56 protein-coding genes, 1 tRNA gene, 1 pseudogene and 1 riboswitch (1 of these 59 running past the window's edge) are annotated in these 57,671 nt (G+C 45.9%); of the genes and pseudogenes, 34 read left to right on the top strand and 24 right to left on the bottom strand.

The window, feature by feature from the left end:
- From nupQ to malK, 6 genes are all read right to left on the bottom strand, one after another.
- Positions 1-212: the 5' portion of a guanosine ABC transporter permease NupQ gene (gene nupQ, locus AXI59_RS18360; RefSeq protein WP_061528952.1), read on the bottom strand. The gene continues 748 nt to the left of window position 1, outside the view; the window shows 212 of its 960 coding nt (coding positions 1-212); the start codon lies at positions 210-212; its stop codon lies off the left edge, out of view.
- Complete coding sequence (locus AXI59_RS18355; protein WP_061528951.1) at positions 213-1,259, bottom strand: ABC transporter permease; 1,047 nt, start codon at positions 1,257-1,259, stop codon at positions 213-215.
- On the bottom strand, positions 1,252-2,784 hold the full coding sequence (locus AXI59_RS18350; RefSeq protein ID WP_061528950.1) for an ABC transporter ATP-binding protein: 1,533 nt from the start codon (positions 2,782-2,784) through the stop codon (positions 1,252-1,254). Before AXI59_RS18350 ends, AXI59_RS18355 begins: the two co-directional genes overlap by 8 nt.
- A 125-nt stretch (positions 2,785-2,909) precedes the next feature.
- Entirely contained in the window at positions 2,910-3,986 is a 1,077-nt protein-coding gene (locus tag AXI59_RS18345) for a BMP family lipoprotein (protein WP_061528962.1), read from the bottom strand.
- Between the two features lie 400 nt (positions 3,987-4,386).
- The gene (locus AXI59_RS18340; RefSeq protein ID WP_061522331.1) at positions 4,387-5,094 is read right to left on the bottom strand and encodes a response regulator; all 708 of its coding nucleotides are present in this window, start codon (positions 5,092-5,094) and stop codon (positions 4,387-4,389) included.
- On the bottom strand, positions 5,087-6,688 hold the full coding sequence (gene malK / locus AXI59_RS18335; protein ID WP_061528949.1) for a malate sensor histidine kinase MalK: 1,602 nt from the start codon (positions 6,686-6,688) through the stop codon (positions 5,087-5,089). The genes AXI59_RS18340 and malK overlap by 8 nt, the downstream gene beginning before the upstream one ends.
- Positions 6,689-6,862: 174 nt before the next feature.
- Here malK and AXI59_RS18330 point away from each other — a divergent pair, with 174 nt between their 5' ends.
- Positions 6,863-7,420 carry a YufK family protein gene (locus AXI59_RS18330; protein ID WP_061522333.1) on the top strand — a complete coding sequence of 186 codons (558 nt, stop codon included), beginning with the start codon at positions 6,863-6,865 and terminating at the stop codon, positions 7,418-7,420.
- 16 nt (positions 7,421-7,436) lie between these two features.
- On the opposite strand, the gene AXI59_RS18325 is transcribed toward AXI59_RS18330, so the two are convergent.
- The 3 genes from AXI59_RS18325 to AXI59_RS18315 all read right to left on the bottom strand — a co-directional run bounded on the left by AXI59_RS18325 (position 7,437) and on the right by AXI59_RS18315 (position 11,077).
- On the bottom strand, positions 7,437-7,850 hold the full coding sequence (locus tag AXI59_RS18325; protein WP_061528948.1) for a thiol-disulfide oxidoreductase DCC family protein: 414 nt from the start codon (positions 7,848-7,850) through the stop codon (positions 7,437-7,439).
- Between the two features lie 20 nt (positions 7,851-7,870).
- A complete protein-coding gene (locus AXI59_RS18320; protein WP_156476326.1) occupies positions 7,871-9,745 on the bottom strand; it encodes a transglycosylase domain-containing protein in 1,875 nt (624 codons plus the stop codon).
- Between the two features lie 90 nt (positions 9,746-9,835).
- Positions 9,836-11,077, bottom strand: coding sequence for an MFS transporter (locus AXI59_RS18315; RefSeq protein ID WP_231878447.1), 1,242 nt, complete (start codon positions 11,075-11,077; stop codon positions 9,836-9,838).
- 151 nt (positions 11,078-11,228) lie between these two features.
- On the opposite strand from AXI59_RS18315, the gene kapD reads away from it, so the two are divergent.
- Positions 11,229-11,846, top strand: a complete 618-nt coding sequence (kapD, locus tag AXI59_RS18310) for a 3'-5' exonuclease KapD (RefSeq protein WP_061522336.1) — start codon at positions 11,229-11,231, stop codon at positions 11,844-11,846.
- A gap of 24 nt (positions 11,847-11,870) precedes the next feature.
- Here the strand turns inward: kapD and kapB are convergent, their stop codons facing one another.
- The 3 genes from kapB to AXI59_RS18295 form a co-directional block, all read right to left on the bottom strand.
- Complete coding sequence (kapB, locus tag AXI59_RS18305; RefSeq protein WP_061522337.1) at positions 11,871-12,257, bottom strand: kinase-associated lipoprotein KapB; 387 nt, start codon at positions 12,255-12,257, stop codon at positions 11,871-11,873.
- Positions 12,258-12,301: 44 nt separating this feature from the next.
- Positions 12,302-13,588, bottom strand: coding sequence for a sensor histidine kinase (locus tag AXI59_RS18300; protein WP_061522338.1), 1,287 nt, complete (start codon positions 13,586-13,588; stop codon positions 12,302-12,304).
- 124 nt (positions 13,589-13,712) lie between these two features.
- Complete coding sequence (locus tag AXI59_RS18295) at positions 13,713-14,876, bottom strand: MalY/PatB family protein (RefSeq protein WP_061522339.1); 1,164 nt, start codon at positions 14,874-14,876, stop codon at positions 13,713-13,715.
- Positions 14,877-14,962: 86 nt separating this feature from the next.
- On the opposite strand from AXI59_RS18295, the gene AXI59_RS18290 reads away from it, so the two are divergent.
- Positions 14,963-15,223: a DUF1871 family protein gene (locus tag AXI59_RS18290; RefSeq protein WP_061522340.1), complete on the top strand. Its 261-nt coding sequence runs from the start codon at positions 14,963-14,965 to the stop codon at positions 15,221-15,223.
- A 22-nt stretch (positions 15,224-15,245) separates the two neighbouring features.
- Here AXI59_RS18290 and AXI59_RS18285 read toward each other — a convergent pair whose 3' ends face one another.
- A complete protein-coding gene (locus tag AXI59_RS18285) occupies positions 15,246-16,067 on the bottom strand; it encodes an alpha/beta fold hydrolase (protein WP_061528947.1) in 822 nt (273 codons plus the stop codon).
- A gap of 139 nt (positions 16,068-16,206) precedes the next feature.
- Here AXI59_RS18285 and AXI59_RS18280 point away from each other — a divergent pair, with 139 nt between their 5' ends.
- The 3 genes from AXI59_RS18280 to yugI all read left to right on the top strand — a co-directional run bounded on the left by AXI59_RS18280 (position 16,207) and on the right by yugI (position 18,470).
- Positions 16,207-16,707 (top strand): Lrp/AsnC family transcriptional regulator, encoded by a 501-nt coding sequence (locus tag AXI59_RS18280; RefSeq protein WP_061522342.1) that lies wholly within the window; start codon positions 16,207-16,209, stop codon positions 16,705-16,707.
- The gene (locus tag AXI59_RS18275) at positions 16,708-17,877 is read left to right on the top strand and encodes an aminotransferase (RefSeq protein ID WP_061528946.1); all 1,170 of its coding nucleotides are present in this window, start codon (positions 16,708-16,710) and stop codon (positions 17,875-17,877) included. It abuts the gene before it with no gap.
- Positions 17,878-18,077: 200 nt separating this feature from the next.
- A complete protein-coding gene (yugI, locus tag AXI59_RS18270) occupies positions 18,078-18,470 on the top strand; it encodes a S1 domain-containing post-transcriptional regulator GSP13 (protein WP_013353366.1) in 393 nt (130 codons plus the stop codon).
- Positions 18,471-18,515: 45 nt separating this feature from the next.
- Here the strand turns inward: yugI and AXI59_RS18265 are convergent, their stop codons facing one another.
- The gene (locus tag AXI59_RS18265) at positions 18,516-18,752 is read right to left on the bottom strand and encodes a DUF378 domain-containing protein (protein ID WP_061522344.1); all 237 of its coding nucleotides are present in this window, start codon (positions 18,750-18,752) and stop codon (positions 18,516-18,518) included.
- 134 nt (positions 18,753-18,886) lie between these two features.
- Between AXI59_RS18265 and AXI59_RS18260 the strand changes: the two genes are divergently transcribed.
- The 5 genes from AXI59_RS18260 to AXI59_RS18240 all read left to right on the top strand — a co-directional run bounded on the left by AXI59_RS18260 (position 18,887) and on the right by AXI59_RS18240 (position 23,656).
- Positions 18,887-20,050, top strand: coding sequence for an iron-containing alcohol dehydrogenase (locus AXI59_RS18260; protein ID WP_061528960.1), 1,164 nt, complete (start codon positions 18,887-18,889; stop codon positions 20,048-20,050).
- 86 nt (positions 20,051-20,136) lie between these two features.
- Entirely contained in the window at positions 20,137-21,309 is a 1,173-nt protein-coding gene (locus AXI59_RS18255) for an iron-containing alcohol dehydrogenase (protein ID WP_061528945.1), read from the top strand.
- Between the two features lie 129 nt (positions 21,310-21,438).
- Entirely contained in the window at positions 21,439-22,791 is a 1,353-nt protein-coding gene (locus AXI59_RS18250) for a glucose-6-phosphate isomerase (RefSeq protein ID WP_061522345.1), read from the top strand.
- Between the two features lie 21 nt (positions 22,792-22,812).
- A complete protein-coding gene (locus AXI59_RS18245; RefSeq protein WP_061528944.1) occupies positions 22,813-23,229 on the top strand; it encodes a hypothetical protein in 417 nt (138 codons plus the stop codon).
- Positions 23,230-23,251: 22 nt separating this feature from the next.
- Entirely contained in the window at positions 23,252-23,656 is a 405-nt protein-coding gene (locus AXI59_RS18240) for a YugN-like family protein (RefSeq protein WP_061528943.1), read from the top strand.
- Here AXI59_RS18240 and AXI59_RS18235 read toward each other — a convergent pair.
- Together AXI59_RS18235 and AXI59_RS18230 are read right to left on the bottom strand one after the other, a co-directional pair.
- Positions 23,653-24,639, bottom strand: coding sequence for a potassium channel family protein (locus AXI59_RS18235; protein ID WP_061528942.1), 987 nt, complete (start codon positions 24,637-24,639; stop codon positions 23,653-23,655). The two genes, AXI59_RS18240 and AXI59_RS18235, sit on opposite strands and share 4 nt — an antisense overlap.
- Positions 24,636-24,890: a protein mistic gene (locus AXI59_RS18230; RefSeq protein ID WP_061528941.1), complete on the bottom strand. Its 255-nt coding sequence runs from the start codon at positions 24,888-24,890 to the stop codon at positions 24,636-24,638. Before AXI59_RS18230 ends, AXI59_RS18235 begins: the two co-directional genes overlap by 4 nt.
- 125 nt (positions 24,891-25,015) lie before the next feature.
- On the opposite strand from AXI59_RS18230, the gene AXI59_RS18225 reads away from it, so the two are divergent.
- The 7 genes from AXI59_RS18225 to AXI59_RS18195 all read left to right on the top strand — a co-directional run bounded on the left by AXI59_RS18225 (position 25,016) and on the right by AXI59_RS18195 (position 31,111).
- Positions 25,016-25,279: a YuzI family membrane protein gene (locus tag AXI59_RS18225; RefSeq protein ID WP_061522382.1), complete on the top strand. Its 264-nt coding sequence runs from the start codon at positions 25,016-25,018 to the stop codon at positions 25,277-25,279.
- 44 nt (positions 25,280-25,323) lie between these two features.
- Entirely contained in the window at positions 25,324-26,001 is a 678-nt protein-coding gene (locus tag AXI59_RS18220) for a zinc metallopeptidase (protein WP_061522350.1), read from the top strand.
- 42 nt (positions 26,002-26,043) lie between these two features.
- Entirely contained in the window at positions 26,044-27,333 is a 1,290-nt protein-coding gene (locus AXI59_RS18215) for a hemolysin family protein (protein ID WP_061528940.1), read from the top strand.
- A gap of 273 nt (positions 27,334-27,606) precedes the next feature.
- The gene (locus tag AXI59_RS18210; RefSeq protein WP_061528939.1) at positions 27,607-29,268 is read left to right on the top strand and encodes a glycoside hydrolase family 13 protein; all 1,662 of its coding nucleotides are present in this window, start codon (positions 27,607-27,609) and stop codon (positions 29,266-29,268) included.
- A 116-nt stretch (positions 29,269-29,384) separates the two neighbouring features.
- Positions 29,385-29,783, top strand: a complete 399-nt coding sequence (locus AXI59_RS18205; RefSeq protein WP_061522353.1) for a secondary thiamine-phosphate synthase enzyme YjbQ — start codon at positions 29,385-29,387, stop codon at positions 29,781-29,783.
- A 17-nt stretch (positions 29,784-29,800) separates the two neighbouring features.
- The gene (locus tag AXI59_RS18200; protein WP_061522354.1) at positions 29,801-30,832 is read left to right on the top strand and encodes a nitronate monooxygenase; all 1,032 of its coding nucleotides are present in this window, start codon (positions 29,801-29,803) and stop codon (positions 30,830-30,832) included.
- Positions 30,833-30,853: 21 nt separating this feature from the next.
- Positions 30,854-31,111 carry a hypothetical protein gene (locus AXI59_RS18195; protein ID WP_061528938.1) on the top strand — a complete coding sequence of 86 codons (258 nt, stop codon included), beginning with the start codon at positions 30,854-30,856 and terminating at the stop codon, positions 31,109-31,111.
- Between the two features lie 17 nt (positions 31,112-31,128).
- On the opposite strand, the gene AXI59_RS18190 is transcribed toward AXI59_RS18195, so the two are convergent.
- Entirely contained in the window at positions 31,129-31,866 is a 738-nt protein-coding gene (locus AXI59_RS18190; protein WP_061522356.1) for a protein-glutamine gamma-glutamyltransferase, read from the bottom strand.
- Positions 31,867-32,006: 140 nt separating this feature from the next.
- Between AXI59_RS18190 and tlpB (AXI59_RS18185) the strand changes: the two genes are divergently transcribed.
- From tlpB (AXI59_RS18185) to AXI59_RS18165, 5 genes are all read left to right on the top strand, one after another.
- Positions 32,007-33,992 carry a methyl-accepting chemotaxis protein gene (gene tlpB, locus AXI59_RS18185; protein WP_061522357.1) on the top strand — a complete coding sequence of 662 codons (1,986 nt, stop codon included), beginning with the start codon at positions 32,007-32,009 and terminating at the stop codon, positions 33,990-33,992.
- Positions 33,993-34,173: 181 nt separating this feature from the next.
- Positions 34,174-36,159 (top strand): methyl-accepting chemotaxis protein, encoded by a 1,986-nt coding sequence (gene tlpB / locus AXI59_RS21000; protein ID WP_061522358.1) that lies wholly within the window; start codon positions 34,174-34,176, stop codon positions 36,157-36,159.
- Between the two features lie 126 nt (positions 36,160-36,285).
- Positions 36,286-38,271 (top strand): methyl-accepting chemotaxis protein, encoded by a 1,986-nt coding sequence (gene tlpB / locus AXI59_RS20995; protein ID WP_061522359.1) that lies wholly within the window; start codon positions 36,286-36,288, stop codon positions 38,269-38,271.
- A gap of 116 nt (positions 38,272-38,387) precedes the next feature.
- On the top strand, positions 38,388-40,400 hold the full coding sequence (gene tlpB, locus AXI59_RS20990; protein WP_061528937.1) for a methyl-accepting chemotaxis protein: 2,013 nt from the start codon (positions 38,388-38,390) through the stop codon (positions 40,398-40,400).
- Positions 40,401-40,464: 64 nt separating this feature from the next.
- Positions 40,465-40,989 carry a type 1 glutamine amidotransferase domain-containing protein gene (locus AXI59_RS18165; RefSeq protein WP_061528936.1) on the top strand — a complete coding sequence of 175 codons (525 nt, stop codon included), beginning with the start codon at positions 40,465-40,467 and terminating at the stop codon, positions 40,987-40,989.
- Positions 40,990-41,024: 35 nt separating this feature from the next.
- Here the strand turns inward: AXI59_RS18165 and AXI59_RS18160 are convergent, their stop codons facing one another.
- Positions 41,025-42,011, bottom strand: a complete 987-nt coding sequence (locus AXI59_RS18160) for a Gfo/Idh/MocA family protein (RefSeq protein ID WP_061528935.1) — start codon at positions 42,009-42,011, stop codon at positions 41,025-41,027.
- A gap of 169 nt (positions 42,012-42,180) precedes the next feature.
- Between AXI59_RS18160 and AXI59_RS18155 the strand changes: the two genes are divergently transcribed.
- From AXI59_RS18155 to AXI59_RS18140, 4 genes are all read left to right on the top strand, one after another.
- On the top strand, positions 42,181-43,341 hold the full coding sequence (locus AXI59_RS18155; RefSeq protein WP_061522363.1) for an AI-2E family transporter: 1,161 nt from the start codon (positions 42,181-42,183) through the stop codon (positions 43,339-43,341).
- Positions 43,342-43,431: 90 nt separating this feature from the next.
- A complete protein-coding gene (locus tag AXI59_RS18150) occupies positions 43,432-44,262 on the top strand; it encodes an undecaprenyl-diphosphate phosphatase (RefSeq protein ID WP_061522364.1) in 831 nt (276 codons plus the stop codon).
- Positions 44,263-44,395: 133 nt separating this feature from the next.
- Positions 44,396-44,468, top strand: a tRNA-Ala gene (locus AXI59_RS18145).
- Positions 44,469-44,587: 119 nt separating this feature from the next.
- Entirely contained in the window at positions 44,588-44,824 is a 237-nt protein-coding gene (locus AXI59_RS18140) for a hypothetical protein (protein WP_061522365.1), read from the top strand.
- A 287-nt stretch (positions 44,825-45,111) separates the two neighbouring features.
- Here the strand turns inward: AXI59_RS18140 and AXI59_RS18130 are convergent, their stop codons facing one another.
- The gene (locus AXI59_RS18130; RefSeq protein WP_061522367.1) at positions 45,112-45,762 is read right to left on the bottom strand and encodes a cupin domain-containing protein; all 651 of its coding nucleotides are present in this window, start codon (positions 45,760-45,762) and stop codon (positions 45,112-45,114) included.
- 214 nt (positions 45,763-45,976) lie between these two features.
- On the opposite strand from AXI59_RS18130, the gene hmpA reads away from it, so the two are divergent.
- Together hmpA and AXI59_RS18120 are read left to right on the top strand one after the other, a co-directional pair.
- Positions 45,977-47,161 carry an NO-inducible flavohemoprotein gene (gene hmpA / locus AXI59_RS18125; protein WP_061528934.1) on the top strand — a complete coding sequence of 395 codons (1,185 nt, stop codon included), beginning with the start codon at positions 45,977-45,979 and terminating at the stop codon, positions 47,159-47,161.
- Positions 47,162-47,382: 221 nt separating this feature from the next.
- Positions 47,383-48,228, top strand: a complete 846-nt coding sequence (locus tag AXI59_RS18120; RefSeq protein ID WP_061528933.1) for a glucosaminidase domain-containing protein — start codon at positions 47,383-47,385, stop codon at positions 48,226-48,228.
- Between the two features lie 33 nt (positions 48,229-48,261).
- Here the strand turns inward: AXI59_RS18120 and AXI59_RS18115 are convergent, their stop codons facing one another.
- From AXI59_RS18115 to cudC, 3 genes are all read right to left on the bottom strand, one after another.
- The gene (locus AXI59_RS18115) at positions 48,262-48,930 is read right to left on the bottom strand and encodes a potassium channel family protein (protein ID WP_061522370.1); all 669 of its coding nucleotides are present in this window, start codon (positions 48,928-48,930) and stop codon (positions 48,262-48,264) included.
- A 166-nt stretch (positions 48,931-49,096) separates the two neighbouring features.
- Positions 49,097-49,636 (bottom strand): biofilm surface layer hydrophobin BslA, encoded by a 540-nt coding sequence (bslA, locus tag AXI59_RS18110; RefSeq protein WP_061522371.1) that lies wholly within the window; start codon positions 49,634-49,636, stop codon positions 49,097-49,099.
- Positions 49,637-49,823: 187 nt separating this feature from the next.
- Complete coding sequence (gene cudC, locus AXI59_RS18105) at positions 49,824-50,372, bottom strand: choline uptake/conversion transcriptional regulator CudC (protein WP_061528932.1); 549 nt, start codon at positions 50,370-50,372, stop codon at positions 49,824-49,826.
- 201 nt (positions 50,373-50,573) lie between these two features.
- Here cudC and betB point away from each other — a divergent pair, with 201 nt between their 5' ends.
- The 3 genes and pseudogenes from betB (at position 50,574) to AXI59_RS18090 (ending at position 53,922) form a co-directional block, all read left to right on the top strand.
- A complete protein-coding gene (gene betB / locus AXI59_RS18100) occupies positions 50,574-52,046 on the top strand; it encodes a betaine-aldehyde dehydrogenase (RefSeq protein WP_061522373.1) in 1,473 nt (490 codons plus the stop codon).
- A 17-nt stretch (positions 52,047-52,063) separates the two neighbouring features.
- On the top strand, positions 52,064-53,272 hold the full coding sequence (gbsB, locus tag AXI59_RS18095) for a choline dehydrogenase (protein WP_061522374.1): 1,209 nt from the start codon (positions 52,064-52,066) through the stop codon (positions 53,270-53,272).
- Between the two features lie 69 nt (positions 53,273-53,341).
- Positions 53,342-53,922: pseudogene (locus AXI59_RS18090) on the top strand (MOSC domain-containing protein).
- Positions 53,923-53,924: 2 nt separating this feature from the next.
- On the opposite strand, the gene AXI59_RS18085 reads toward AXI59_RS18090, so the two are convergent.
- Positions 53,925-54,413, bottom strand: coding sequence for a DinB family protein (locus AXI59_RS18085; RefSeq protein WP_061522375.1), 489 nt, complete (start codon positions 54,411-54,413; stop codon positions 53,925-53,927).
- 145 nt (positions 54,414-54,558) lie between these two features.
- On the opposite strand from AXI59_RS18085, the gene AXI59_RS18080 reads away from it, so the two are divergent.
- Positions 54,559-55,089, top strand: a complete 531-nt coding sequence (locus AXI59_RS18080; protein WP_061522376.1) for an NfeD family membrane protein — start codon at positions 54,559-54,561, stop codon at positions 55,087-55,089.
- A 20-nt stretch (positions 55,090-55,109) separates the two neighbouring features.
- Positions 55,110-56,639, top strand: coding sequence for a flotillin family protein (locus AXI59_RS18075; RefSeq protein WP_061528931.1), 1,530 nt, complete (start codon positions 55,110-55,112; stop codon positions 56,637-56,639).
- A 31-nt stretch (positions 56,640-56,670) separates the two neighbouring features.
- On the opposite strand, the gene thiT is transcribed toward AXI59_RS18075, so the two are convergent.
- A complete protein-coding gene (thiT, locus tag AXI59_RS18070) occupies positions 56,671-57,252 on the bottom strand; it encodes an energy-coupled thiamine transporter ThiT (protein WP_061528930.1) in 582 nt (193 codons plus the stop codon).
- Between the two features lie 98 nt (positions 57,253-57,350).
- Positions 57,351-57,451, bottom strand: a riboswitch (TPP riboswitch).
- Positions 57,452-57,671: the final 220 nt, after the last annotated feature.

Here is a 57,671-nt window from a genome sequence, read left to right as displayed (position 1 = left end):
GCGAGCCACGGCGTCGCGGCCCCGAGCTGATGTCCGAGAAATAAGTTAAACAGCACACTTGTAAAGGCGCCGATAATCATCAGCCCTTCCAAACCGATATTGACAACGCCCGATCTTTCGGAAAACACGCCGCCGAGAGCGGTTAAAATAAGCGGGGCTGCGTATACGAGTGTTGCCGGGACAATAATGGATAAGATCTGCAGGAAGTCCACTTACTTCGCCCCCTTTTTCTTCAATTTATCAAGCACAAGACGGATGGCGTAACTTGACGCTACAAATAAAATAATAATGGCAATCACGATATCAACGACTTCTGAAGGCACGCCTGATTCAATCGGCATATTTAACGCGCCGACTTTAAGACCGCCAAGCAGACATGCCGCAAGAACTGCGCCGATGGCCGTATTGCCGCCGAGAAGGGCGACCGCGATTCCGTCGAAGCCGACGCCGGTAAAGGCGCCCTTAACCGCCGCGTATTGGAAGGTGCCGAGTCCTTCCATCGCACCGGCAAGTCCGGCAAAAGCTCCTGAAATCAGCATGGAGTACATCATATTTTTTCTGACGCTCATTCCGGCGTACTGTGCGGCGTGCTGATTAAAGCCGACTGCGCGGAATTCAAATCCGCTCCTTGTCTTATGAATGACAAACCACATGACGACAGCCATAAAAAGAGCGATCAGAATGCCCCAGTGAAGTCGGGAATAATCCGTCAGCTGCTCTAAAAATGGCGAGCGGAGAGAGGCGCTTTCATGAATTTTTGCCGTTTTGTCCCGGTGATCCGTCATGACATTGGAGATCAGATAATTTGTTAAATGAAGGGCGATATAATTCATCATGATTGTGACAATGACTTCATGGACATAAAAACGCGCTTTTAAAAATCCGGGAATCAATCCCCAAAGCCCGCCCGCGGCGGCCGCTGCCAATAAAGCAAGCGGGAGGTGGATATAAGCCGGGGCGTCAAAGGAAGTGCCTGCCCAGACAGCTGCGGTCCAGCCGACAAGCAGCTGTCCTTCAACGCCGATATTGAACAGACCCGCCCGAAAGGCAAACGCCACCGCCAAGCCGGACAAAATATAAGGCGTAATCTGCCGGACCGTTTCCCCTATGTAATACACTTCACCGAAGATGCCGTTCCAGAGAGCCGAATATCCGCTGATGACATTATATCCGCTGGCGAGCATGATGACGGCTCCCGCCGCTAAACCAAAAATGATGGCAATCAGCGGAACAGCCAGATGAGAAAGTCGATTAATCATGTGTTTTCCCCGCTTCCATTTGCTTACTTCCCGCCATTAAAAGCCCGAGCTCCTGCTCGTTTGTTTCAAGCGGATTGACGTTTGCGATGATGCTGCCTTCAAAAATGACGGCGATTCTGTCGCTTACATTCATAATTTCATCAAGCTCAAATGATAACAGCAGCACCGCTTTGCCGGCGTCCCGCTGCTCAATCAGCTTTTTGTGGACGAATTCAATTGCGCCGACATCCAGCCCCCGTGTCGGCTGGGCTGCGATTAAAAGATCGGGATTTCTGTCCACTTCCCGGCCGATAATGGCCTTTTGCTGGTTTCCTCCCGACAGCGCCCGTGCAGGCGTATATTCATCAGGGGTTCTGACATCGTATTCTTCAATCAGGCTGCGCGCTTTGTCATAGATAGCGAGGTTGTTTAATATGCCGAAAGAGGAGTAGGGTTTTTGGTAATAATTTTGCAGCACGATATTTTCACCGATCGGAAAATCAAGGACAAGCCCGTGTTTATGGCGGTCCTGCGGAATATGCCCGATGCCTGATTCGGTGACTTTTCGCGGCGGCAGGTTTTGCAAAGGCTTGCCGTTTAACGTGATCGTTCCGGAATGCGTTTTTCTGAGGCCGGTAATGGCTTCGATGAGTTCAGACTGTCCATTTCCGTCAACGCCCGCGATGCCGACAATTTCACCGGCTCTGACAGAGAGGGACAGCTGTTTGACCGCCTCAACTCCGCGCGCGTCCTTGACCGTCACTTGAGAAAGCGCGAGCACTTCTTGTTTCGGGTCAGCCGCTTTTTTGTCCGTTTTAAATGAAACCTCTCGTCCGACCATAAGGCTTGCCAGCTCATCTTTATCCGTATTCGCCACATCCAGCGTCTTAATGCCTTTTCCTTTGCGGATGATGGTCACCCGGTCGCACACTTCCATAATTTCTTTTAATTTGTGGGTGATGAGAATAATAGATTTACCTTCATTGACCAAGTTTTTCATAATTTGAATGAGTTCTTGAATTTCATGCGGAGTCAGCACCGCAGTCGGTTCGTCAAAAATGAGAATCTCGGCGCCGCGATAGAGAGTCTTTAAAATCTCGGCGCGCTGCTGCATGCCGACAGCGATATCGGCAACTTTGGCATCCGGATCAATTTGCAGCCCGTAACGGTCAGAAATATCACGCACGTCTTGGGCTGCCCTCTGTTTATCAATTCTGCCGAGCTTTTTCGGTTCTTTGCCGAGAATAATATTTTCTGAAACCGTAAAGGTGTCAACAAGCATAAAATGCTGATGCACCATGCCGATGCCGAGGTCATTGGCTTTGTTCGGGCTGTTAATGTGAACGCGTTCGCCCCGCACCCGGATCTCGCCTTTTTCAGGCTGATACAGGCCGAACAGGACATTCATGAGAGTGGATTTTCCCGCGCCGTTTTCACCCAGCAGGGCGTGAATTTCGCCTTTTTTCACTTGGAGAGTAATGTTATCGTTGGCGACGATACCAGGAAATTCCTTGCGTATCTTGAGCATTTCAATGATATATTCCACCGATTTGACCGCTCCTTTATAGAGATGCTTTGTGAGAAAGAGCCCGGCAAAAGAAAAGCTGCAAGAGCTGCAGCTTTTCCTTCACCGCTCTTTTAAGAAAAAAGGGGGTAAGAACCCCCTGATCCTTACTCAGTTTTGAAGGTTTTCAATTCTTTATCAGTCGAAGGGACGTCAAGCCCGTCTGTGATTTTTTTCTTCCAATCATTCACTGCTTTGATGACATCGTCAGAAAGATTTTCCTTGTGGTCGGAGATGCCGACAGCATCTTGATCCAAACCGTAAGTTAACGTTTTTCCGCCAGGGAATTTGCCGCTCTTTGCTTTTTTCGTCAAGTCTTCAACGGCCGTGTCCACCTTTTTAACCATTGACGTCAGAGTCACGTTGTCTTTTGTTCCTTCGACTTGCCCTTCCGCGTACTGGTCTTTATCAACCCCAATGACCCACACGCTCCGTTTAGGATCTTCTTTTTTAAGGTTTTTCGCTTCAGTGAAGACGCCTGTTCCGGTTGCGCCGGCCGCATGATAAATCACGTCAACGCCTGATTTGTACATGCTTTCTGCCGTAGCCTTGCCGACGTCAGCTTTGTCAAATCCGCCCGCGTATTTCACTTCAACTGCCGCTTTCGGATTTGCAGCTTGTACACCCGCGCGGAAGCCGATTTCGAATTTTTTGATTAATTCAGACTCCATTCCGCCTACAAAGCCGACTTTTCCCGTTTTGCTCGATAAAGCGGCTGCCACTCCGACGAGGAATGAACCTTCCTGCTCTTTAAAGGTAAGGCTCGCTACGTTGTCTTTTTTAACAACGTCGTCAATGATCGCGAAATTCGTGTCTTTGCGCTGATCAGCAATTTCGCTGATTGAATCTTGCATTAAGTAGCCGACGCCGTAAATCAGGTCAAAGTGCTCGCGCGCTAATTTATTTAAGTTCGTTGTATAATCTGCATCTGATTTTGATTGAAGGTAGTCATAACCGCTTTTGCCTTTTTCAAGTCCGTTGTCTTTTCCGAACGCCTGAATGCCTTCCCAAGCCGACTGGTTAAATGATTTGTCATCGACGCCGCCGATGTCGGTAACCATCCCGACGGTAAATTTTTTGTCACCGCCTGAGCCGTTTGCTTTGTCGCTTGAGCCGCATGCGCTTAATATGGTCCCGGCTGCCGCAATGAGCGCCATAGCCATTCCGATTTTGCGTTTTTTCAAAGATATAACCCCCCTGTAAAATATGGCTGATGCTGAGTCTTCCCGTCCTATGTCCCAAACCGGATGCAGAATCAAAAAAACTTTCTGATAATAATGATGAGACATGTCTCTTTTTCCCGCTGCCGCGAGTGCTCTCATTAAGGATTGGGACTAATGGCTTATCCGAAAAGATCAGCTAACCAATCATAATTTATCATTTTACCCGACATAAATAAATAGAAATTTGCTTATTTTTTAAAAAATATCAATTTTATGAACCGCCTTCCTCAGCTGGATAAAAAATAGGTGATAGAGACCATTCGTTATTCTTATATAGCATATAAATGGGTGATCTCAAGCCTTTTATCACGAGATATGATAGTGAAAAAGCACTGTTCCCATTTGAACAGTGCTTTTGATATTAAAAATATTGATTTATGCTGCTGACATTGCCGGTATTGATATTGTATTGAAAGACGGGTCTGCCGATCGTGCCGTAGGCCATTTCTACGTTCAGCACCTGAATGTCTTCAAGAAACTTAAGGTACTTTCGGATGGACACTTGGGAAATCTCTGTATGTTTGGCGAGATCCTCGGTGGTAAAGGAGCTGTCGCCGAATGATTCTATGCTTGCCCAAATGAGTTTCAGCGTGCTCTTTGTCAATCCCTTCGGAAGATGAACCTTTTCCGCCGCTTCTTTCTTTTGGAACAGCTCCGCATCCAATTCCTTCTGTGTCATGCTTCTATGTGACTGATACACCTTTTGCTTCCGTCTGTAGTCGGAAAGGGCGGTCTGGAAGCGGTCAAATTCAAACGGCTTGATTAAATAATCGACGGCGCCGTACCGAAGGGTCTTTTTGATGACATCGAGCTCGCTTGCCGCCGAAATGACGATGACATCAACCGATTCGTTCTGCTTACGGATTTCAGTTAAAAGCTCCAGCCCGTTTTTTCCCGGCATGTAAATGTCAAGAAGTATCAGATCGATATGATGTTCGCTTAAAACATGCAGCGCGCTTTGAAAGGATGAGGCGATGCCTTTGAGCTGGAAGCCTTCGATTTGGCTGAGATAGCGTTTATTTAATTCACCCACCATGGGGTCGTCTTCAACTATGAGTACATTAATCATCATTTTCCTCCTTCGGTTCATACGGAATGCGAAGACTGAAAGTAGTTCCTTCATTCTTTTCACTTGTCACAATCATATGGCCTTTTAAATTTTCTACGCTTTGCTGGGTAAAATAAAGGCCGAATCCCCGGTTTATTCCTTTTGTGGAATAACCTTGTTCGAAAATATGAGCTTGATCCTCAGCAGACATCCCGGCCCCCGTGTCCGTAATGTCAATATCAAGCTGGCGTTCTTGGAATCTCATCGAAAATGTGATGTTTTTCTTCGGCATCTGCGCCACTGCGTCAAGGGCATTGTTTAAAAGATTTCCGATAATCGTAATGAGCTCGTGAATGACGGCGGGATCCGCAGCCTTCGGTATCATGCCGTTCAGCTGTATGTCCAAATCGGCGCCCTGTTCGCGTATGTAGCTTTGTTTTCCTAAGAGAAACCCTGCAAGAACCGGGCTTTTGACGTCATTTATAATTTCGCTTGTTTCTGTCTTTTGCTGAATCGCAATGTCTTTAATATAAGTGCCGAGATCGTCGTATTCTTTTAACTGCACGAGGCCTAAAATGACATGAAGCTTGTTCATAAATTCGTGTGATTGGGCCCTTAAGGCGTTTGCATACATTTTAACACCAGAAAGCTGTTCTGCTAAATGCTTAACCTCCGTTTTGTCTCTGAAGGTGGCGATCGCTCCGACAGTTTGTCCTTTAAGGTGGATGGGGACTTCATTAAAGACCAGCTCCAGCCCGTTAATGCGGATATCCCTGTCCTGAAGCGGTTTTTTCGTTTCAATGACCTGCTTCAGTTTGCTTTTCGGCAAAATATCGTTCACATCTTGATCGACCGGATTAGTCGGAATACCCATTTTAATAAACAGACGCTTTGCTTCGGCATTGGCAAGCTTAATTTTTCCATGCGCGTCAACCGCCAGGATGCCTTCCTTCGTCGATTCGAGCATAGCGCTCCGTTCCTCAAGCAGGGTGGCGATTTCATAAGGCTCCAGCCCGTACATAATGTTTTTGACGGTGCGGGCGACAATAACGGCTCCAAGGATGCCGACAAAAATACTGACGCAGATAATGAAGTAGAGCGGTCTTAAGCTCTGACTGACAACTTCTTGTATTTTATTCAGAGAAATGCCGACCGAAACGACCCCGACCTGCTTTTTATCTTTCCCGTAAACCGGAACGAACGCTCTCATTGATTTGCCGAGAGTTCCTGCCGCTGTGCTCGTATGGACATGTCCGCGAATCGCGGGCTCTTCATCTCCGCCCGTGAATTTTTTCCCGATTTTATTCGGATTGGGGTGGGTGAGCCGAATGCGGTTCATATCCATTACGACGACAAATTCGGTTCCTGTCGTATGCTGGACGTCTAATGTAAAATTCCGCAGCTCTTTAAGCCCTTTTTTTGTCTCTAATGACCGTGCGACGCTGGGTGTTTCCGCGACCAATTGCGCGGTTCTTAAAGCGGTCGTTCGTTCTTCTTCCTTTACGCGGTTTGCGGTTTGGACGCTGATGGTGAAAAATGTGATGCAAAGTGCAATGAGGACGACAAAGCAGACGAATATCGTTAATCTGGTTTGCAGTTTTAAAGTTTTTTTCATAACAGCCTTCCTTACGTTTATCATTCCCGCGTTCTACTTTACTCCGAAAAAGCCGGTTTGTGAAGATCGGGCGCTTATTTCGTAAAAGTGAGGAAAAATGGAATATTTTATCTTGTCAATGTGTTTTAAGTCCTCCATAATAAGTGAGGTAGATTACAGAAAGGGACTTTTTATATGAAAAATACTTATTGGACGGGTTATTTTCCGCTCGTCGCGATTCTGCTTTTTAGTTCGTCATTATCTATTTCTACTTCGCTGTATGTCATGAAGCTGCTTCAAACGCTCGGCATGTATCAGGGAATGCTGGATTACTTCTCTGAAAAAGGGATCAGACTCGCGCTTTTCGCAGCGTTCGCCCTTGTGTATTTTATGGTTTTTTCCGCTTTAAAGCTGATTGCAAACACTGTGACAGAGCTGTCTCTTTTGTTTTTTACAAATGACCCTGAAGGGGACAATTTGAAAAAAATCAGATTAGGCTCTTTAATTTATGTAGGCGGAGGCATTCTTTCCTTTGCTCTTGTACAAAACGGTTTTTGGATTGCGGCGCTTTTTGCAGCCGTTACTCTTGTGTATTTGATTTTTATGGTGTACAGAATTTATGCAACACTCTCCGTCGTCTCGTTAATCGGTTTTATATTGCTGGAGATCTTGTTTTGGTTTACTTTTGTTATCGGTATTTTGTACATCTTTATCAAGCTTTATAATAGCATAATGGCTAGCTTACCTGTGTAAGCTAGCCATTTTTGTATTAAGACAGAAATCTGTTTTTGATGTCAGGGGAGGGGAGCATGCATGCTTCCCTTTTTTCGAACCATTTGTAACGGCTACGGGCAATGAAAGAATACACCATATCCCTGAGGGGACGCGGCACTGCGAAAAAAATCGCAGACAGCCGCCAGGCTCCGCGCAAATGGCGGGAGACTTTTAATACGGCAGCTGATTTCCTGTAGATTCGCCCGTTTTCTATAAAGACCATGCTGTCAAAATGCTCTGTTGGAAGTCCTTGTGATGCCAGAAGCTCCTGAGCGGTATCTGATTGAAGTGAAGCAAATGAGATCAGACCGTCCGGATCGCGTTTAATGATGAATTGAACGGCGCCGTTGCATAGGTTGCAGACGCCGTCAAACAAAAGCACGCGGTTCGGAAGATGAGCTGGTTTCAAGGCAGATCCCCTCCGTTTTTTTAATAGGCTGCTTGCAGCGTATTTTTCCAGATGGAAAGCTGAGGACTGGCGTCATGAAGATATTCGACGCTTGACGGCGTATCCTTGCCGACCCATACCCCCATTGTATACGAATCCGTCAGACCGACGAACCACATATCATGGTAATCATTTGATGTCCCTGATTTTCCGCCGACATACGGAGCTTTAAAGTTCGCTTTTTTCCCTGTTCCGCTTTTGACGACTGCTGTCATCATTTTTTTGATCTGCATGTTGGTGCGTACGCTGAAAATCTGTGTCGGCTGGTCTTTCCATTTCAAAATCGTTTTTCCTTTTAAATCGGTCACTTTAGTAATCGCATGACTCGGCGTATAGCTGCCGTTATTACCGAATGTCGTATACGCATTTGTCATTTCAAGCGGCGTCATGCCGTTCGTAAAGCCGCCGAGCGCTGCCGGGAGACGGTAATCCGCACTGACAAGTTTAGCGAAATGAAACGGTTCAAGATAGCTGAAAGCCTTACTGACCCCCACGCGGTCCATGATTCTGATGGCCGGTGTGTTATACGAGTATTTAAACGCCGTTTCTAAGCTTACCGTGCCGTACGTGCGATTGTTGTAGTTTTGCGGGCAATAATCTTTGCTGCAGAACTTGCTCGCGTCAATCGTGCTGCTCGCCGTGGCGCCTGTTTGTTCAATGTAAGGCCCGTAATCAAGCAGCGGCTTAATCGATGAACCCGGCTGTCTGTACGCCTGATAAGCACGGTTGAAATCATATTTGTGATAATCTTTACCGCCTGAGAGGGCGATGATTTGGTGCGTTTGGTGATTAATCACGGCCGCTCCGCCCTGTACGCCTGCATATGGAAGATTTTGATTCATTTGCGCAACGACTTGATTTTGCATGTACGGATTAAGCGCTGTATAAATCTTCACTCCGTCTTTTAACAGCGTGCTGACTCTTGCGGAAAGGTCGTTCTGTATTTTTTGTTTTGCTTTTCCGGAAGCTTTCGCCAGCCGTTTATCATAGCCTTCAGACGAAGAGACGAGCTGTGTGAATTCATCATTTACATAGGAAACATAGTCCGGATATTTATTTGTTTTTTCGTTAATATTGAGTGTAATTCGTTCATTTTTGGCTTTTTTCAGCTGTTTGCCGGTAATAACCCCTGCTTTTTTTAATCCGTTAAGCAAGCGGACTTGTCGTTTTTTCGTGTAGTCAAAATGCTTGAGAGGATCATATAATGTAGGGTTATTAGGGATTGCGCAAATAAAAGCCATTTCTCCCAGAGTGAGAGATTTCAGCGGCTTGCTGAAATAAAATTGTGCCGCCGAGCCGACGCCGTACACTCCGTTATTAAAATAAATCGTATTTAAGTAGCCTTCTAAAATCTCATCTTTGCTGTACTTTTTCTCCAGCTGATAGGAATAGGCAAGCTCCGTCAGTTTGCGGCTGAAGGTGCGTTCATGGCTCAAATATACATTCCTTGCCAGCTGCTGGGTGATGGTGCTGGCGCCCTGGTCAATTTTGTGATCCTTGAAATTGGATGCGGCCGCCCTGACCATTCCCATAAAGTCAAACCCTTTGTGCTCATAAAAATGGCGGTCTTCAGAGGTTAAAAACAGCTGTTTTACCTCATTAGGGATGTTGCGAAAGGGCACGATGACGCGGTTCTCATGATCACTGACAATTTCAGAAACAAGGCTTCCGTCCCTGTCATACATGTAACTGTTTTGAACCAGGTTGATATCTTTTAAATCAATATGTTTATCAAGCACCTGATCTAAAGGCTTGATTTCTTTTACCTCTTTGCCGGAAGCAATAACTGTAAATGCAAACAACGGGATAATGCCAAGCAGCAAAATCCATCCGATTATTTTACGTACCATGGTCACTCTCTTTTCTCCTAATTTCTAGCCATATCGTATCATTCTTTTGAGAATACGAGAAGGTTAAATTTAGAAGATTCCTCAATTGCTAAGAGATCAGCCTGCATTTGCCGCTGACTCCTTTTGCATTCGCTCCGTCAGCCATAACAGGCCGGCGCCCGCTAAAAAGAGAAATGCCGTGACGTAAAAGGCGGCCGATATGGAGAAACTGCTCGATACGGCGCCGCCAAGCAGAGGGCCGAGCACGTTTCCGAGAAAACGAAAGCTGACGTTGTAGCCGAGAACCTCTCCTTGAATGCTGCCGGGAGCCTGAACGCGGATGGCTGCCGTAATACAAGGCAGCATGCCGCCCATCACCATGCCGAAAAGAAATCTGAACACAAGAAGCATGGAAAGGGAGGAGGCAAGCGCCTGCGGAATGAAAAACACGGCCGCGGCCGTCAAAAGCACAATTAAAATACGGCGGTGGCCGAAACGGTCACCCAAGTCTCCCCATTTTCGCGCCAGCAATAGGCTTCCAAGACCGGTGGCTGAAAACGCCATGCCGGAGAAAAAGGCTAAATTCACAGGTCCGTGCAGCTCATTTACATATAAAGCGAGCAGCGGCTGGATGCTGAAATTGCCGGTTTGCACGAGCATGGTGAGCACCATCATCACCAAAAGCGCAGGCTGGTGAAAAATGTAGGAGAGCACCTGTTTTCGCGAATATGTTTTCTGCTTACCTTTCTTCTCGCCGAGCGGCTGTTCGTTCACCTTAAATAAGACGAGAAGCACGGATGAAAAGATCACAAATGACGTGATAAAAAAAGTATACGTAAAGCCGAAGCTGTCAGCGAGCAATCCGCCCAAAAGCGGCCCGAATAAAGTCCCGGAGACCTGCCCCATCTGCAGCGTGCCGAGTGTTTTCCCCGCAGTCTGTTTCGGTGTCTGCGCGGAAATCATGGCAAGCGATGTCGGAATAAATCCGGTGACAAGGCCCATAAGCATTCGAAGGAAAAACAGCTGATGAACCGAGGTCACAAACCCCATCAGTAAAATGCTGACGGCAATTCCGGTCCCGGTGATCAGAAGGATTTTTTTGTAGCCGCGTTTATCGCCGAACCGCCCCCAAAACGGGGAAACGATAAATGCCATTAAAAACGTGACGCCGAACACATAGCCGCTCCATCTCTGCACATACCCGCCGGGGTGGGGGCTGATTGTTTCAATATATAAAGAAAGAAACGGAACAATCATCGTCGTACTGGCGGAAACAAAAAAGTTCGCGAGCCAAATGATAACGAAGTTTTTCTTGCGGATAGAAATAACATCACCTTCTTTACTTTTCGTGTGTCTAATAAAAGTATATAGGAAAGAATTTGGTATTTGTATTTTAAATGTTAATATAGGAAAATTGATTATTTTTAGAAAATGAAGAAAGTTTCAGAGGAGAGACTGATATACTATCATAAAATATCATTTTTGATCGAAGGAAAGGCAGGTGTAAAAAGTGGATCAGCGCAGTTTGCTCATTATTGATTTTGAATTTACAATGCCGGACGGCAAATACAGCCCGCAAAATTTCTTCCCGGAAATTATTGAGGCGGGGATTGTCAAAACGGTAAATGATGAAGTGGCTGAAACGTTTTCAAGTTATATTAAGCCAAAAAAATTTCCGAAGCTGACGAAACGATGCAAAACCTTTTTAAACATCAGCCAAAAGGAAGTCGACAGCGGGATCACATTTAACGAATTCATCCGCAAATTGAATGAGCTTGATCCTGAGAAAAATTGTACCATTGTAACCTGGGGAAGTATGGATATGAAAGTGCTGAAGAAAAACTGCATGTTTAACCATATTCCTTTTCCGTTTAAGGGCGAACTTCGGGATTTGTCCCTTGAATATAAAAATTTTTTCGGTGACAGGACACTGACGGGCCTGTGGAAAGCAGCCGAGGAATATGGCGATAAGGGAACGGGCATGCATCATAAAGCGCTGGACGACGCACGGACCACATACAAGTTATTTAAGCTTGTCGAACGGGATAAACAATACCTTGAAAAGCCGAAGCCTCCGACAATTGGTGATCGTGTTGATTTGACTGAGCTGTTTCGCCGGGCCACATAAAAAAACCCAATCAGTCTGACTGGGTTACGGTCTTTTGAAATATTCATGCTCTAGTGCGGCCAAATTGGCGAGCGAACGCTTCGCCCACTCCGAATCGTCTTTTGTCAGCTGATCTTTCAGCCGGGCTGCCGCTTCCTTTAATGATGCCGTATAATTCGGCACCTCGCCGTCAAACGGTTTGACCATCTGATGCGGTATGTTTGTCTGCTCACCGAATGCAAGCGCTCTTCTTTCATGGAAAAAAGGAACATCCGCCTGCTTCGGATGATGGAGATCTCCTTGAGCAGGATGCGTCAGTACGGCTTTGATTTTCACTAAATAGTGATTAGGCCTGACGTCTGTCACTTCCCCTATGTATGCTCCTGTTTTATAAAATCCTTTTACGATTGTGCCGATTTCAAACAAATGCATAGCCCTCACCTCCCTATTATTCTATAAAAGATCAATGCAAATGGCTAGTGAGGAGCCGCTGCCGGGAGCTGAACAGAGGCCGTAGTGCCGGAATGTTCGCCGCTTGTGAATATCACGGTGCCTTCATGATGTTCAATGATGGCGAATGTCACAGTGAGCCCGAGCCCCGTTCCGTTCGTTTTCAAGGTGTAATATGGCTTGCCGAGTTTTTGCAGCTCTTCATCGGACATGCCGATTCCGTTATCTGTTATCCGGATGCGGACCATCTCTTGATGTTTTTGGGCGGAGACCTGGATTCTGCCGTTTTCAGCCGCCACGGCTTCAATGCTGTTTTTTATCAGATTAATCAGGGCCTGTTTCAGTTTTTTAACATCCCCGTACACATATAAGTCCGGCTCGCTGTGAACATTGACTGTCACCGACTTAAAATTGGCGTAAGACTCCATCAGTGAACCGGTCTCCTTTACGAGCAGGGAAATATCAAACATTTCTTTTTCATAATCATCCTGCTTCGCCATATCAAGATAATTTGTAATGATTGTCTGGGCGCGGTCCAGTTCAGAGAGAACGAGCTTTTGATAACCGGCGCTTGATTTGTCTTGAAGGTGTTCGCCGCTGAAAAGCAGCTGAACAAAACCCCTGACGACCGTGAGCGGGTTGCGGACTTCATGGGCTACGCTTGCTGCAAGTTCGCTGACGACGGCCATTTTTTCTGAGTGTATCAGCCTCGCCCGCATCGACATATTCTCATCAATGCTCTCAATCAAATAAATGCACAGCAAAAGCGCGCTGATTTGGAAAAACACTGAGATCGCCGCCTCATAATAGACTGCATATAGATTTTGAAAATTGAGAATATTGATTACGGAATAGATGAAGATAGATGCGGTTGATAAGGTGATCTCCCAGCAGCCGATGAGAAGAGCCAGCAGCAGTTTCTTTTGTTTTGAATAAAAGGGCCATTTTGTTTGGAGCCGAATAGGGATCATCATGAGAAAAGGAAGCACGGATAAGAAAAAAAGGGCAGAAGGTTCAAAAAATATGAGCTGAAAACAAACGGATGCTGCACCCGCGGCAAGCCCTGCGGCAGTGCCGGCGTAAAGCAGACAAACCACAATGGGAATAAGCTGCAGCCCGTATCGGACGGCATGTAATTCCTGAATCGGATACACCATACATAATAAAGATGAAACGGATGCAAATGCGGCAACCAGCAGACGGTTTGCTCTCGGCACATGTAAAGCAGGTTTACTGAGCCAGATGACTTGATAAAGTAAAATAGGGAATAAAATAAAAGAGAAATGAAGCAAGTAATCTTTTACAATTTCCATTTATGCGAAATCCTTTCATGTAAAAATATGAATCTATTATAACATCTTTGGAATCAAAAAAAGAATATAATTTCTCTAAAACGAACGCCCTTATCTCTTTTGATAAGGGCATTCTCTATCTGTATTACGCCAAAGCGGCTTTGATTCTTGAAAGGCCCTCATTTACAGTGGATGCCGAACAGCCGACATTCAGCCTCATAAAACCTTCGCCGCCCGGGCCGTATTTTGTTCCCGGCTCTAAAATAATTTTCCCCTTTTTCAACATTCGTTCTTTGAGCTCTGCATCTGACAGGCCGCACCCGCTGAAATCCATCCATATTAAATAAGAAGCATCGGGCTTCATCATACGGACCTGCGGCAATTCATCCCGCAAAAAGGCACGAACCATATCAATATTCCGCTCAAGATAAGGCAGTAACGCGTCAAGCCAAGGGCCGCCCTTTGTATAAGCCGCTTCAATCGCCGCGACGGCGAACGCGTTGAGGCCGGAGATTCCGTTACGATGCATGACAGCAGAAAATTTCGCGCGTTTATACCGGTCCGGAATGATTATCGCCGACGCCTGGATGCCGGCAATATTAAACGTCTTGCTTGGCGCGGCACAAGTAATGGAAATCCGCGCAAATTCCTCAGAAAGAGAAGCGAAAGGCGTATGCTTCCTGCCGTACAGCATCAAGTCGGAATGAATTTCATCAGATACGACGGTGACGTCATGTTCGGCGCACAGCGACCCGAGTTGTAAAAGCTCTGCGCGGCTCCACGATCTGCCGGATGGGTTGTGGGGATTGCAGAGAATCATGAGCTTCACGGCCGGATCGCTCAGTTTTTTCTCAAGATCCTCAAAATCCATGTGATAGATGCCGTTTTCCTCCCGTAAAGGATTATGTAAAACCTGCCGCTTATTTTCCTTTATCATTTGATAAAAAGGCGTATAAACAGGAGATTGAATCAAAACCGGATCGCCGGGTTCAGTGAAGGCCTGAATGGCGGTGCTGATCGCCGTTACAACCCCGGGGCTGAACGTAATGCTGCCGGAATCAGGCCGAAAGCCGTGCCGTGTTTCAAACCATGAGGCGACAGCTTCTCTTGTTTTTCCGTCAGGTGACGTATAACCGAATATGCCGTGGTCAAGGCGCGTTTTTAAAGCGTCGGTTACCGCTTCGGGAGCGCGAAAATCCATATCGGCCACCCACATCGGCAGGGCATCGGTGACGCCGAATAAAGCTTCCGTGTTGTCCCATTTAACAGATTGTGTGCCAAGGCGGTTCTCTTGAAGGTCGAAGTTCATTTATAGTCACTCCTGTAGTATGATTATTTTCACAACGTTTCTATGATAAAATAGAAGGGCAAACTTTATTATAAGCGGTGATGAAAATGGAAGAAAGCCAAGCGGTCATGGAAATGATAAAAATCATTGCCAAGTGGGACCCGTTTCAATATGGAGAAGAATTTTATGAGACAGAAGCCGTCGATGTCGTGCAGGCCGTCTATGATAAAGACCGTGCCGATGAATTGGCTGAAGCCATTCAGGACATCTTCGAGGCTTCTTTTGAACAAAAGCTTCCGATTGCAAGCTGTCTCCAGGCGGCTGAGAAGCTTTTGCTCATCAAAGAAAGCAGCTCCTGCACCCCTTAAAAACCGGCATAGCGCCGGTTTTTTAATCAATAAATTCCAAAATCCGTTCCGAGACGAATTCCGGCCGTTCTTCAGGCACGAGATGCCCGGTTTCTTTAAGAGAATACAGGATCGAATCAGGCAGATCGTGATGAAGCCGTTCACCCACTGAGAACGGGACGACCCGGTCTTCTTCTCCCCATATTAACAGTGAGGGTTTGTCTATCCTTTTTAATTCATCAGGCGGCAGGTCGCCCTCCCTGTGCCGGATGAACCTTGTCATTGCTTTGAAAATCTGGCGGTCTGTAAATGGTTTTTCATATCCGTCAATCATTTTCTGGTTGATCAGCGTCTGATCGTGCACCACATTCAGCAGGTTTTTCAGCACGCCCTCTTTTGAAAGCCAATACTTTATATAAAGATGAAAGCAAGGAAGGTGCGTTCCGAAAATGATTGACGGATGCGAGCGTTTTAAATACCCGGAGCTGCATAGCAGAACGACTTTGGAAAAAAGCTCGGGCTTTAACAGAGCCGCTGATAAGGAAATCTGCCCGCCCATTGAATGACCGATGAGTGCCGCTTGGCTGATGTTCAGCTTTTCGAGAAGGCCGATCAAGAGCTTGGCGAGATTCGTGTACGTGTATACGAATGTACGCGATTTTTCCGATTGGCCGAAAGGAGGCAAATCGACCGCGATAATCTCGTAATGGCCCCGGAGCAGCGGTATCAGTTTTCTGAAGCTGAAGGCGGAAGATAAAAAACCGTGCACGCAGACGAGCGTGTGTTTGCCGGGATTTTCATAGTGCTCGTAATATAATTCAACTCCGTGAATTGCGAGCCGTTTAATAGGTGAAATAGCTTCCATCAGGGGTTTCGCCATCCTTTCTGTCAGTCACAGCCGGCCTTTTATGATTGTAAAATTTTAGCGCGGTTTTTCTTAGCATTTGTCGAAAATCGTGATATAATGTCATGAAGATTTTTGATAATGCAAAGGTGTGAAACATATGAAGCTGACCGAAAAAGAAACAGAAATATTAGAAATTTTAGACGAAAACAGCCGGGTTGATGCGGAAACGATTGCAAAAATGGCGGACATTCCGGCCGATGAAGTAAAAAGCATCATTGATAAGCTTGAAAAGGAAAAAGTCATCATTGATTATGCCGCGATGATCGACTGGCGCAAAGTCGACGGCCTTGAAGGTGTGACGGCTATGATTGATGTAAAGGTGACGCCGAAACGAAACGTCGGATTTGACGAGGTGGCCGAACGGATTTACCGGTTCCAGGAAGTCGAATCCGTTTACCTGATGTCAGGGGTGTACGATCTGTCTGTCGTCATTCGCGGCAACACCATGTCAGACGTGGCGCGTTTCGTATCAGAAAAGCTGTCGGCGCTTGATTCTGTCGTCTCTACGACAACCCACTTTATCCTGAAAAAATACAAGCATGACGGCAAGGTCTTCGAAACAGGAGACGATGACAAAAGAATCGTGGTGTCTCCGTAAATGGAAACGAAGACTTCTTATTTATCTGATTATGTGCAGCAAATTAAACCGTCAGGCATCCGCAAGTTTTTTGATTTGGCAGCTACGATGGAAGGCGTCATTTCTTTAGGCGTGGGAGAGCCTGATTTTGTAACGGCCTGGAATGTCAGGGAAGCGAGCATTCTTTCCTTGGAACAGGGCTACACGGCTTATACGGCCAATGCGGGGCTGTATGAATTGAGGGAAGAAATCAGCCGCTATTTGGATCAGCGGTTCGGCCTTTATTATTCTCCAGACCATGAGCTGATTGTTACCGTAGGGGCCAGCCAGGCGCTTGATCTCGCCATTCGCGCCATTATGAATCCGGGAGAGGAAATGTTAATTCCCGAACCGTGTTTTGTCGCTTATGAATCACTCGTGACGCTGACGGGCGGAATTCCGGTACCGATTCATACAACGGCAGATAAAGGCTTTAAAGCGTCCGCTCAGGATTTTGAAGCGGCTTTAACAGAAAAAACAAAGGCTGTGCTGCTGTGCTCGCCGTCTAATCCGACGGGTTCTGTCTATACGAAAGAAGAGCTTGGATCCATTGCCGCTTTCGCTAAAAAACACGACATCATTGTGATTGCCGATGAAATTTATGCTGAATTGACGTATGATGAACAATTTACGAGCATGGGGGCTCTTTCGGATATGAAGGAGCGGACGATCCTCATTTCCGGGTTCTCCAAAGCGTTTGCGATGACGGGATGGAGGCTCGGTTTCACAGCGGCGCCGCCGGTTATCAGGGACGCCATGCTCAAGATTCATCAGCACGCTATGATGTGCGCGCCGTCGATGGCGCAATACGCGGCGCTTGAAGGGCTGAAAAACGGCCGAGAAGATGTGGAAAGAATGAAAAAAAGCTACCGGAGACGGCGCAATCTGATTGTGGAAACGTTAAACGAAATCGGTCTCAGCTGCCACCATCCTGGCGGCGCATTTTACGCGTTTCCTTCTATTCAATCTACGGGAATGAGCTCAGAGCAATTCGCAGAACAGCTTCTCGTCGAGGAAAAGGTAGCCGTCGTTCCCGGAAACGTGTTTGGCCCGAGCGGTGAGGGATATATCAGATGTTCGTATGCCACTTCCATTGAACAGATCCAGGAAGCGCTCGTCAGAATCAAAAGGTTTGTGGATAAAAGAGCATAAAAAAAGATACGAACTCAGTTCGCATCCAAATAAAAAAGGGGGGGAATACTAGAAAGCCTTCGGTAACTACAGTATACCCCCTTTTTTCTGCGGTTAAACCTGCATTTATAAAAAAGTTCTCTTTGCGAAAATGAAACTTGTATGATATAATTTTAAATTGCGTATAAACTGTATTTAATTTAACTTAGGAGTTGTTATGAATGGCAGCAAAATTTGAAGTGGGCAGTGTTTACACTGGTAAAGTAACAGGATTACAAGCGTATGGTGCGTTTGTTGCATTAGATGAAGAAACTCAAGGACTTGTGCACATCTCTGAAGTCACTCACGGTTTCGTAAAAGACATTAACGAGCACCTTTCAATCGGTGACGAAGTACAAGTAAAAGTACTTGCAGTTGACGAAGAAAAAGGAAAAATCAGTCTTTCTATCCGTGCGACACAAGCTGCGCCTGAAAGAAAAGAAAGCAAACCAAGAAAACCGAAAGCTGCTCAAGTTTCTGAAGAAGCTTCTGCTCCGCAAGGTTTCAACACATTAAAAGATAAGCTTGAAGAGTGGATTGAACAGTCAAACCGCAAAGATCTTATCAAAAAATAAGCACGAAAAAAGCACCGGATATGTATGTTCGGTGCTTTTTTATGTCTATCTCATTTCAGGCTTCGTTGCTTCCTCGCGTGACGTTTCCTCGTTCGGTTTAAACAAAAGGCCGAGATTGATTAATCCGGCGATGCCGATCAGGCCGTAAATAATCCGCGACAGAGCTGATCCTTGGCCGCCGAAGATGGCTGCCACTAAATCAAATTGAAAAAAGCCGATCAGTCCCCAGTTAATAGCGCCGATAATCGTTAAAACGAGACAGATTCGCTGAATAACACTCATGTAAACAACCTCCTCTATGAATTCGTGAAACAGTTATAGATTGTGACAAACTGGAGAAACTATGCATGCGAAAAGCTGATTACTTTACAGCAAAAAGCGCGATCCTGCATAATGAAGACCGAGGAGGAGATATCATGCAGAACTTTACATATTGGAATCCGACAAAATTGATTTTCGGAAAGGGAGAAGTTGAAAAGCTTCCTGAAGAAATCAAGCCATACGGAAAAAACGTACTGCTCGTGTACGGCGGGGGAAGCATTAAGCGAAGCGGCCTTTACGATCAGGTGACAGAGCTTCTGAAAAAAGCAGACGTTAACGTTCATGAGCTTGCAGGGGTAGAACCGAATCCGCGTGTTGCAACAGTGAATAAAGGCGCGGCCATCTGTAAGGAGCAAAATATTGATTTCCTTCTGGCCGTCGGCGGAGGAAGTGTCATTGACTGTACGAAAGCCATTGCAGCAGGCGCAAAATATGACGGCGACGCTTGGGATATCGTCACCAAAAAACATCAGCCGACTGAAGCAATCCCGTTTGGAACGGTCTTAACATTAGCGGCAACGGGTTCAGAGATGAATGCCGGCTCCGTTATTACAAACTGGGACACAAATGAAAAATACGGCTGGGGCAGCCCGCTTGTTTTTCCGAAATTTTCGATTCTTGATCCCGTCAATACGTTTACGGTTCCGAAAGACCATACGATCTACGGCATGGTCGATATGATGAGCCACGTGTTTGAACAATATTTCCATCACACATCAAACACGCCGTATCAGGACCGGATGTGTGAATCTCTTCTGCGCACAGTCATTGAAACAGCGCCTAAGCTGATCAATGATCTGGAAAATTACGAATTGCGTGAGACCATTTTATATACAGGCACTATCGCCTTAAACGGCATGCTGTCAATGGGCGCAAGAGGCGACTGGGCAACTCACAATATTGAGCATGCGGTGTCAGCAGTTTATGATATTCCGCACGCGGGGGGCCTTGCCATTCTGTTCCCGAATTGGATGAGACACGTGCTGAAAGAAAATCCTGCCCGCTTTAAGCAGCTTGCCGTCCGTGTCTTTGATATTGACGAAGCAGGCAAATCAGACGAGGAGATTGCGCGTGAAGGAATTGACAAGCTTTCGGCGTTCTGGACGAGTCTCGGCGCACCGAACAAACTCGCTGATTATGACATTTCTGATGAAAAGCTGGACACGATTGCTGATAAAGCGATGGCTAACGGCGTATTCGGCCAGTTCAAATCACTGCAAAAAGAAGATGTGCTTGCGATCTTAAAAGCATCATTGTAATAAATAAAGGGGGGCGGCCAAATTGGCAGCTCCTTTTTTTCTGTGTTATAGTAATCCCCTTACGATTTTTTTGGAGATCATCATAAATGGAGAATTTTACGTACTACAACCCGACAAAGCTGATTTTCGGCAAAGGCCAAATCGAACAATTAAAAAAAGAGCTGAAGCAATACGGAAAAAACGTTCTGCTTGTGTACGGCGGCGGCAGTATTAAACGAAACGGCCTGTATGATCAAGTAACAGGCATATTAAAAGAAGAAGGCGCTGACGTCTATGAGCTTGCAGGGGTAGAACCGAATCCCCGTCTGGCAACGGTTAATAAAGGAATTGAACTGTGCAGACAGCATGAGATCGATTTTCTTCTTGCGGTTGGCGGCGGAAGCGTCATTGACTGTACAAAAGCGATTGCAGCCGGAGCGAAATATGACGGCGATGCATGGGATATTTACAGCAAAAAAGTGACGGCAAAAGATGCGCTGCCGTTCGGCACGGTGCTGACACTTGCGGCGACCGGCTCTGAAATGAACCCTGACTCCGTTATCACCAATTGGGAAACAAACGAAAAATTCGTATGGGGCAGCGACGTCACTCATCCCCGTTTTTCTATTTTAGATCCGAAGAATACGTTCAGCGTTCCCGAAAACCGAACGGTGTACGGCATGGTGGATATGATGAGCCACGTATTTGAACAGTATTTCCACAATGTTGAAAACACGCCGCTTCAAGACAGAATGTGTTTTGCTGTACTCCAGACGGTCATCGAAACAGCGCCGAAGCTGCTTGAAGACCTGGAGAACTATAAGCACCGCGAAACGATTTTATACGCGGGAACGATCGCTTTAAACGGAACCCTGCAAATGGGCTACTTCGGCGACTGGGCATCTCATACGATGGAACACGCCGTGTCAGCGGTTTATGATATTCCGCACGCGGGCGGCCTGGCGATTCTCTTCCCGAACTGGATAAGATATACGATTGACCAAAATGTCGGCCGTTTCAAAGCGCTCATGCTGAACATGTTTGATATTGAAACAGAGGGCAAAACAGATAAAGAAATCGTGCTGGAGGGCATCGACAAACTGTCTGCATTCTGGACAAGCCTCGGCGCGCCGTCCCGCCTCGCGGATTATGACATCGGCGAAGAAAAGCTTGAACTGATTGCGGAGATTGCCGCAAAAGAAATGGAATACGTCGGATTCGGCAACTTCAGAAAACTGAATAAGGATGACGTCCTCGCTATTTTGAAGGCGTCCCTGTAATATAAGTCCCCGGCCGGAGTGAATGCGACAGAGATCGTGTTCACCCGGCCTTCTTGATGACTTGATTTAGCGGAAAAGTTCATATAAAGTGATAGAGAAAACAATTCACCATTATGGAGGGACAAGCAAATGACGCATGTACGCTTTGATTACTCAAGAGCGTTACCTTTTTTCAATGAACATGAACTTACATATGCACGTGATTTCGTAAAAACGGCACACCATAATATCCATGAAAAAACAGGCGCAGGAAGCGACTTTTTAGGCTGGGTGGACCTTCCTGAACATTACGATAAAGAAGAATTCGCGCGCATCAAAAAAGCCGCTGAAAAAATTAAGTCAGACTCTGACGTGCTTCTCGTCGTAGGCATCGGCGGTTCATATTTGGGCGCCCGTGCGGCAATTGAAGCGCTCAACCACTCTTTTTATAATATCCTGCCGAAAGACAAACGCAAAAATCCGCAAGTTATCTTTATCGGCAACAATATCAGCTCGACTTACATGAAGGATGTTATGGATCTGCTTGAAGACGCCGATTTCTCCATTAATGTCATTTCTAAGTCAGGCACAACAACAGAGCCTGCAATCGCTTTCCGTATTTTCCGCAAGCTTCTGGAAGAAAAATACGGAAAAGAAGAAGCGAAAGCCCGGATTTACGCAACAACTGATAAAGAGCGCGGCGCTTTAAAAACGCTTTCTAACGAAGAAGGCTTTGAATCATTTGTGATTCCTGACGATGTAGGCGGCCGTTTCTCCGTTCTGACGGCGGTAGGCCTTCTGCCGATTGCGGTCAGCGGAGCTGATATTGACGACATGATGAAAGGCGCTTTTGACGCGAGCAAAGACTTCTCAAGCTCAGAATTAGAAGAAAATGCCGCTTATCAATATGCCGTCGTCCGCAACGTCCTTTACAATAAAGGCAGAACCATTGAGATGCTGATCAACTATGAACCGGCACTGCAATATTTTGCAGAATGGTGGAAGCAGCTCTTCGGCGAAAGTGAAGGAAAAGACGAAAAAGGTATTTACCCTTCTTCCGCTAATTTTTCAACTGATCTTCACTCACTCGGACAATACGTGCAAGAAGGCAGACGGGATCTGTTTGAAACCGTATTACATGTTGAAAAGCCGAAGCATGAGCTGACAATTGAAGAAGCGGAAAATGACCTTGACGGCTTAAACTACTTAGCCGGAAAAACGGTCGATTTCGTTAACAAAAAAGCGTTCCAAGGCACGATGCTTGCCCACACGGACGGAAAAGTGCCTAACTTAATCGTCAACATTCCTGAACTTAACGCATATACATTTGGATATCTCGTATATTTCTTTGAAAAAGCCGTAGCGATGAGCGGTTATCTGCTCGGCGTCAATCCGTTTGACCAGCCGGGTGTTGAAGCGTATAAGGTGAATATGTTCGCGCTTCTCGGCAAACCTGGTTTTGAAGAGAAAAAAGCAGAGCTTGAAAAGCGCCTCGAGAAATAAAATGAAAGGCTGGCCCGACGTATGACGGGTCAGCTTTTTTCAAACCGTGAAGGGTGTGATCATGAATTGATACGAAATGTTTGGAAGCATGCCGTCATTTCTGCCTGTTCTGCCGCCGTTTTCTCTCTGGTTATGAGTCACTCTCCGGCTGTCTTCTTGCAGACAATCCTTTTTCTCGCCTTTCCCCTCGGCCTCTTTACAGACGCGGTTCGTCTCAAGCTGAAGCTTGGCCGCATGCACTCTCTTATGATGAAGCTCGGTTTATATGCCGCCGTTTTCTTTTTCTTATCAAACGCGCAAGCAGGCTCTTTGGCGGCTCTTTTTGCGTATTTTCTAATCGAATGCGCCATTTCCCTTATGACGCGTTCGAGGAATACGGCTGTCCCGCCGGATTCTTCCCCTAAGCCGTATGAAGATGGAGCGGAGCGGGGACGATAAAGGAAAAAGGAGCATGTGAACCATGATCAGCATACCATCTTCACTTGAAGGCCAATCTTTTTTACTCCGCGAACTGGAACAGGTCATGAAACCGATTGGTTATGTCATCGGCGGCGGCTGGGAGTACGAACGGGGTTTCTTCGATTACAAGATTACCGATAATGACGGCTATTTATTTTTGCGAATCCCCGTTGAAGCAATTAAGGGACGGCTTGATGAGCGCGGCGCCGCTGTCACGATCGGCACGCCCTTTTTGCTGCGGCATGTGTATCGGAAACATACGGATGACTTCGCCGGCGGCGGTGTTTTTGAATCGTTATTCCAGCAATTTTCTGAGCCGGAAAGACGCGATGCGGAGATTGACCGTTCATTTGAAGATATCGGCGTGTCGCTCGTTAAAGAGCTTGAAGACATCCTTTTGCATTAAAGCGCCAGAAACAAATCTGAGCTGAGCACTTGATATGAAAGAGGAGGGGTAAGCATCGGCCCCTCCTCTTTTTGAATGCCGATAATCGTCGTATTCCGTTTAAGAAAATAGAGAACGCAGTCATGATAGGATTTATTCTTTAATTCATCAGGAACGGGAATGATGCGGACCTTTTTCTCTAACGTCAAATCAGATAGCTTTTGCGGCTCAGCCAGCTGCAGCTTTACCCGGTAATGCTCAAACATCACCCGGCTTAAAAGGCGTGACGTACCGATGATTTTGCTGGCTCCGGCGCGTTCTGCATTTTTCACATACCGTTCCGTTAAAATCTCCGTGATGCAATAAACGGACGGATTCAGCCCCTTGATGGCGAGCAGCGTTAATACGGAAAGCATATCGGCCTCCGCTTCGTTTTTTTCCTGGTCGGCTGTGAGGATGACGGTATCCGCTGCGGCAATATTCGCCCTGTTCAATGTGCTGTCATCAGCCGCATGGCCGCGAATAAAATGGACATTTTCAATGAGCGGGCCCTCTCGTAATGAATCGTCAATCAATACGACCGTTTTTGACGGAGCAGCCCGCTGGAGCTCTTCCAGCAGCATATTCGACTTCTCATTCCACCCGATGATAATCACGTGCTCCCGGCCTTTAAAGGCAACCTTCCCCTCCACATAGCGGTGCTGCTTTCTGAATGCAGCTGTGGCAAGCGTGGCGAAATAGGCGGTCACAAAACTCGCGCCGCTTAACACAAGCACCATACCGGCGATCTTCCCGAGAGGAGTCTTCGGGACATAATCCCCATAGCCGACTGTGGATACTGTGATGACCGCCCACCAAATCCCTTCAAAAACAGATGGAAACTGCTTCGGCTCCAATATGTAAATCAATTGTCCGAACAATAAAATCAAGGCGATAATGATCAATCCGATACGGATATATAACGGCCATCGCAGCCAAGAAATGAGAACGCGGTTTGACTTCATTCGTCCTGCTCTTCTTCCGACAGAGAAATGGATAAGATTTGTTTAATTATGGCGTTTAATTTTTTATTCAGCTTCTCTTGGCCGTACAACTGACGCGCCTGTTTTATCAGTTCGGCAGTTTCATCTTCAAACTGAATGAGAGGCTCGTCAATTTCTGATTCGTTATAAAGCTGGATGAAGACGTCAAGCCCCTCATTCATGCGGTCTATGGCAGTGCTCAGCTGTTCTTTCTCTCCGTTTGTCACTTTCATGATGTATCACACCTGTGTCTTTTTTTATACAGTATGTCCCAGTTTGTCTTTCTAAAATCGGTGAAAACATATTCATCCGCTTTTTTTCATATGCTAAAGAAAGCGGACCGAAAAGGGTGGGGCAGATGACAGTCATTGGAAAGGCCGCGGCGGTGCTGGCCGGAGCGCAGCTGCTCGCTTCTGCGGCCGTGCTGCTTATTCTTGATTTGAATGCATATAACCACATGTCCGGTGATTTTTCATGGCCTGTTTTTATGAAAAGCGTGATAGGGACGCTTCCGTTTTATTTAGCGCTGGCCGGAAGCTTTTTAATACTGGCGGGAGGTTTGATTCCTGTCAGAAAAAAGAAGCGGATTTCTGTACAGGATAGGGAACATTCTTTAAAATAATATATAAGCAGAAAGTACGATATAAAAAAAAGGAAGAGGATAATATGCTGTTTATCATTTTAACAATCGCTGCATTGGGTTTATCGTTTTGGGCACAATTTAAAGTGAAAAGCAATTTTCAAAAATACTCAGACGTGGAAGCCTCAAGTCAGCGGACGGGGGCGGAAACGGCAAGACGGATTCTTGATATAAACGGTTTATATGATGTGCCGGTTGAACCGGTGAGAGGCACTTTAACAGACCATTACGACCCGACGGAGCGGGTGGTGCGTTTATCCGAACCAGTATATTACGGGCGCTCCATTTCCGCCATTTCCGTCGCTTCCCATGAAGTCGGACATGCCTTGCAGCATCAGGAATCATATGGTGCGCTTGTGCTGCGGCACAAAATATTTCCGGTCGTCAATTTTGCCTCGGGTGTCGCCCCTTTGCTTTTTTTGGGCGGTATGCTCTTGGGCAGCTTGAATTTAATCGGCCTCGGCATTATTTTGTTTTCAGCCGCCGTCTTTTTCCAGCTTGTCACGCTGCCTGTTGAGTTCAACGCCAGCGCGAGGGCGAAGCGGATTATCGTGTCAGAAGGATTCATCCGAAACAGTGAAGAACACGGCGTGAATAAAGTGCTGAACGCCGCCGCGTTAACGTATGTGGCTGCGGCGCTCGTTTCATTATTCGAGCTGCTTCGTTTTGTGATGATCTTCTTGAATGGTCGTGATGAGAATTAACACGAAGGAGGTGGCCCCTTACCGTTTGCGGTAGGGGTTTTTTTGCTTATTTTAAAACTGATTCTCATTATGCTGTTAATCGGATTAACGGCCATCTTTGTGGCCGCGGAATTTGCGATTGTTAAAATACGCGGTTCGAAAATTTCAGAGCTGGTCGAAAGCGGTGACAGCCGGGCGCTTGCCGCCCATAGGGTCATCTCTAATTTGGACGAATATTTATCAGCGTGCCAGCTTGGCATTACGATTACGGCGCTCGGGCTCGGCTGGCTCGGGGAACCGACGATTCAGCGGATTCTTCATCCTGTTTTTCATCTGATCGGAATGCCGGCATCCATTACGCACGTCGTCACCTTCATTGCGGCATTTATCACCGTTACGTACCTGCATGTCGTCATTGGCGAGCTTGCGCCGAAAACGATTTCGATTCAAAAGGCTGAAGCCGTCAGCTTATGGACGGCCAAACCGCTTATTCTTTTTTATAAAGTGATGTATCCGTTTATCAAGCTGTTAAACGGCTCAGCCGGTTTTTTGGTCAAACTGTTCGGCTTTCACTCGGTCAAAGAACATGAAGTTGTTGTCAGTGAAGAGGAATTGCGGCTGATTTTGTCCGAAAGCTATAAAAAAGGACAAATCAACCAGTCAGAATTCCGTTATGTCAATAAAATATTTGAATTCGATAATCGTGTTGCGCGGGAAATCATGGTGCCGCGTACCGAAATCGCCGCCATTTCGCTTGATCAATCGGCTGATGAAGCCATTCACTTGATTATCAACGAACGCTACACACGTTACCCGGTCATTAAGGAAGATAAAGACCATATTCTCGGCATTATTAACAATAAGGACTTATTTAAGGCGTATTTCCTCGGACGTTCCATTCAATTAAAAGAAATTATGCGCCCGGTCATCAGGGTTATTGAAAGCATTCCTGTACAAGAGCTTCTTATACGCATGCAGAAGGAGCGGATTCATATGGCCATACTCGTCGATGAATACGGCGGCACGGCGGGGCTTGTCACCGTCGAAGATATTTTGGAGGAAATCGTCGGTGAGATTCGGGATGAATATGATCAGGATGAAATGCCGCATATCGTCAAAAAAGGCGAACACCATTATGTGATGGACGGGAAGGCGCTGATAGACGAAGTGAACGACCTGCTTGATATCGCCATCGAGAATGAGGATATCGACACAATTGCTGGCTGGCTGCTGACACAAAAAATGGAGCTGGAAAACGGAGATGTATTTCACGCCGAAGGATGCGAGTTTAAGGTGCTTGAAGCCGAGGACCATCATATCCGTTTTGTCGAAATAAAAAAAACAGACTACTAAGCCGCCGCCTCACGCGGCTTTTTTATGCGGCAGGATACAGGATGAAACGGCGTGGCGAATGTTTTCAGTTCCTTGCTGTACGTACGCCAAAAAATGGATCCGCTCATCTCAATACGTAAGAGAGCGCAGAATTCGGAACGGAAATCTCGGGGGCAGCGGCGTTCAAGTTAAATACCATAAGAAGTCTCTTGCCGGCTGCAAGAGGCTTTTTTTTCTGAAATATATGCTTCTTTAGCCTGCTTCTTCATATTGTGTAAAGAAAGGAGTGGCTGTATGAAAACGGCTTGGTGGAAAACAGCGGTTGTGTATCAAATCTATCCCCGCAGCTTTATGGATTCAAATGGCGACGGAATCGGCGATATAAACGGGATCAGGTCAAAGCTCCGCTACATAAAAGGCTTAGGGGCGGACGTGATTTGGCTTTGTCCCGTTTTCGACTCGCCCGGCGCAGATAACGGCTACGATATTCGCGATTACAAAAGAATCTTAAGCGAATTCGGGACAATGGAGGATTTTGATCAGCTGCTCGCCGACATTCATGACCTCGGAATGAAGCTGATCATAGACCTTGTCGTAAATCATACGAGCGATGAGCACCCCTGGTTCATTGAATCACGCTCAGGCAAAGATTCACACAAACGGGACTGGTACATTTGGAAAGACGGAAAAAAGGGCAAAGAGCCGAACAACTGGGAAAGCATTTTCGGCGGTTCAGCATGGCAATACGACGAGAAAACAGACCAATATTACCTACACCTGTTTGATAAAAAACAGCCGGATTTAAATTGGGAAAACCAAAATATGAGGCAAGCCGTTTATGAGATCATCCGCTGGTGGCTTGATAAAGGCATAGACGGCTTTCGGGTGGACGCCATATCCCACATTAAGAAAAAAGCCGGGCTCCCCGATCTGCCGAATCCCGATAGCCTTCCTTACGTCCCTTCCTTCCCGTATCATATGAATGCGGATGGAATCATGGAAATGTTAACAGAATTGAAGCGGGAAACATTTTCGCGCTATCCGATCATGACGGTCGGAGAGGCAAACGGCGTAAGTGCCGATGAAGCAGCTGAGTGGGCAGGTGAAGAATCCGGCGTCTTTGACATGATTTTTCAATTCGAACATCTCGGCCTGTGGGATACGGATGCAGATGAACGTATTTGTATTCCCGCATTTAAAGACATTTTGTCCAGATGGCAGAACAGTCTGGAAGGAAAAGGCTGGAACGCTTTATTTATGGAAAACCACGACCAGCCCCGTTCCGTATCCGTTTGGGGCGATGACAGCTTATTTCTGACAGAAAGCGCCAAAGCACTCGCCGCTGTGTACTTTCTGATGAAAGGCACGCCGTTTATCTATCAGGGACAGGAACTCGGGATGACCAACGTCTCGTTTCCTTCCATTGATGATTATGATGATGTCGCGATAAAGCGGCAATATGAAATCGAGACATCCCGCGGCGTTCCCAATGAAGAAGTGATGAAGGTCATCTGGAAAAAGGGCCGGGACAATTCAAGAACTCCGATGCAATGGAACGGCGGTGAGTATGCCGGGTTCTCAACGGCTTCCCCATGGATCGGCGTAAACCCAAACCATACATGGCTGAATGCTGCATCGCAAATAAAGGATCAAACATCTGTTTATCATTTCTACAGCAAATTAATCGCCCTCAGAAAAAAGCATGATGTGCTGATCACCGGGAGATATGAATTGCTCTTGCCGGAAGATCGGCAAATCTTCGCGTATTTGCGAAAAAGCGCCGGAGAAACCGCACTTATCATAACAAATCTGACGAAAACGCCAGCCTTATACAGACACCCGGGATTTCCGCTTGATTCCGTTTCACTCGTTTTGGCAAACACGGAACCGAAATATCATCGGCATGTGACGTCCTTCCTTTTAAAGCCTTATGAAACACGAGTATATGTATGGTGAAAACTTCAGTCCACGGCTGAAGTTTTTTGTGAATCAAGTTTATGACGCCGTTCGACAGGAAAAGAACAATACAGAACGAATATGGAGTAGGAAGAGGAAAAGAAAGGAGCATTCTCATGCTGAAAACATTGCAGATCAGAACAAACAAGCGGGATGAAATGATAGACATCACACATGAAGCCGAGGCGTTTCTCAGCGTAACAGGAGTGAAAAACGGCTTAGCGCTTATATACTGCCCTCATACAACCGCCGGCATCACCATTAATGAAAATGCTGATCCGGATGTGAAGAGAGATATGCTCAGAAGATTTGATGAGATCTATCCGTGGGATCATGAGCTGGACCGGCATATGGAGGGGAATACGGCAGCTCATATGAAAGCAAGCACAATCGGTGCATCCCAGCATGTCATCATTGATGATGGCCGCTTGATTCTCGGTACGTGGCAGGGCATTTATTTCTGCGAATTTGACGGTCCGAGAAACCGGACGTGTTATATCAAAATAATAGACTGAAACGGAGGAGAACATTGATGAGTGAATGGATGAATGCATTATCACTAACAAAACCCGTCATTCAGGCGCCGATGGCCGGAGGGCTTGTCACGCCGAGCCTGGCTTCGGCCGTATCAAATGAGGGAGCGCTCGGCAGCCTTGCATCCGGATATGTCAGCCCGATATCCCTTGAACAACAGATAATCGAGATGCAGCAGAAAACAAACCGCTCCTTTCAGGTGAATCTTTTCGTTCCTGAAGAAAGAGAGACGCCGGAGGCAGGGGTATTTGAAAAATGGAAGGCGAGCATTCCGATGGCCGATGAGGCTCAGCCATTTTCTATACTTGAAGAGGATTGGAAGGATTTTGAGGAGAAAGTTGAGCTGCTTATCCGCTTCCGGGTAAAAGCGTGCTCATTCACCTTCGGCCTGCCGCCGGAAGAAACGGTTCAAAAGCTGAAGGACAGCGGCTGCTTCCTTTTCGGAACAGCCACAACTGCAGAAGAAGCGGCAGCACTTGAAAAACGGGGAATGGACGCCGTGGTATTGCAAGGGATTGAAGCTGGCGGGCATCGCGGGTCTTTTCTGCCGGCAAAAGGAGAACCCGCCCTCGGCCTTATGGCGCTGATTCCGCAGGCGGCCGATGCGCTGAACGTTCCTGTCATTGCGGCAGGCGGCATTTTTGACCATCGCGGCGTTCAGGCAGCCAGGTGTTTAGGTGCTGACGGCGTTCAAATCGGCACGCCGTTTCTCCTTTGTGAAGAAAGCAGCGCCTCTCCGGCTTACAAACAGGCCATTGCCGAGGCGGAAGGGGCTGACACGCGGCTGACCTCACTGTTTTCCGGAAAACAGGCGAGAGGAATTGTCAATCAGTTTATGAAAACATATGAAGCGGAAGAAGAGAATACGCTTCCTTACCCGCTGCATAACACGCTGACAAAGCCGATGCGCCGGCACGCGTTACAATCCGAAGATGCGGATTATATGTCTTTATGGGCGGGCCAGTCCGCAGGGATGCTGAAGGGGCTGACCGACGTAAAAACCGTTTTGAGCGAATTGTGCCGGTCTTAAAGAAGACTTGAGGTGATTTGCATGAAGATTCTTCAAATGTCCTATAAAAAAAGAGGGAATATTGAATTTGTATTTGTATTTGAAGATTTTCCTTATTCCAAAGTCACCATGGCACCGATCAAAGGGTATTACTTTGTGCGAACCATCAAGTGGAGCAGCCGGGACAGAGCGGTCACACGCCATGATTTAGAAAAGTTCGAATGGGCGGCGAACCAAGCGCTCGGCACAACCGCTTTTTACCGGAAAAGAAAAGCATTTCACATCCCATCGTCACAATGACAGACGATGGGATGGTTTTAATGCATGATTTGATACAGCGCAGGCGCATCAAGCCTTGTAGCCTGAGAAAGAAGATACGCTGACTGCACGGCGTCTTTTTTTCTTAAAGAATTCAGCTTTTGGATAATTTGCTCAGCGGTCAAAATTCCGAGGCCATGGGCAAAATATTGATCTTTCCCCAACACAATCACGTTTTCTCCTCTCCATTGCGCCTTTTGCGGGTTGAAATCCGGGTTTTTAAAATATAAACAGTCGCCCAGCAAAAAGTGATGGCCGGTTTCCGTATAGATCGGCAGATGTTCATAGTGCCAGTCGTACAGGATAATATTCTTGAATCGGGAATCAAATCTTTCATTTCCTACCGTTTTTAATACAGCCAAATAATAAATCACAACAATCGCCGTGGCGCATTCAAACGCATAAAACGCGCCGTTTTCAATAATATCCCGAATGGCTTTTGAAGCGGGAATTCTATATTTCAGCTCCAAGGCTCCCTCGGGCGTCACTCTCCAAAATGCCGTATTTCCATAAGTTTTAGCAAAGGTTGCAAATTTTGCGCCAGACCCGCTCAGTTCTTTGGCGGCCTGAACGATATTGCGCCGCAGCTGTACTTCAAACATCAGCTCAGCGATTGACCCGTAATCAAATTGTACGGGCGAAGCGATCAATTCGTTTAAATACGGGAGCAGACTTTCTTCGGTCTGCCAGTTTGCAATGTCTTGGGGCCGAAGCGTTTGCCCGGATATAATAATCATTGAAACGCTCCTCTCTTTTTTTATTAAGATATGCAAGAGGCTTGGGCAATGAAAATAACTCATAAAATAGGATGAAACGATTACAAAATGTGAGGGGTGAGCCGATATATAAGGTATCACATAAGAGGGAGCAGCATAATATGAAGAACTTCATCAATTGGTGCACAAAAGCATCAATCTCACGAAAATTAATCATTTCATTTAGCGTGATCTTAATCATACCGATTCTCGTTTTAGAATTCAGTTCATATCACACGGCGAGCAGCTCGCTGGATGAGCAAATTTCAGGCAACGCGAAAAATAACATCGACTCTTTTAATACAACCATCACAAATGATATAGGAGCAAAGGCGAAGGCCATTGAATTTTTCAGTGAAACCTTAAAGACTTCGTCATTCACAAAGAAAAATAAATCCGAGCTCGAAGGGAAGTTCGGGCAATACACGTCAATTCATAAGGATGTAGCCCGTATTTACGGAGGAACAGAAGACGGCAGTTACACACAAGCACCGAAGGAAAACCTGCCGGCCGGTTATGACCCGAGAACCCGTACGTGGTATAAAGACGCTGTGAAGGCAGGCGGCGGGCTTGTTGTCACTGATCCTTACATAGCGGCAAACGACGGCAGCATGGTCGTAACCGTGGCACAGCAGCTGCAGGACGGGAGCGGCGTTGTGGCGATGGATATTACCATTGACCAGCTGCTGAAACAGATGCAGGAAATTAAAATCGGCCAAAAAGGCTTCGTGTTTATCGTTTCTAAAAATAAAACCTATGTCGCCCATAAAGACCATAAGCCGGGCGAGAAAGTCTCAACCCCGTGGGTCAACGAGGTTTACAGCAATAACAGCGGCATCATTTCATACAAGCTCAATAATCAAGATAAAAAAATGGCGTTTACGACAAATAAGCTGACCGGCTGGAAAATAGCGGGTTCGATGGAGCTCAATGAAATTAAAGACGCATCAAAGCCGGTGCTTACGATGGGAATGATCGTGCTTGGCGCATCCGTTATCATCGGGGGGATATTAATCTTATTGATTGTCAGATCAATTACGACACCGCTGAAACGCCTTGTCCGCTCGTCTAAACAAATCAGCGGCGGAGACCTGACGGAAACGATTGATATCCGTTCGAAAGATGAACTGGGTGAACTCGGGGCAAGCTTTAACGAAATGGGAGAATCATTGCGGGGGCTCATCAGCGCAATCCAAAGTTCGGTCGACAATGTGGCGGCGTCATCAGAACAGCTGACCGCATCAGCTTCGCAAACAAGCAAAGCGACGGAACATATTACGATGGCGATTGAACAGTTTTCAAACGGAAACGAGGAGCAGAGCGAAAAAGTCGAATCAAGCTCAGCGAAACTGAATCATATGAATGACGGACTCCTCGCTGTGTCCCAGACATCTGCGGCTATTACCGAAGCATCTAAACAATCGACGGAAATTGCCGGAACCGGGGAGACGTACGTACAGAAAACAGTCGGGCAGATGAAACTTATCAACCAATCCGTTCAGCAGGCGGAAGCCGTTGTCAAAGGCCTTGAGGCAAAATCAAAAGACATCACACATATTTTAAGAGTCATCAACGGCATTGCCGATCAGACAAACCTGCTCGCTTTAAACGCCGCCATTGAGGCTGCCAGAGCGGGAGAATACGGGAGAGGTTTTTCCGTGGTCGCGGAAGAAGTGCGAAAACTTGCCGTCCAATCCGCCGACTCTTCAAAAGAAATTGAAAAATTGATTCAAGAAATCACGGCCGAAATTGATACTTCACTTCACATGTTTACCTCGGTAAATGAAGAAGTTCAATCAGGGCTTACCGTGACGGACCGTACGAAAGAAAGCTTCCAAAACATCTTCGGCATGACAAACGAAATCGCCGAAAAGCTTCAATCCATGAACAGTACGGTTGAGCAGCTATCAGACAGCTCTCAGCACGTCTCAGCCGCTGTCACCGATATTGCGGACGTTTCGAGAGAAAGCGCTGCAAGCATTCAGGATATTGCGGCATCTGCCGAAGAGCAGCTTGCCTCCATGGAAGAAATCAGCACCTCAGCCGACACTTTGGCTCAAATGGCCGAAGAGCTGCGGGAATTAACGAAACAATTTAAAATCAATTAGTACAAAAAGACGCTTTCCATCCGGGAAGCGTCTTTTTTAGATGATGACAAATGAAATTAATCAAAAAGTCATGTATTAACGGGAGTACATAGGACTATTTTTCATTTATTCCTGTATTTTCAATGTAATAAAAAGGGAGTTTGCCGATATAAAATGTAAATGATTGAAAGAGGTTTAAAAAATGAAAAAAACAGCAAACACCGCCAAAAAATCAATAGCCAGAAGACTCATCACTTCATTTTTACTCATCTTAATTATTCCGGTGGCTGTACTGGCGGCAAGCGCCTACCGTTCGGCGGCTTCCTCGGTTGAGAGCCAAATGATGGAGAGCGCCAAGGGGAATGTGCAAATCTTAAACAATATGATTGATGACCGGATCGGAACCTTTACAAAAAGCTCGGCGTATTTCAGCGAGTGGGCGACAACCGCGAAGTTTAAGGAAAAGAACCGCACGGAAATGAAAGACAGATTCAAGCAATTCATCGAAAGCAATGATAAGGCAGCCGCTATTTTTTCAAGCAGCAAGGACGGAACGTTTACACGCTTTCCCCATGCCGATATGCCGGCCGATTTCAATCCCCTTGAAAGAAGCTGGTACAAAGAAGCTATGGAGAATAAAGACAAAACCATCATAACGGACCCTTATCAGTCCATTTCAAACGGAAAGATGGTCGTCACCATGGCGCGGGCGGCACAAGACGGGTCAGGCGTCGTCGCGATTGATATTAAGATCGACGACCTCGTGACCATGACAAAAGAAATCAATATCGGAAAAAAAGGCTATGCTTTTATCCTCAGCAAAAATAAAAAAGCCGTCGCCTACAGCGGTGAAAAAGCGGGAACGACGCTGTCAGGAAAATGGGTTGATACTTTATACAGCGAGAAAAAAGGCGACTTTCAATACATGTTTAACGGCAATGCGAAAAAAATGGCTTTTGTCACCAATGAAGCGACAGGCTGGAAAATCAGCGGAACGATGTCCGCGGATGAAGTCAAAGACGCGGCAAAGCCGGTTCTGACCATGGCCGTGATTGTATTGGCCCTTGCCATTGCCGCAGGAATGATTTTTATTTATTTTGTTATCCGCTCCATCACAAAGCCGTTAAAGCGCCTCGTGGCCTCTGCTGAAAAAATCAGCGCCGGCGATTTGACCGAAAGAATTGAAGTCAGCTCCAAAGATGAGCTGGGCGTGCTCAGTAAAAGCTTTAATCATATGACAGATTCACTCCGCTCCCTCATTCAGGGCATTCAGGATTCCGTTGAACACGTGGCTTCATCGTCAGAGGAGCTGACGGCTTCCGCTGAACAGACGAGCAAAGCAACGGAGCATATTACGTATTCCATAGAACAATTTTCTAACGGAACAGAAAGCCAAAGTGACAGCATTGACAGAGCGACAGAACAAGTCAATGAAATGAAAGACGGACTCAGTGACTTAGCGGAAGCCGCCGCCGTTATTACGGAATCTTCAATCGAATCAGCGGAAATATCCGGCGCCGGCGAGCAGCTTGTCCGAAAAACAGCCGGCCAAATGAGCGCTATTGATCATTCGGTAAGTGAAGCGGAACAAGTCGTAAAAGGGCTGGAATTAAAATCAAAAGACATCACCAGCATTTTGCGGGTGATTAACGGCATTGCGGATCAAACGAATCTTCTTTCTTTAAATGCCGCCATTGAAGCGGCAAGAGCGGGAGAGTACGGCCGCGGTTTCTCCGTTGTGGCCGAAGAGGTGCGCAAGCTCGCCGTCCAGTCCGCCGAATCAGCGAAAGAAATCGAAACCTTGATTCATGAAATCGTCAAAGAAATCCATACATCCCTCGATATGCTGGAATTCGTCAATCATGAGGTGAAAAACGGCCTTGTTTTAACAGATGAAACGGAAAAAAGCTTCCGGGACATTTCTGTAAAGACAAACCAAATCGCCGGGGAACTGCAAAATATGAATGCGACCGTGGAACAGCTTTCCGCCGGCTCCCAGGAAGTATCAAGCGCTTCAGAGGACATCGCCGCCGTTTCTAAACAAAGCGCGGGAAGCATCCAGGACATCGCGGCTTCAGCCGAAGAGCAGCTTGCGTCTATGCAGGAGATCAGTTCATCAGCCGTAACGCTGGAAAAAATGGCCGAAGAGCTTCGTGAACTAACAAATCGTTTTAAAATAACCTCTTAACTGAGCCCAAAAGACTATTTTTAAATAGGTAAAAAGTATTCTTTGGTATATTTCTTCTTAATGGATATGTATATTTACCCATAATTGCCGATATGAAGGGTAAACCAGCAAGAGGAGATATAGTAGATGAAAAAAATTGTGCAAATCATCAAGCAGCGATCGCTTACAAGAAAACTTCTCATTTCTTTTTTAGCCGTTCTCATTCTTCCTGTTTCAGTACTTGCTTTTATTGCTTATCAATCGGCGGTGAGCACGCTTGACAGGCAGGTGATGGGCAGCGCGTTAGAGAATGTGCAGCAAATCAATAATCTGATCAATACAAGCATCAGCCAAAAAGAAGACGGCACCGCTTATTTCAGCGAGTGGCTCACCGAAGATAAATACAAGCCGAAAAACAAAGCGCAAATTACGGATAAATTCACAGAGTATATGAAAATTAACAAAGATGTAGAATCGATCTATACGAGTGACACGAAAGGCCATTTCACACGCTACCCTGATTTGCAGATGCCAAAAGGGTATAATCCGGTCGAAAGAGATTGGTATAAAAAAGCCGTCGAAAACAAGGGGAAAGTTGTCGTAACAGACCCTTATCGTACGGCTTCAACCAATACGATGGTCGTCACGGTCGTTCAGCAGACGAAAGACGGCTCCGGCGTGGTAGCCATTAATATGAAAATTGAAGAGATCCTGAAAACAACGAAAAAAGTGAATATCGGAAAATCAGGCTACGCGTTTATTCTGACGAAAGACAAAAAAGTTGTCGCCCATCCGAACAGAACGTCCGGCACTGTACTGGACAGTGATTGGGCCGATCAGCTGTACAGCAGCAAAAAAGGAGATTTTCAATACAATTACGATGGTGAAAAGAAGAAAATGGCCTATGACACCAATGAGTTAACGGGCTGGAAAATCAGCGGAACGATGTATTTGGATGAAATTCATACGGCGGCGCTGCCGATCCTTCACCTGTCCTTGCTCGTTCTCGTATTAGCCATTGCCATCGGAACAATCGTCATGGTTTTGATCATCCGCTCGATTACAAAACCGCTCAAGCGGCTCGTGACGACATCCAAACGGATTAGCGAAGGTGATCTGACAGAAACGATTGAAATACAATCAAAAGATGAATTGGGCGAGCTGGGCAAAAGCTTTAACAATATGGCCGCCTCACTCCGCTCTTTGATTCATGCGATTCAGGATTCCGTGAACAACGTCGCGTCTTCCTCAGAAGAGCTGACAGCTTCAGCGGAGCAGACAAGCAAGGCGACCGAACATATTACACTGGCGATTGAACAATTTTCAAACGGAAATGAAAGCCAAAATGAAAAAATTGAAAGCACCGCGGAACATATTTATCAAATGAATACCGGACTTGAAGATATGGCGAAAGCATCGGCCGTCATTACTGAGTCCTCCCTAAAATCTGCGGAAGTCGCCAATTCAGGCGGACAGCTTGTTCACCAAACGGTCGGCCAAATGACCGTCATTGACCAATCCGTGAAAGAAGCCGAAAACGTCGTGCGCGGTCTGGAAACAAAATCAAAAGACATCACAAACATTCTCCGCGTCATTAACGGAATCGCCGATCAGACAAACCTTCTCGCGCTGAATGCGGCAATCGAAGCGGCGCGTGCCGGAGAATACGGACGGGGCTTCTCTGTCGTCGCCGAAGAAGTCAGAAAGCTTGCCGTGCAATCCGCTGATTCGGCCAAAGAAATCGAAAGCTTAATTGTGGAAATCGTAAAAGAAATCAACACGTCTCTCGGCATGTTTCAATCCGTCAACCGGGAAGTAGAGAGCGGACTGGATATTACGAATCAAACCGAATCAAGCTTTAACCGGATTTCTGAAATGACAAGCCAAATTGCCGGAGAAATCCAAAATATGAACGCGACTGTAGAACAGCTGACAGCCGGTTCGCAGCAAATCTCAGGAGCCTCTGAACATATCGCATCCATCGCGAAAGAAAGCTCAGCCAGCATCCAAGACATTGCCGCGTCGGCTGAAGAACAGCTGGCATCGATGGAAGAAATCAGCTCGTCATCAGAAACATTGTCACAAATGGCCGAAGAATTACGTGATATGACGAAACGCTTTAAAATAGAATAATAGATAGATAAAAACACCCAAGGTTACACTTTGGGTGTTTTTTTAGTTTTTTTAATAAATCTTTTGTCCTATCTGACGATATTAGATTTAGCTTTTTAAAGAAGGAGACTGAAAAAATGAAACAACTGATACATTGGATCAAACAGCCATCCATCAGCAAGCCGCTTATCGCGGCATTCTTAGCCGTACTGGTGCTTCCGGTCGGCATACTCGCCTACTTCAGCTATCAAACGGCGGGAAGTTCGTTGGACGGCGAGCTGATACACAGCGCTCAAGGAAATGTCAACGAATTAAACAGCGTGCTTGAAAACATGCTGGATGGCAAGCTGAAAGCAATCGATTATTACAGTGAATTGATCACCAAGGACAAACTGAAACCAAAAAACAATTCATTATTACTTGAAAATATGAAGCAGTATGTCACGGTCAACGATGATGTCGCATCGGTTTATGCCGCTTCAAACGATAAAGCGTACGTCCAATATCCGGAAACCGAGATGCCGGCCGATTATAATCCGGTGACACGCGAATGGTATACAAAAGCAGTTGAAAAAAACGGTCAGCCGGTATTCACCGAGCCGTATAAGGACGCTTTAAGCGGAAAAACGGTCGTCACGATTGCCAAGCAAACAAAAGACGGGTCAGGCGTCATTGCGCTCGACATCAATCTGGACGACCTGCTCAAAGCTTCAGAACGTGTGCAAATCGGCCATAAAGGGTTTGCCTTTATTACAACGGGTGATAAAAAATACATCGCCCATCCGACCATTAAACCGGGCACGACAGGTTCAGGAGTCTGGACAAAAGAAGTGTTTTCAAAAACAAGCGGAATGTTTGAATACACATTTGAAGGACAGCAAAAGAAAATGGCCTTTACGACGAATAAACTGACAGGCTGGAAAATCGCCGGTACTTTTTTTGTCAGTGAAATCCATGAGGCCGCCGCTCCTGTCATGAAAATGGCGCTCATCATCCTTGCCGTTTCGCTTATCGTCGGCGGCATTTTAATCTTTTATATCATTCGCTCAATCTCAAGGCCGCTTAAAAAGCTTGTCTCGACATCCGCTAAAATCAGCGAGGGCAACTTAACGGAAGTGATTGACATCAGCTCGAAAAACGAATTCGGCCAGCTCAGCCAAAGCTTTAATGAGATGTCAGCGTCACTTCGATCTGTCATCGGCGTCATTCAATCGTCTGTAGAGCATGTGGCTTCTTCTTCAGAAGAGCTGACGGCATCTGCCGGGCAGACGAGCAAAGCGACGGAGCATATTACATTGGCGATTGAACAATTCTCGAACGGAAACGAATCGCAGAGCGAGAAATTGGAGGAAAGCGCAGAACACCTTTCCGAAATGAATGCGGGAATTGCCGAGGCCGCAAATGCATCGGCTGAAATAACCGAATCCGCCATTAAAACCTCGGATACGGCCGGCAGCGGTGAAGCATTAGTGGCAAAAACCGTCGGCCAGATGAAAACGATCGACCGCTCCGTTCAGCAGGCTGAAGCGGTAGTCAAAGGACTAGAAACGAAGTCGCAAGATATTACGAGCATTCTGAACGTCATTAACGGCATTGCCGATCAAACGAATCTGCTTGCCTTAAACGCCGCCATCGAAGCGGCCAGAGCGGGCGAATATGGGCGCGGGTTCTCTGTCGTGGCGGAAGAGGTGAGAAAGCTTGCCGTGCAATCAGCCGATTCCGCTAAAGAAATCGAAACGCTGATTCAAGAGATCGTCAAAGAAATCGCCACATCGCTTTCTGTGTTCCAAGCGGTGAATCAAGATGTGAAGGAAGGCCTTAACATTACTGATCAAACGGCCGAAAGCTTCAAAAAAATCTCGGAGATGACGACACAGATTTCAGGCGCTTTACAGCATATGAACGCAACGCTTGAACAGCTTGCGGCCGGGTCGCAAAACGTGACAAACGCGGTGGATGACATTAATGAAGTCGCCAAAGAAGGATCATCCAGCATCCAAGACATTGCCGCGTCGGCCGAAGAGCAGCTTGCCTCTATGGAAGAAATCAGCTCATCCGCTGAAACGCTTGCTCATATGGCCGAAGAACTGCAGCAGGTTACACGGAAATTTACGATTGAATCAGAAAACGAAGCCGGGAAACAGCTGTAACGAGCTGTTTCTTTCATCACGCTGAAAAAAACGATACACTTGAACATAAGAAGGGAGTGTTACGATGAGACTTGAAGGAAAAAAAGTCATAGCGCTAGTCAGTGATGATTTTGAAGATTTAGAGCTTTGGTATCCCGTCTATCGGTTACGGGAGGAAGGGGCAATCGTTCATTTAATAGGAGAAGAAGCAGGCCGTTCATATAAAGGAAAATACGGCGTGCCTGCAACGGCAGATTATGATTTTAAGAGTCTGATTATCCAGGAGTATGATGCCGTGCTCGTGCCGGGCGGCTGGGCTCCTGACAAACTGAGGAGATATCCGGAGGTTCTCGAAATCATTCGCACGATGAACGAGCAGAAAAAGCCGATTGGCCAAATTTGCCACGCGGGCTGGGTGCTGATTTCAGCCGGAATACTGAAAGGAAAAAAAGTGACAAGCACGCCTGGCATCAAAGACGATATGACAAACGCTGGGGCGGAGTGGCTGGATGAGGCTGTCGTAACAGACGGCCATATTGTCTCAAGCCGCCGTCCGCCTGATCTCCCGCAATATGCAAAAACGTTTGCGGATGTCTTAGCGGCCAAATAAAAGAAACATCCGCCCATAACTCCGGGCGGATGTTTTTAGTTTCGGTCGGCGGGAAACACGATTCCCATTTGTTTTCTCGCTTCTTCCATAATGTTTGCCGTGATGAACGAGCGTTCAAATGTATTGTCGGGAGACTCCAGCTGATTGTTTTCAAGAAGGGAAACGAATTCAGCCGTTTGGTAATACATGGCAGGGTTCAGATCAGGAACAGAAATGTCTTCAACGCGCCCGTCACGATAGCGGATCTCCGCTCTTTCCGGTCCGTGAATGCTGTCCAGCACGATGGTGCCTTCTTCTCCTTGTATTTCTGCCGGAGCAAAGGAATTCGAAATTTTTGAGTGCATGAGCACTGCTTCAAATCCGTCATATGACAGAATCACCGTGCCTTCTCCGTCAACGCCGGTAGATAATCTGTAGCCGGTTGCTTTTACCTCTTTCGGTTCGCCGAACAGCACGACGGCCGGATAAATACAATACACGCCGATGTCCATTAAAGAACCGTTTGATAATTCAGGCTGAAACGCATTAAGCACCGTTCCGTTTTTAAAAGCATCATATCGTGATGAATATTGGCAGTAGCTTGCCGTAAATCTGCGGATTGCTCCGATTTTATGTAAGTGGTTTTTAATCAGTTTAAAGTTAGGCAGGAAGGTGGTTTTCATCGCTTCCATCAGCAAGACGCCATTAGCCTTGGCTGCTTTAATCATTTCTTCTGTTTCCCGCGCGTTAGAAGCAAACGGTTTTTCACACAGCACATGCTTTCCGTGATTCATAAAAAGGATCGCCTGTTCTTTATGGAAAGCGTTTGGGCTGGCGAGGTATACCGCGTCATAGCTGTTGCTTTTCGCCATCTCTTCCAGACTTGTAAAATAATGCGCCGCGCCGTGAGTGCCGGCAAATTCCCTGGCCCGTTCCTCAGATCTTGAAAAAACCGCCGCCAATTGAAAATGGTCAATAGCGGAAGCCGCTTGGAGAAAGCGGTCTGTAATCCAATTCGTTCCTACTGTTGCAAACCGAATCATAGCTATCGCTCCTTATGTTTACTGCCCTATATTATAGCACAAACATAAAAGCAAAAAGGTTTGCGGGATGAATCTATAGGAAAAATTCCCAAAGAGACCGGTTTATATTTTTCATTATAGGAACGATAGTGTACAATTTAGGTAAAATACGTATGATGGAGGAACAATAGTGGAAACATTGCAAACATGGGGCGGCAGATTTAAACAGTTTTTCTTAGACAATAAATTTGTCTTGTTTTTGCTTGTATTGCTGCTCATCGGTCTCAATATCCTTGTTTTTACAAAAACATCGTTTATTTTCACACCCATTATCGTCCTGCTCAAAACGATTGCGCTCCCCGTCATTTTGACAGGAATTGTTTTTTATTTACTCAATCCGATCGTAGATCTGCTCGAAAAAGTAAGGGTGAAAAGGGTCTATTCCATTTTGATCCTTTATCTTATTATTATAGGATTAATTACGATTACCATCGTATCAATCATTCCGTTTTTAAAGGAACAGATCATGAGCCTGATCGACAATCTGCCGAGATATGTGGATATCGTTGAAAATCAGACGAAAAATCTGATAGGAAGCGATTTTGTGAATCAGGCGCAGAAGACGATGAATATTAACATTTCTGATTTGGCGAATAAAGCGTCGGCGCAGGCCGCGACGATAGCAAACAGCACATTTACCGGAGTCGGAAATTTTATCGGCGCCCTGACTGAGGTTATTATTTCTATCGTTACCGTTCCGTTTATTCTGTTCTACTTGCTGAAAGACGGAAAAAAGCTGCCCATCTATATCTTAAAGTTTGTGCCGACCCGTTTAAAGGAACAAACATACACGATGCTGAGCGAGATGAACCACAGATTAAGCTCCTATATCAGAGGCCAGATTATCGTCAGCTTCTGTATCGGTTTTCTATTATTTATCGGCTATCTGATTATCGGGCTTGATTACGCCTCATTGCTTGCGGTCATTGCGGCTTGTACAAGCGTTGTTCCGTACTTAGGGCCGACGATTGCCATCACGCCGGCTATCATTATCGCTTTGGTGACTTCTCCGTTTATGCTGCTGAAGCTTGCGATTGTCTGGACCATTGTCCAGCTTGTGGAAGGAAAATTAATTTCTCCGCAAATCATGGGGAAAAATCTTCATATTCACCCGATTACCATCATCTTTGTCCTGTTGACCGCCGGAAAGCTGTTCGGCGTTGTCGGCATTATTTTGGCCATCCCGGGTTACGCGGTCATTAAAGTGGTCACGACCCACCTGTTTGATTGGTTTAAAATGCGGTCGCATTTATATGAAGAAGAAAAAAATGATACGGTTCCGAAGGCATAAAAACGGGATGGATCTGATATTTATAAAAGACAGGCTTTCCTCTAGGGGAGAGCTTCTCTTTTGTAAATGCTTAACGAAGGGAAGAATAGGATGACTCTATGGGAAATGTTCACAGCAGCCGTTTTAGGGATAGTTGAAGGGTTGACGGAATACGCGCCGGTTTCTTCAACGGGACATATGATCATAGCGGATGACATCTGGCTGAAATCCGGCAATCTGATGAATCCTGAAGCAGCCAATTCCTTTAAGGTGGTCATTCAGCTGGGCTCCATATTGGCGGTGGCGATTGTCTTTAAGGATCGGATTTTAAATTTACTGGGCCTAAAAAAGAATGTGACACGCGATCAGGAAAAGGGGCACAGGCTCACCATTGCGCAAATAGCGGTCGGACTTGTTCCGGCGGCGATTCTCGGCTTTTTATTTGAGGATTACATTGACCGGTACTTATTTTCCGTAAGAACGGTGGCCTTCGGGTTAATTGCCGGAGCCATCCTCATGCTCGCGGCAGACTGGATTAATAAAAGGAAAGAAACGACCGATACGGTTGATCGAATCTCCTGCAAACAGGCTCTCTGTGTCGGCTTATTCCAATGTCTCGCCCTATGGCCGGGCTTTTCCCGCTCAGGTTCAACAATTGCCGGCGGCGTCATTCTCGGCTTGAATCACAGAGCGGCAGCAGACTTTACGTTTATTATGGCCATTCCGATTATGGCGGGCGCCAGCCTCTTAAAGCTGGTGAAATACTGGGACAGCCTCTCGCCCGGCATGATTCCGTTTTTTCTTGTCGGCTTCATCAGCGCATTCATTGTCGCTCTCTTAGTCGTTAAATTTTTTCTTCGCCTCATTAATAAAATCAAACTCGTTCCATTTGCCATTTACCGCATCATCCTCGGTGTGATCCTACTGATGCTTGCGGTATAAAAAAGAAGACCCCAGAGGAGGGTCTTCTTTTTTTATGAGAATGAATCCGCCGCCCGAAAAAGTTCCCGCAAAATGAATTTCCTATTGAATTCCGAAAAAAACTCGGCTATAATAAAACATGACGTTACCGCACGGGGCCATAGCTCAGCTGGGAGAGCGCTACGCTGGCAGCGTAGAGGTCAGGGGTTCGAGCCCCCTTGGCTCCATACCCGAAACCCTTGATATTCAAGGGTTTTTTTGTTTTTCAGGAAAAGCATTTGGGCCATGTTTCATTGCTTTTTTTCCTCAATTGGGGATAAATGAAGGGAAACAGAAAGGGAGAGAAATGAGGAAATACTTAGGTATCGCATCGCTTATCATCCTTTTAATTACATTGTATAATTTGCCTCACATTCATTGGGCGCTTGGAATTCTGGGAATTGTCGCGGGCAGTATTTTAGCAATCAAAGCTCCTAAAGGGATTTCTAAGTATGTTTCTTTTGTTATCCTAGCACTTTGTATTCTTTTACTTTTATTTTTGGTTGTGATGGGCATTTTGATGGCAGGCTTAGTAGGAAAATAGGATTACAATCCAAATATGTCTCCAGAATCAATACATGCTTCGTAATTCATTTAAAACAAATCTTTCAAACTGAAGATAAAATAGCGAAACTTGCAAATTTTCTTTTCAAACATTTTCGGGATAAATTGGGGGCCAACTTCCTCATTTTTAATCAGAAGCTTTTGTGAGAAAACCCTATAAAAAAGGTTTAAAAATAAATCCTCTGTTCGTGTCAGAAACGTATCTCCACTTTGGCAGTCCAAACCTAAAATCCTTGATATGATCAAGGGTTTTTTGTTGTTATTCTTCTAATATCCCCAATACAAATCCTGACAATTACGCCAATAAGGATCATTCGGGTATCCCTTATGCTGAGCGTTTGATGTATAAGGCTTATTCATATCATGCATCCCCGCATTTTCAGACTTCTGACAGTGTTTACTCGGACCTATCACGGTTGACTCGCGGATCGGCGAAATAGCATTTTCCCATTCATGTTCATTCAAACAATACGTATGCGCCATGATTTCAGGCGGCGTCAAGCGAAGAATATCCGAACCGTAAATCACTTCAAGTGTATCTGCGTTAAATATGGCCAACAGATGGGTCTTATCTGACGAGGCGGTCTCATAGTGCCACCATCCCTGCGGAATATTTGCCACTTGCCCGGGGGTGATCGGATAATTCTGTATCTTCCGGGTGAACGGATTCAGCATAGATACTGTTGCCGAACCGGAAATACAGTACACCAATTCAGCCGCATTTTGATGAAAATGCGGTTCGATCACATTCGTTTTGCTGAGAAAGATATCTAATAAAGATATATGTTCAAGTGTGTTTAACTGCTTAATCCCCAATACATTGATAAAGTTCTGATGATCTTTTGTGAAAAAACGGCTATTGTTTACGTCAAAGGTGAACTGCGTATGTGGAGACGCGTAATCCATATAAGAAACCATTTCATCCCCTGCTTTCCTGTGAAAACGTATATGTTCATGTATATGTGTCCCTATTTTATTGGTGATTACAGGAAATTAAAACCATAATTTCCATTGGTTTAATAATATTGTGACGACTTTATTAAACATTCATTTTAAACATATCTTTTAACCAAAATATCTCTTACTATAAAGATGTATTAAAAATACTTCTTTTAGAAGGGTTGAGACGAACATGCTGGATGAGAAAACAATAAACATCATAAAAAGCACTGTACCCGTATTGAAAACACAAGGAGAAGACATTACCGGCCGCTTTTATAACCTGATGTTTCAAGATCATCCTGAGCTTCTGAATATGTTTAACCAAACCAATCAAAAGAAACAAACCCAGCGTGCGGCATTGGCAAATGCGGTGATTGCGGCCGCTGCCAATATTGATCAATTAGAACATATCATTCCGGCAGTCAGACAGATCGGTTATAAGCACACAAGCATTGGGGTGAAGCCGGAACATTATCCGATCGTAGGGAAGTATTTGCTGCTGGCCATTAAGGACGTGCTGCAAGGTGCCGCGACTCCTGATATCATGCGGGCGTGGGAAAAAGCATACGGCGTCATTGCAGACGCATTTATCGGCATTGAAAATGAAATGTACAAGCAAGCCGGCTGGCAGGGATATAAAGGCTTCACCGTTATAAAGAAAATGAAAGAAAGTAAAGACATCACATCATTTTATGTAAAACCGATCGACGGTCTTCCGCTGCCGGAGTTTGAAGCAGGACAATATATCAGCATCAAAGTGCGGATTGCGGATTCACCTTATACGCACATTCGCCAGTACAGCCTGTCTGATGCTTCCGGCAAAGGGCATTACCGGATTTCTGTGAAAAAGGATGGAGCGGTTTCATCTCACCTTCACGATCATGTCCATGAGGGCGATGTCCTTGACATCAGCGCCCCGGCCGGAGATTTCATGCTGACGCCTTCAGGAAAAACAGCGGTTTTAATCAGTGCCGGCGCCGGTATTACGCCGATGATGGGCATGCTGAAAACCGCTGCCGAAAAACAGCCCGAACGGTTCATCATCTTTATTCATGCGGCTAAAAACGGAGATTACGCCGCGTTCCGCAAAGAGGCGGAGGAGGCGGCAGCCAACAATTCAAACGTCAAAGTTATTTTTGTGTACAGCGAGCCGTCAGAACAAGATCGCTCGGGAGACAAGCCTTTTTACGAAGGGCGAATCGATCAGGATTTCCTTGAGCAATTGAATCTGAAACAAGATACTGAATACTACTTGTGCGGCTCCGCTCCATTTATGATGCAAATGAACGACATGATCATCAAACTCGGATTTGATCCGCAATCCGTTCGATATGAATTATTCGGCCCGCAGCTGAGCATGGCAAAGGCCAATTAAAAACCCCTCATAGAGGGTTTTTTTTTGATGATATAATGGCGGATATACGCTTTTTTCGGTTGGAAGACAGACTGGACTATTATCAAAAAGAAGAAAGCTATATGCAGTTTTACTAGAAAGACAGACAGCCTTCCTCCGTCTTTTTCCCTATTTTATTGAAATTTTCATCAATGAACAGTAAAATTATAAATCTAGTCATTCGGAATTAAAGGAAGGTTGATATGAAAAAGAAAGCAAAGACGAAAAAGGTGCTGGCAGGCCTTTTTGCTGTATCTCTTATATTCGGATTATTTCTGATTTCAATGGTGTTTTCGAAATTCATAGTAACAGAGGAAAAACCGCCTGAAGAGGTGGATGAGCAGCAGGTCTTTATTGACAGCCTTTCCGGGCATGCTCAAATTTTATATGAGAAGTATCATGTCCTTCCAAGCATCACCCTAGCACAGGCGATCCTGGAATCGGATTGGGGGAACAGCGAACTTGCGGGAAAAGCCCGCAATCTGTTCGGTGTGAAAGGTGATTATAAAGGAAAGCATGTCACGATGAAAACAGATGAGTTTGAAAAGGGAAAACGAAAAACGATCCGGGCAAAATTCCGTAAATACAGTACGTTTTTTGAATCCATGGACGACCATGCGAAATTATTTGTCAACGGCACATCGTGGAATAAAAAGAAGTACAAGCCTGTATTGGAAGCGGGCGACTACAAAACGGCTGCTGCCGCTCTTCAAAAATCAGGCTACGCCACCGATCCTGACTATGCAGAAAAAATTAAAGACGTCATAGAAACCTATAACCTGAATGAATTTGACAAAGTCAATGCGTCTCTCAAAGCAGTTGATCTGAAAGGCGCCATTAAAGACCATTCCATTGAAGACGTGTGGTCAAAACCATCGAAAGAGCCGCATTCTATTAAACTTGCGTCGGCGCAAAAGTTTACCGGACAGCATATTAAAGTCGTTTCTGAAAAACAAAACGGGCAATCCGTCTGGTATCAATTTCAGGTAAACGACCAGCTCATAGGCTGGGTTGACAAAACTGCCGTGCAATTAAATGAAGAAACGTGACTACAGGAAAAGCCGGCGGACCGCCGGCTTTTTTTACATCCCCTCATTTTCAAAGCGTTTAATATCATGTTTATGCCCCATCAGCACAAGGCGGTCACATTCGTGAATGACAGTCTCCGGAGTAGGGGAAAGCTGAATGTTCCCATTATGTTTGACGGCGAGAATGGTACAACCGAATCTGGACCGGACGCCTAACTCAAGAATTGATTTTAAATGCAGCTTTTTCGTAGCCAAAAGCTCGACGATGCTGTATTCGTCTGATAAATCTATATAGTCTAAGACGTTTTCATCTGAAAGGCTTTGCGCGATCCTGACGCCCATATCCTTTTCAGGATGGATGATGCGGTCCGCGCCAATTTTTTCAAGCACCTTATGATGATAATAATTTTGCGCTTTCACCCAAATATGAGGAATATTCAGTTCCTTCAATAACAACGTCGTCAGCGTGCTTGCCTGAATATTGGCGCCAATCGCCACGACGACATATTCAAAATTTCTGATGCCGAGCGAATGCAGCTCGCTTTCTTCCGTTGCATTTGCCCTGACGGCATGTGTGGCGTAAGAGGAATACGCATTGACTCTTTCTTCGCTGATATCAATGGCAAGCACCTCGTGTCCCATTTTAAAAAGCTCTTTGCAGATGCTTCCTCCGAAACGGCCCAGCCCGATGACGGCAAATTGTTTATTTTTTATTCTTCCCAATACCCATAACTCCTTATGAAGCTGTTTTTCGATACTTTCCACATACAACAATCAAGAATGTACTCTTGTTTCAAGTGTTTGTCAATGAAAGATGGAAGATGTGAAAAACAGCCGAAAAAAAGACCGGCTGACAAGCAGTGTGAGCTTGTGCCGGTCTTAACCGCGATTATTTACAGTTGCAAGGCTGTGTAGGCGGTGTGCTGCGTTTTTGGACAACGATTGTGTCCTCAGCATAAAACTTAGAGCCGATGCTTAATGATTTATTTTCTGCACGGAATTTATATGTACCCGCAGCAGGAAGCGTTTTATTATTCAGAGCCAGCTTGAATTCCGCCGCGCCAAGTAAATCAATGTTTAACGGAAGTCTGACCGTTTTTCCGTTATTAAGAATCTGTCTTTCACGCAAAGCGTGTCCGTTGATTGTATCCTTTGTTGTTGCAGTGAACCCGCTTGGAAGGGTAAATTCCATTACGCCTAAGCTCAGAATCGTGTTCGGACGGTAAGTCAGTTCAATATCAGAAAATGACCATTCCTGCTGGCTGGCGCCGGTGTATTTTGCAAATAAAGTAGCAGTGGCTTTTGTTGACATTTCCGGCTCGTGAACGGATGAACCGGATTCCGCGGCAAAAGACGTTGCCGGAAGAGCGAGCAGCAAAACAAGGCCGAATAAACTTGCCATCAAAGATGTGAAAAGCTTGTGTTTCATGTTAACAAATCCCCCTAAAAAATATTTTAAACCCTGATCACCCGCCTTTAAAGGAGAATGACCAATATTTACCTATAAAAATTTAACATCAATTTTAATGGAAGTAAATGGGGTTATCTTCCTATATTTTCTGAGGGATTATCTGAAAACACGACGCATAGTGACAGAAAGCAAGAAAAAACGCCTGTTAAGATTCAGACGTTTCTATCGGGATAAATTTGAAAATCTCCCCGCTCTGCACCGATTCGGCAAGCCGCTTCAGCCAATTGTAATAGGCTTTTGAGCTTTCAAGCTGATCATATAAATGCTGTGCTTCTTCTTTTAATTTTGAATCACCGTCTTCCTTCTCCAAAACGGCTTGCAAATCCGCCTGGGCTTGAACGATGGCGGCCAAATTGACCTGAACTTCCCTGTCCCATTTCGGCGGGAAAAAATTTGTGAAAAACGTAAAGAAATCCTTTTCCGCCACAAATGTATGCTTTCTGGTGCCGCGGTGAAAGGTTTTTTTGACCACATTTAAGTCCTGCAGTTTTTTGACGCCGGTGCTCATGCTCGGTTTGCTCATTTGCAGCTCCTCACGCATTTCATCAAGCGTCATCTCATCTCTCATATACATTGTTCCATATAAAATCCCGACGCTCCGGGTAATTCCGTAAAGATCCATCGTCTCTGCAATTGAATCAATAACAAGGTCCCTTGCTTGTTCTATAGCTGCGAATTCTGGATTTTCATCCATACTGTCCCTCTTTTCTCCTGAAGATTAAATTTGTTAAGTCATTTCTTTATGTTTTTAATCTTAACGAATCATCACAAAAAGTCAAAACCTAAAAGAGGACAAACTAGGTTTTGACACGTAAAAAAACGTATGTTAAATTAATATTGTTAAAAACATTAAATTTTTATTTAACAAACTTACTTTTCGGTAAGGAGGACTCTCATGAGCAAAACGTTATATATCGGCGGCGAATGGATCAGCGCAGAAAAAAAACAGACCCGCCGTATCATTAACCCATTTAATCAAGAAGAAATTGCAACGGTATGCGAAGGTGACCGCGGCGATGCCGTAAAAGCTATCGCCGCAGCCAGAAGAGCATTTAATGAAGGAGACTGGCCGGCGCTTTCCGGACTTGAGCGCGGAAAATTTGTTCTGAAAATTGCGGAATTAATCAGGCGCGACCTGAATGAACTGGCTGAGCTGGAATCACTTGATACAGGAAAAACACTTGAAGAAAGCAAAGCCGATATGGACGATATCGCAAATGTATTTCAATATTATGCCGGCCTTGCGGATAAAGACGGGGGCGAGGTTATTTCATCTCCGATTCCCGATTCTGTGAGCAAAATTGTCAGAGAGCCTATCGGCGTATGCGGACAAATTACCCCGTGGAATTATCCGCTCTTGCAGGCAAGCTGGAAAATCGCTCCCGCTCTTGCGGCTGGAAACACCATTGTTTTAAAACCGAGTGAAATCACTCCGCTGACGACGATTAAAGTATTTCAATTAATAGAAGAAGCGGGCATTCCGAAAGGTGTCGCAAATCTGGTGTTAGGACCGGGAGCAACAGTCGGCGACGAGCTTGCGAGAAACCTGGACGTCGACTTAGTGTCCTTCACGGGCGGAATCGAAACAGGCAAAAAGATTATGCAGGCGGCAAGCGGCAATGTAAAAAAAATTGCCCTTGAGCTTGGCGGGAAAAATCCGAATATCGTGTTTCAAGATGCGGATCTTGAAGTGGCTGCCGACCAAGCGCTGAACGCCGTGTTTTTCCATGCCGGCCAGGTCTGTTCGGCGGGCTCGCGCCTTTTAGTGGACGAAGCCATTCATGATGAATTTTTAGCGGAGCTGATTAAACGCACGAAACGCATCAAATTAGGCAGCGGATTTCATGAAGATACCGAAAGCGGCCCTCTGATTTCCGCCGAGCATCGGGCAAAAGTTGAAAAATATGTAGAAATCGGAATCCAAGAAGGCGCTAAACTTGAAACAGGCGGCAAACGCCCTGACGATCCCGAGCTTCAAAACGGTTTCTTCTATGAACCTACTATTTTCTCAAACTGTACCTCTGATATGCGGATTGTACAGGAGGAGATATTCGGCCCTGTTTTAACAGTCGAGTCATTCTCTTCCGAAGAAGAGGCTGTCAGACTCGCAAACGACACCATTTACGGCCTGGCCGGAGCAGTATGGTCCAAAGATATTGAAAAATGTGAACGGGTGGCCGCAAAACTGCGGATGGGAACGGTTTGGATCAATGATTTTCATCCGTATTTCGCACAAGCGCCTTGGGGCGGTTATAAACAATCCGGCTTTGGCCGCGAACTCGGCAAAATCGGCCTTGAAGAATATACAGAAGTCAAACATATTTACCGCAACACAAAACCTGCAGCTGTTAACTGGTTCCATTCATAATAAGGAGGAGACTCAATATGACATTAAATATGAAAGTAGAAAGCATGCATAAATTCCATACATTCGAAATTCCGACGGTGATCAAGCACGGTATCGGCGCGATTAAACACGTTGGAAATGAAGTTGGCGCGTTAGGCGTAACAAAAGCCCTTCTCGTCACAGACCCCGGAATTTATAATGCGGGAGTGGCGAACCCAGTCATTGAATCGTTACAGGAGGCAGGCATTGAAGTCGTACTGTTTAACAAAGTTGAACCGAACCCTCCTGTACGCCTCGTAAACGAAGGATCAGAGCTGTATAAAAAAGAAAACTGCAACGGCCTTGTGGCTGTTGGCGGCGGAAGCTCCATGGATACCGCCAAAGCAATCGGCGTAGAAGCGACACATGAAGGAAGCGTGCTTGATTACGAAGCCGCAGAAGGCAAAAAACCGCTGGAAAACCGTATTCCTCCGCTGACAACGATCCCGACAACCGCGGGAACAGGTTCAGAGGTTACACAATGGGCCGTCATCACAGATGAGGAAAGAGAATTTAAATTCAATACGGGCGGACCGCTTATCGCCGCGCATCTAACTGTTATTGACCCTGAGCTTCACGTTTCCATGCCTCCGCATGTAACAGCAATGACAGGTATCGATGCATTGGCGCACGCCATCGAATGCTACACGATGAAATTCGCCCAGCCGATTACGGATGCCGTAGCCCTGATGGCCATTGAATATGCGGCGCATTATATTAAGCGTGCATTTGCTGACGGGGAGGATGTAGAAGCAAGATACGGCATGGCGCAGGCAGCAATGCTTGCAGGCCTTTCATACGGCAGTGAATCAGCAGGCGCGGCGCACGCGATGAGCCAGACACTCGGCGGCATTATTCCTGTCGCTCACGGACAATGTGTGGCGGCCATGATGGGGCCTGTAATGGAATACAATTGGAAGGGTTATCCTGAGAAATTCGCCCGCATCGCCAAAGCTTTCGGAATTGACACAAGCAAAATGTCGACGGAAGAAGCGGCCAAAGCGTCTGTCAATTGGATGTATGACCTCGTAAAAGATTTAGAGGTTCCGAGCTTAGAAGAACAAGGCGTATCTCCGGACATGATTGAGCGTTTATCAAAAGAAGCGATGAAAGATCCGCAAACATTCGGAAACCCAAGAGATTTAAATGAGAAAGCATACAACTGGATTTACAAACGCTGCTTTGGCCTGACGCCGAAAACAGTATAAAAAAATGTCCCCGTTCCTTTACAGAGCGGGGTTTTTTACGGATAATGGCAAGAAAAAGGCGGCGGTTTTATGTGGAGACGGATAAAAGCAAAGGCTGAAGGGTTATATAAAGCCGATACAAAACATTTTTCACCAAAAGAATGGACAAGCTTTATGCGGATTACGGAGGGATTCCCGGGGACTTGCATTTTGGCCTGACCAAAAAAGCGGGGGCACGGGAGCTGATGTATGAGAGAGGAACCGAAATTTTTAACCGCAGGCAGATTTCAATCGTGTCAATGGAGGAATGTGATGAGATTGCCGAGGCGATGGGGATTCCGAACTTCTTCCCGGAATGGCTCGGCGTCAATATTGCCATCAGCGGTTTCCCTTCATTAACATTACTTAAAGAAGGCAGCAGGATCATTTTTCCAAGCGGTGCCTCCTTCCTGTGTGAGGGAGAAAATGATCCGTGCATTCAGCCGGGAGAGGTCATTCAATCCTATTACCAGCATCATCCGAAACTGGCTCCGGCGTTTGTGCGGCATGCGATGGGCAAAAGGGGCATTGTCTGTATCGTCGAACGGCCGGGCGACATTTGTGCGGGCGATCCGATAGACATTCATTCTTATGAACCGAAGCGTGCCAAGAAAAAAATCGAAAGGGTCTGAGTTCAGACCCTTTCGATTTTTTGTTTAATTTCTTCTATCTGATTGATGTGCCGCTTTTCGTGATGGCCGATAAAATCAATCCATTGGCGGATCGTCAATTCTTGAAAAACGGGATGCGGAAGCACTCGTTCAAAGTCCTCCTCTTTTAATGAAGCAATGACGGCGGTCAAGTGCTGCCTCGCCACATCTAACTCCTCTTTCATTTCAACGATTGATTTGCGGTCTTGTTCAGGCGCAAGGTGAGGCGGAGCGGTGCGTTTGTTCGTTCTGTCCTCTGCCATCTCAAGCGGTTTTTCCTCTGTTTCTTTCAGCGGTGCCTCCATTGCTCGTTCTGATAAAAGGGTATGCGCTGTTTCATCAATTTTCTTTAAATGGTCAAGCACTTCCCGCACGCTCCACTCTTCAGCCGACGGCTTCTGGTTGAATTCGTGATCTGAAAGGCCCTTCACTTCATTCCAAGTCTGCTGTCTTGCTTCATTAAAAATACTCATCATATCTCCTCCTCAAGAAAACATTACCATATCCAGCTTTTATATTCATTTATTTGCTCTTGCTTTTCTGAAAATTGAAACCTTTCGGCGGACCGTCCGTATATAAAGTAGCACTCCATCATCTCATCCGAAAGGAGGGCAGATTGTGGACACATTTCATATTCCGTTACAAACGATTTATCTTTACACCCTTATCATTGCGGGAAGTCTGACGCTTTTGTTTCTTTTTTTCAATGATGTTTTTCACGGCCTCTCAGAAGCCGTTCCGGTCTCTTTTCTGAATCCCGCGTTGATATTGTCGTTTCTGACGATCTTCTCAGCCTCAGGTTATATCGGCGAAATCGCCGCTCCGCTATCAAGTCCTGTTATTGGATTACTATCATTTGCTGTTTCAGTTCTCTTCGTCAGCTTGCTCCATATCTTTGTCCTTGTGCCGCTTTCATCAGCCGAGGAATCGCTCGTTTATCGGGAAGCGGATTTAAGAGGGAGAGTCGGCAAGATTATTACCTCCGTTCCGAAAGACGGCTATGGGGAGGTCTTAATAGAGGGTATCGGCGGCGCTATCTCCAAGTCCGCGGTCAGTTTTGATAACGAACAGATTAATTACGGAACGGCAGTGTTAATTATCGACGTGAAAGACGGAGTGCTCTCTGTGACACCGCATGAACCAATTTAAATAATAAGGGGGAACTTGTTATGACAATGCCGATTATAATCGTCATCGGAGTTGTATTCTTTTTACTCATCGCACTCATTGCTGTATTTATTACAAAATACCGGACGGCGGGGCCGGATGAAGCCCTGATCGTGACCGGAAGCTACCTTGGCAATAAAAATGTCCATATTGATGAAGGCGGCAATCGTCTGAAAATCGTCCGCGGCGGGGGGACATTCGTGCTCCCGGTTTTCCAGCAGGCCGAACCGCTCAGTCTATTGTCAAGCAAGCTTGACGTCTCAACCCCCGAAGTGTACACCGAACAGGGCGTGCCAGTCATGGCGGATGGAACGGCCATTATTAAAATCGGCGCCTCCATCGGCGAAATTGCGACTGCCGCTGAACAATTTTTAGGGAAATCCAAGGAAGACCGCGAGCAAGAGGCAAGAGAAGTATTAGAAGGCCACCTGCGTTCAATCCTTGGTTCCATGACGGTAGAAGAAATTTATAAAAACAGAGAGAAGTTTTCTCAAGAAGTACAGCGGGTCGCGTCCCAGGATCTTGCCAAAATGGGGCTGATGATCGTCTCCTTTACCATTAAAGATGTCCGCGACAAAAACGGCTATCTTGAATCATTAGGTAAACCGAGAATCGCCCAAGTAAAACGAGATGCGGATATTGCGACGGCGGAAGCTGATAAAGAAACAAGAATTAAACGGGCGGAAGCTGATAAAGACGCAAAAAAATCAGAACTGGAACGCGCTACGGAAATTGCCGAAGCTGAAAAAATCAACCAGCTGAAAATGGCGGAATATCGGAGAGACCAGGATACCGCAAAAGCAAATGCTGACCAGGCATACGATCTCGAAACCGCAAAAGCCCGCCAGCAGGTGACCGAGCAGGAAATGCAGGTCAAAATTATCGAGCGGCAAAAACAAATTGAATTGGAAGAAAAAGAAATTCTTCGCCGTGAGCGCCAATATGATTCCGAAGTGAAGAAAAAAGCTGATGCAGACCGCTATTCAGTAGAACAAGCGGCCGCTGCTGCAAAGGCGAAGCAGCTCGCAGAAGCAGACGCCGAGCAATACAGTATTGAGGCTATGGCGAAAGCGGAAGCCGAACGTGTAAGAATAGACGGTCTTGCTAAAGCAGAGGCTGAAAAGGCAAGAGGGGAAACGGAAGCTGAAGTCATTCGCCTGAAAGGACTTGCGGAAGCCGAAGCGAAAGAAAAAATCGCTGAAGCGTTCGAAAAATACGGGCAGGCAGCGATCCTTGATATGATTGTGAAGATGCTTCCAGAATATGCGAAGCAAGTATCGGCCCCGCTTTCAAACATTGATAAAATTACCGTCGTTGATACAGGCGGAAACGGGGAAAGCGGCGGAGCCAATAGAGTTACAGGCTACGCAACCAATTTAATGGCAGGTCTCCAAGAAAGCCTAAAGGCCTCTTCCGGAATAGACGTAAAAGAAATCATCGAGAATTTTTCAGGCAAAGGAAACATAAAACAAAGCATTAATGAACTGACAAAAGAGCTGAAAGATGCAAGCAGCGAAGAGAATCACGCATAAAAAACAGCAGGCGTTTACCGCCTGCTGTTTTTTAATCTGTCCGCTTTGTCTCAAGGAGCCGCGGTGCAGTAATAAATAATAAACAAAGTACAATTGCGCAAATAATAAAAGAAGGGACCATATAAGTGGCGTTATAACCGAGAGAATAAATCCAAACCGGAGTCCCTTTCGGAGCATAGCTGCCAAAAAAGACAGCGCCCGAGACGACATGAGCGGCATATCGCAGAATACTGCCGATAAACACGGCGATAACGACATATACCGTTAATGCGCTTCTTTTTTTGGCAAAAGCAGCTTTACGGACAGCAGAAGCAAAAAAACCGCTAAACCCGATTACAGCAAAAGCCGCTATGTAATCGAGCAAAAGCTGAACCGGGTGCTGCAAAAAGAGATTGCCGATCGCGATTTGGACAAGTCCGGTCAGAAATCCCGTCGTCAGTCCTGCCTTTACCCCCCAGCGAAATGAAATTAAAAAAATCGGAATCATCATAATAGAGACAGAACCGCCTTGCGGCATACGGAGAAACATACCGGACACGATGTCCAGAATGACGGCCGCACCGGTCATAATCGCTATTTCAATTAAGCGCACAAGCTGTGTTGATTGATTCATAGTTTTCCCCCTGACTGGACAACCCTTTTAAGGACAAACAAAAAAGCAGCGCGGGAAAGGATGGGGAAAGTTCCACGCACTGCTTACAAGCTGCAATTCATTTGGCTTTGCCACATCCCTACGCCAGCGTTAACTAACAGGTTCAAAGGGTCAGAACGAAACGTTCACTCTCAGCTTTATTGCTCCCCTTGTGGTCATCAAGTATTTAGTTCAATCCTACTATACAAGAAAATAGTACATACGACAAGACAACTCGTTTATTCTATAGAAGAGAAATGAAAACTTACATTACTCAAAACAATCGCTGAGGTTTTTTGAAAAAAACTATTGTAATATGATTTAAAGGGTGTTATATTATTAAACGTCGCTGATGAACAGCTGACAACAACAAAATGCTTCGAAAACAACATGAAAAAAGT

This window comes from Bacillus nakamurai, assembly GCF_001584325.1.
Classification (GTDB): domain Bacteria; phylum Bacillota; class Bacilli; order Bacillales; family Bacillaceae; genus Bacillus; species Bacillus nakamurai.
Note: the sequence above shows the minus strand (reverse complement) of the source record. Positions and strands in the feature narration are given on the sequence as shown.

What these genes read in the sequence shown, in the direction of transcription:
- AXI59_RS18355 (WP_061528951.1), bottom strand. Translation starts at nt 1,259, where the DNA reads ATGATTAATCGACTTTCTCATCTGGCTGTTCCGCTGATTGCCATCATT.
- AXI59_RS18340 (WP_061522331.1), bottom strand. Translation starts at nt 5,094, where the DNA reads ATGATTAATGTACTCATAGTTGAAGACGACCCCATGGTGGGTGAATTA.
- malK (WP_061528949.1), bottom strand. Translation starts at nt 6,688, where the DNA reads ATGAAAAAAACTTTAAAACTGCAAACCAGATTAACGATATTCGTCTGC.
- AXI59_RS18330 (WP_061522333.1), top strand. Translation starts at nt 6,863, where the DNA reads ATGAAAAATACTTATTGGACGGGTTATTTTCCGCTCGTCGCGATTCTG.
- kapB (WP_061522337.1), bottom strand. Translation starts at nt 12,257, where the DNA reads ATGCATTTGTTTGAAATCGGCACAATCGTAAAAGGATTTTATAAAACA.
- AXI59_RS18300 (WP_061522338.1), bottom strand. Translation starts at nt 13,588, where the DNA reads ATGGAAATTGTAAAAGATTACTTGCTTCATTTCTCTTTTATTTTATTC.
- AXI59_RS18295 (WP_061522339.1), bottom strand. Translation starts at nt 14,876, where the DNA reads ATGAACTTCGACCTTCAAGAGAACCGCCTTGGCACACAATCTGTTAAA.
- AXI59_RS18290 (WP_061522340.1), top strand. Translation starts at nt 14,963, where the DNA reads ATGGAAGAAAGCCAAGCGGTCATGGAAATGATAAAAATCATTGCCAAG.
- AXI59_RS18285 (WP_061528947.1), bottom strand. Translation starts at nt 16,067, where the DNA reads ATGGAAGCTATTTCACCTATTAAACGGCTCGCAATTCACGGAGTTGAA.
- AXI59_RS18280 (WP_061522342.1), top strand. Translation starts at nt 16,207, where the DNA reads ATGAAGCTGACCGAAAAAGAAACAGAAATATTAGAAATTTTAGACGAA.
- AXI59_RS18275 (WP_061528946.1), top strand. Translation starts at nt 16,708, where the DNA reads ATGGAAACGAAGACTTCTTATTTATCTGATTATGTGCAGCAAATTAAA.
- yugI (WP_013353366.1), top strand. Translation starts at nt 18,078, where the DNA reads ATGGCAGCAAAATTTGAAGTGGGCAGTGTTTACACTGGTAAAGTAACA.
- AXI59_RS18265 (WP_061522344.1), bottom strand. Translation starts at nt 18,752, where the DNA reads ATGAGTGTTATTCAGCGAATCTGTCTCGTTTTAACGATTATCGGCGCT.
- AXI59_RS18260 (WP_061528960.1), top strand. Translation starts at nt 18,887, where the DNA reads ATGCAGAACTTTACATATTGGAATCCGACAAAATTGATTTTCGGAAAG.
- AXI59_RS18255 (WP_061528945.1), top strand. Translation starts at nt 20,137, where the DNA reads ATGGAGAATTTTACGTACTACAACCCGACAAAGCTGATTTTCGGCAAA.
- AXI59_RS18250 (WP_061522345.1), top strand. Translation starts at nt 21,439, where the DNA reads ATGACGCATGTACGCTTTGATTACTCAAGAGCGTTACCTTTTTTCAAT.
- AXI59_RS18245 (WP_061528944.1), top strand. Translation starts at nt 22,813, where the DNA reads ATGACGGGTCAGCTTTTTTCAAACCGTGAAGGGTGTGATCATGAATTG.
- AXI59_RS18240 (WP_061528943.1), top strand. Translation starts at nt 23,252, where the DNA reads ATGATCAGCATACCATCTTCACTTGAAGGCCAATCTTTTTTACTCCGC.
- AXI59_RS18235 (WP_061528942.1), bottom strand. Translation starts at nt 24,639, where the DNA reads ATGAAGTCAAACCGCGTTCTCATTTCTTGGCTGCGATGGCCGTTATAT.
- AXI59_RS18230 (WP_061528941.1), bottom strand. Translation starts at nt 24,890, where the DNA reads ATGAAAGTGACAAACGGAGAGAAAGAACAGCTGAGCACTGCCATAGAC.
- AXI59_RS18225 (WP_061522382.1), top strand. Translation starts at nt 25,016, where the DNA reads ATGACAGTCATTGGAAAGGCCGCGGCGGTGCTGGCCGGAGCGCAGCTG.
- AXI59_RS18220 (WP_061522350.1), top strand. Translation starts at nt 25,324, where the DNA reads ATGCTGTTTATCATTTTAACAATCGCTGCATTGGGTTTATCGTTTTGG.
- AXI59_RS18210 (WP_061528939.1), top strand. Translation starts at nt 27,607, where the DNA reads ATGAAAACGGCTTGGTGGAAAACAGCGGTTGTGTATCAAATCTATCCC.
- AXI59_RS18205 (WP_061522353.1), top strand. Translation starts at nt 29,385, where the DNA reads ATGCTGAAAACATTGCAGATCAGAACAAACAAGCGGGATGAAATGATA.
- AXI59_RS18200 (WP_061522354.1), top strand. Translation starts at nt 29,801, where the DNA reads ATGAGTGAATGGATGAATGCATTATCACTAACAAAACCCGTCATTCAG.
- AXI59_RS18195 (WP_061528938.1), top strand. Translation starts at nt 30,854, where the DNA reads ATGAAGATTCTTCAAATGTCCTATAAAAAAAGAGGGAATATTGAATTT.
- AXI59_RS18190 (WP_061522356.1), bottom strand. Translation starts at nt 31,866, where the DNA reads ATGATTATTATATCCGGGCAAACGCTTCGGCCCCAAGACATTGCAAAC.
- tlpB (WP_061522357.1), top strand. Translation starts at nt 32,007, where the DNA reads ATGAAGAACTTCATCAATTGGTGCACAAAAGCATCAATCTCACGAAAA.
- tlpB (WP_061522358.1), top strand. Translation starts at nt 34,174, where the DNA reads ATGAAAAAAACAGCAAACACCGCCAAAAAATCAATAGCCAGAAGACTC.
- tlpB (WP_061522359.1), top strand. Translation starts at nt 36,286, where the DNA reads ATGAAAAAAATTGTGCAAATCATCAAGCAGCGATCGCTTACAAGAAAA.
- tlpB (WP_061528937.1), top strand. Translation starts at nt 38,388, where the DNA reads ATGAAACAACTGATACATTGGATCAAACAGCCATCCATCAGCAAGCCG.
- AXI59_RS18165 (WP_061528936.1), top strand. Translation starts at nt 40,465, where the DNA reads ATGAGACTTGAAGGAAAAAAAGTCATAGCGCTAGTCAGTGATGATTTT.
- AXI59_RS18160 (WP_061528935.1), bottom strand. Translation starts at nt 42,011, where the DNA reads ATGATTCGGTTTGCAACAGTAGGAACGAATTGGATTACAGACCGCTTT.
- AXI59_RS18150 (WP_061522364.1), top strand. Translation starts at nt 43,432, where the DNA reads ATGACTCTATGGGAAATGTTCACAGCAGCCGTTTTAGGGATAGTTGAA.
- AXI59_RS18140 (WP_061522365.1), top strand. Translation starts at nt 44,588, where the DNA reads ATGAGGAAATACTTAGGTATCGCATCGCTTATCATCCTTTTAATTACA.
- AXI59_RS18130 (WP_061522367.1), bottom strand. Translation starts at nt 45,762, where the DNA reads ATGGTTTCTTATATGGATTACGCGTCTCCACATACGCAGTTCACCTTT.
- hmpA (WP_061528934.1), top strand. Translation starts at nt 45,977, where the DNA reads ATGCTGGATGAGAAAACAATAAACATCATAAAAAGCACTGTACCCGTA.
- AXI59_RS18120 (WP_061528933.1), top strand. Translation starts at nt 47,383, where the DNA reads ATGAAAAAGAAAGCAAAGACGAAAAAGGTGCTGGCAGGCCTTTTTGCT.
- bslA (WP_061522371.1), bottom strand. Translation starts at nt 49,636, where the DNA reads ATGAAACACAAGCTTTTCACATCTTTGATGGCAAGTTTATTCGGCCTT.
- cudC (WP_061528932.1), bottom strand. Translation starts at nt 50,372, where the DNA reads ATGGATGAAAATCCAGAATTCGCAGCTATAGAACAAGCAAGGGACCTT.
- betB (WP_061522373.1), top strand. Translation starts at nt 50,574, where the DNA reads ATGAGCAAAACGTTATATATCGGCGGCGAATGGATCAGCGCAGAAAAA.
- gbsB (WP_061522374.1), top strand. Translation starts at nt 52,064, where the DNA reads ATGACATTAAATATGAAAGTAGAAAGCATGCATAAATTCCATACATTC.
- AXI59_RS18085 (WP_061522375.1), bottom strand. Translation starts at nt 54,413, where the DNA reads ATGAGTATTTTTAATGAAGCAAGACAGCAGACTTGGAATGAAGTGAAG.
- AXI59_RS18075 (WP_061528931.1), top strand. Translation starts at nt 55,110, where the DNA reads ATGACAATGCCGATTATAATCGTCATCGGAGTTGTATTCTTTTTACTC.
- thiT (WP_061528930.1), bottom strand. Translation starts at nt 57,252, where the DNA reads ATGAATCAATCAACACAGCTTGTGCGCTTAATTGAAATAGCGATTATG.